We start from the raw sequence: 46,819 nt of genomic DNA, 5'->3' as shown, positions 1-46,819 counted from the left end.
GTCCTCTTGGCTTTATCCACAAGGTTGTTGTTCCGGCTCACCTTTCGTGACGCGCGCACGGTGTGGCTGAGTGCCTGCTTCCCTCCTGGCCGGCTCACGCGCGACCTGGTTGGTGTGCCCCTGCGGGCGAAGGCGTGCTCGACACGGGCGCGGGCCTTGCGGTGGGAGGTGTTGTGTTCCTCTTTCCAGGCCGGTGCCCGGTAGCCGCCGTCCGCGATCACCATCGTCGTGCCGACGGCTTCCTTCACGCCGGACAGCTCGACCAATGGCCAACATCTGCCCATTGTCCGTCATTTATCGCCTCATGCGAATGTTATTGACGTGTACATGAGCCGCTGGTAGATGATGTGCCCCGCCGGTGCGTCGGGCGGTGAATGATGCCGCAGTAATGCGGTGTCACATGCCATCGCCCCATGTTTCCGGCGGCTCACGCACTGCCGGAATCCGCGCTTTCCACCGCGGATTCCCTTTCTTTCGTGTACGAATTGGCGCCCGCCCAGGGGAGGGTGCCGAAATCCATGAGGGGCGGCATGAGAAGAAAAGCAATGCGAGCGAGACCGATACGGGTGATCGCCGTGACCGTGGTCACGGCGATCACCATTTCTGTCTTGCCGCAAGCGGCCTACGCGTTTCCGGCGACGAACGGTGAGGGGGAGGGCAAGGGCCCGTCCGAGGGCCTGATCGCCACCATCGGGAACTGGTTCGACGGCGACGACGGCGACGCCGGTCCCGAAACACCCGAGAGCGGCGGAGAACCGACCCTGCCGAGCCGCGAGAAGCTCCCCAAGGGCGCCCCGGCTCCGAAGGCCCACCGGGTCGCCGAACTGAGCGACCGGCGCACGCCCCACTCACGGTACTGGCGCATGTCCGACGGCCGGGTGCAGGCCGAGGTGTCGGCCGTACCCACCGGCTACCGGGCGGGCAAGAAGTGGAAGGCGATCGACCCCGGCATCAAGGCCGTCGACCGGCCGGGATACGCCTTCGCCAACACCACCAACACCGCCCGCACCTGGTTCGGCAAGAAGGCCGACGGCCTGGTGCGCTTCGAGACCTCCGACGGTCATGTCGTCACCCTCGGGCTGCCGGACGCCGGAGCCCTCGCGCCGGTGGCCGGGGACAACCGGGTGACCTACCGCGACGCGGTGTCCGGCGCGGACCTCGTCTACGAGGTCGGTCCGGGGCGGGTGAAGGAGAACATCGTCCTCCGTGAACGCCCGGCCGGCCCGCTGTCGTTCACCTTCACGCTCGATCCGGGCGGACTGACGCCCAAGGCCGGCAAGGACGGCGCCGTCCGGCTCTACGGCGAGGGCAAGGACCCCGTCCTGGAACTGCCGCCCGCGTTCATGACGGACGCCAGGAAGGACGCCGAGTCCCCGTACGGCACGGCCCACAGCAACGACGTCACGCAGAAGCTCACCCGCGCGGGCAAGAGCTGGAAACTGACGGTGACCCCGGACGCCACCTGGCTCGCCGCCCCCGAGCGGCGGTTCCCGGTCACCATCGACCCGACGATCGCGATCTCGCCGCCGCCGTCGCAGGCCCAGGACGTGATGATCTCCTCGGACGGGCCGAGCGACAACTACGACACCAGCTGGCGGCTCTCCGTCGGCAACACCACCACCGGCAGTTCCCGGGCCCTGCTGCGGTTCCCGGTGAGCGGCATCCCGTCGGGCACCCGTCTCGACTCCGCCGACCTCCGGCTGTACTACGACCAGTCGCACACCACCAGTGCCGAGGAGGTACGGCTGGAGGCGCACCGCGCCACCGCGGACTGGAACGAGTCGACCGCCACCTGGAACAGCGCCAAGGACCTGACCGGCGAGCTGTCCGGCACCTCCGTCGTCGTCGACGACGGCGACACCGGCACCACGGCCGCCAAGGGCTCCTGGCCGGCGTCCGGCAACACCGCGTACACGCAGTACGCGGTGAACAAGGACTACCTGTACAACAAGGACTCGGTGGCCGGGGACACCTACACCTGGCAGCCGAACCTCCCCGAGAGCGGCGACTACCTGGTCGAGGCGCACTCCGTGCCCGCCGAGGACCGGGCCACCAACGCGCCGTACACCGTGACGCACGACGGCGGCAGCACGGCACGCACCGTCGACCAGCGGGCCGGGTCGGGCGGCGTGTGGCGGGCGCTGGGCACCTACCCGTTCAAGGCCGGCACGCTCGGCAAGGTCGTCCTGGGTGACGGTCCCGCCTCCACCTCGACCGCGGTGATCGCCGACGCCGTGCGCTTCACCCGGGGCGGCGCCGTCACGAAGCAGCCGGCGGAGTCCAACACCTGGCACTCCTTCCCGGTCACCAAGACCGTCCAGCAGTGGATCGACGGCACCTACGCCAACCACGGATTCGTGGTCAAGGCGGGCGACGAGAGCGCGACCGCGCCCAAGGGCGGCCCCCGTTACGAGGGCAGCGAGTTCGCCTACAACGGCGAGACGGTCAACTACCCGCGCCTCGTCCTCACCTACGGCCGCCCGAGTGTGGACCTGGCGGCCCCGAGCACCATCCACGCCACCGGCGCGGAGCTGAACTGGTCCGCGTACCAGGACCCTTCGGCGGACTCCGGTGACGACCTGGTCGAGTACCAGGTGCACCGCTCCGTCTTCCAGAACTTCGCCCCCTCGGCCTCCACCCTGGTCGCCCCGGTGGCACCCGGCACGACGGCCTTCACCGACAGCTCCGCCGCGCCCACCCGGGCGGACGACGCCGACCCCCTCGGCCGCGCCTACTACTACATGGTCGTGGTGAAGACCCGGGACGGGCAGACGGTCCAGGGCCCGACCCGGCTGGTACGCCTGCCCAAGGCGGGCCGCACCATCAAGCTGATCGAGGCGTCCCAGGACGCCACGCTCACCGCGGCGCAGCCGGCGCAGCCGCACGACACCATCGCGGACGGCGGCGCCTCGCACAACTGGCTCATGGCGGGCAACAGTTCGGCCACCTACGGCACCAGCCGGGCCGCGGTGAAGTTCCCCGCGCTGGGCATCCCCGCCACGGCGCGGGTGCTGGACGCCCAGGTGAAGCTCTGGGGCTTCACCACCGTCACGGACGCCGCGGGAGCCAGGTACGAACTGCGCCCGCTCACACGTGCCTTCGACGAGGCGACCGCCACCTGGCAGAAGGCCGACTCCACCGCCTCCTGGACCACCGCGGGCGGCGACACCGGCAGTCCGGTGTCCGACCTCGGCTCCTTCACCAACGACCCGGCCAGCCGCGACTGGAACGTGTCCTCGATGGTGCAGGGCTGGGTGCGCGACCCCGCCACTCAGCACGGTGTGCTGATCAAGCTCGCCGACGAGGCCGGTCCCCAGGAACGCACCGTCTTCGTCTCCTCCGAGGGCGTCGAGCCGAGGCTGCGGCCCCGCATCGCGGTCACGTACATCGACTCCACCACCGAGTCGACGTACTACGCGCCGCAGACCCCGGCGCGGATCACCCCGAACAGCGACCACACCGTCGAGTTCACCCTCACCAACACCACCACGTCCGTCTGGAAGGCCGGCACCCACGCCCTGAGCTACCGGTGGGCGCTCCCGGACGGCACGGACGTCACCAACGGCGGCAATCAGCTCCAGACGGCCCTGCCCGCCGATCTGCTGCCCGGTGACTCGGTCACCGTGCAGGCCAAGATCCGCGCCCCCATCAACTCCGGCTCCGGCAACAAGCGCACCGAGTACGTCCTCACCTGGGACGTCCGGGACACGGCGGCGGGCACCTGGCTGTCCGGCACGGGCGGCATACCCGGACTCCGGCAGAACGTCACCGTCGAGGACCCGACCTCGGACCAGCTCGGCCTGGAGAAGTACTACTCGTACAACGGCACGAACACCGGCGCGGGTTCGTCGCTGATGAACAACACCGCCGCCGGGAACAGCGTCTGGCAGTACAACGCCCTCAGCAACCCGGGCCGCGGCCTGAACACCTTCGTCCGCTTCGCCTACAACACCCAGGACACCTCGGACACCGTCGCCGGCCACGGCTGGTCCGTGCAGGCCGCGGGACCGATCCGGCTCGGCGCCCCGCTGGACTTCCATCCGAACCCGAACCCGAGGGAGATCCGGCTGCCCGACGGGGACGGGACCACCCACGTCTTCCGGGCGCAGGACGACGGCACGTGGAAGGCGCCGGCCGGCGTCCACTTCCGGCTGTCGGCCAAACCGGGACTGGACTGCACCCCGGCGAAGGACCCGGTACCGGACGCCTGGACGCTGACGCGCCCGGACGGCACCCGGTTCCTGTTCGGCTGTGACGGCTACCAGACGTCCGTCGTCGACAAGAACGGCAACACCCAGACATTCACGTACGAGGAACGCAAGTCCAACAACAAGCCGACGAAGTTCCTCAGGTACATCACCGACCCGGCCGGGCGGCAGACGCTCACCGCCGCCTACTACACCAAGTCGGACACCAGCAGCCCGAAGATCATCGACCACCTCAAGTCGATGACCGACATCTCGGGCCGCAAGCTGGCCTTCGAGTACTCCGACAAGGGACTGCTGACCAAGCTGACCGACGGCGCGGGCTCGTCCCAGCCGAAGGTCTTCGGCTTCACGTACGACGCCGAGCAGGGCAACAAGAACGTCAAGCTGGTCAAAATCACCGACCCGCGCGGCAACGCCACCGGCCTCGACTACTTCTACCCGAACGAGGGCGACGACCCGAAGTACCACTGGTGGACCCAGACCATCACCGACCGCATAGCCGGCACCACCGAGTTCGCCTACGCACCGGACACGGCCAACACCCGCTTCACGTCCACGGTGGTCACCGACGCCGAGGGCCACGACACCACGTACGTCACCGACGACTACGGGCGCCCGGTGCGGTCCGTCAACGCCAAGTCTCAGCAGACCGAGCTGGCGTGGGACGCGGACAACAACGTCACCTACATGGAGGAGAACAACGGGGCCGTCACCGCGTACTGCTACGACGCGCTCACCGGCTACCCGCTGTGGAAGCGCACCGCCGAGCACAACACGGGCGGGGTCCCGCCGCAGAGCGACTGCGCGCCCGGCAAGTACCCGGTCAACGCCCAGAAGTTCGAGTACGTCAAGCGGCTGGACGGCTACTCCTCCGACCTGTACCGCAAGACGTCGCCGCAGGGCCGCGCCTGGCAGTTCGGCTATGACACCTTCGGCAACCTGAAGACGGTCACCGACCCGAAGGGCGTCGCGACCCCCGCCGACGGCGACTACACGACCCGGTACGAGTACGACGCCCATGGTCAGCTCACCAAGGCCACCGACGCCAACGGCCACTCCACGGTGAACAGCGAGTTCGTTCCGACCGGTTCCCCGGCGAAGATCACGGACGCGCTGAACAACAGCTCGGCCTACGAGTACGACGAGCGCGGCAAGGTCACCAAGACCACCGACCCGCTGGGCCACCGCACCACGCAGACGTACGACACGTACGGCCGGCCGCTGGTCAGAACGGTGCCGAGGGACCAGGCCAAGAACGACCTGGTCACCGTCCCGGCACCCGACTACGACGCCAACGACAACGTCACCAAGGCGATCGCGCCCACCGGAGCGGTCTCCACGGCGGTCTACGACGCGGCCGACCAGATCACCGAGGCCACCTCGCCGCAGGACTCGCCGACCGAGCCCCTGCGCCGGACCGCCTACACCTACGACAAGACCGGTCACCTGAAGACGACGACCGAGCCGAAGGGCGTGGCCACGCCCGACGTCCCGGACGACTACACGACCACCCAGAACTACGACGAGATCTACCAGCTCGCCTCGGTGGTCAACGCCGTCGGCGAGAAGATCTCGTACTCGTACGACTCGGTGGGCAACAACGTCAAGGTCGTCGACCCGAAGAAGAACCGGACGGCGGACCCCGACGACTTCTCGTCGAAGATGACCTACGACCTGGAGCACCGGGTCACCTCGGTCACCGACCCGCTGGGCAACGTGACGCACCGCGGCTACGACAAGGACGCGCTGGTCGTCTCCGACACCGACCCCGACGGCAACACCACCCTGTCCAGCTACGACGAGCGGGGCCGCAAGACCGAGGTCAAGGTTCCGCACTCGGGCACCGGCGGCGACACCACGTACCGGACCACCCGCTACGAGTACGACCAGGTCGGCAATGCCACCCGGGTGATCACCCCGCGCGGCACGGAGACCGCGAACGCCGACGACTTCACCAAGCGCACCGAGTACGACGCGCTGAACCGGCCGGTCAAGCAGTACCTGCCGTACAACCCGTCGGACACCCGCTACAACGACCCGGACGTCTACACGCAGACGTTCTACGACGCGGCCGGCCGCGTCACCCGGACCTCGCTGCCGCCCTCGGAGGGCCAGACGGTCCGCAACGACACCGAGTTCGCCTACTACGACAACGGGTGGACCAGGAGCTCCACCGACCCGTGGGACATCCGGACCAGTTACGAGTACAACGACCTGGGGCTGCAGACCTCCAGGACGCTGAGCTCCGCCGGTGACTCCGTCAGCCGCACCATGGGCTGGAGCTACTACCCGAACGGCAAGCTGAAGGAGAAGACCGACGACGGCGTGCCGGTCGGCACCGCGGTGCCCCTCGTCGACAACTCCGACATCCAGCACACCGGCTCCACCGGCACCTGGACCACGGCGAGCCTCACCGGTCAGCAGGGCTTCGACCACCGCGTGCACGCGGCCGGCAGCGGGACGGACGCGTACTCCTGGACGCTGAACATCCCCAAGAACGGCAAGTACACCGCCTACGTGAAGTTCCCGCAGGTCGCGGGCGCCAGCAAGACCGCGAGGTACAAGGTCACCCACACCGGCGGAAGCACCGACAAGACGGTCGACCAGTCCACCGCGGCGGGCACCTGGGTCAGCCTCGGCACGTACGACTTCACCCAGGGCAACGCGGCGAAGCTGGAGCTGTTCCAGGCCGCCGACGGCAAGGTCGTGGCCGACGGGGTCAAGCTGGTGCGCGACCTGACCGGCGACATCGACGCGGAGAAGCACCACTTCCGCTACGCCTACGACCTCAACGACAACCTCTCGCTGATCGACGACCTGTCGTCCGGCGCCGAGGTCGACAAGTACACGATCTCCTATACCGGCCTGAACCGGGTGTCCCGGATCACCGAGACCCTGGCCGGCCAGGAGAAGACGAGCACGGCCTACGCCTACGACCCCAACGACCAGCCCGAGACAATCACCCACCCCGACCAGTACTCGACGTACACCTACAACCTGAGGGAGAAGGTCAAGTCGGTCTCGGTGGGCACGTCGCCCACGGACACCGACCCCAAGTTCACCTCCTACGCCTACACCGACCGCGGTGAGGTGCTGCGGGAGACCAAGGACAACGGCAACACCGTCGACCACACCTACTTCCTCGACGGCGCGGTGAAGACCAGCGCGGAGAAGAAGGCCGACGGCACGCTGGTCGCCTCGCACACCTACGCCTACGACGCCAACGGCAACAAGGCGCAGGACGCGGCGAAGAAGATGAACGCCGACAACCACTCGGCGTACCTGGAGTCCACCACCCAGTACACCTACGACCCGGTCGACCGGATCGCCAAGTCGGTGAAGACCGGCAACGGCGCCGCCACGGAGACGTACGTCCACGACGACAACGCCAACGTCGTCCAGCAGACCGTCGGCGGCACCGCCACGGACTTCCGTTACGACCGCAACCGGCTGCAGACGTCGACCACCGCCGGGTCCGTCACCTCCTTCAACTACGACCCGCTGGGCCGTCAGGAGTCGACATCCCAGGACGGGCAGGTCGTCTCGCGCAGCGTCTACGACGGCTTCGACCACGTCGTCGAGTCCCAGCAGCGGGACGCGGACGGCGCGATGAAGTCGACGAAGTACACCTTCGACCCGCTCGACCGCACCTCGTCCAGGACCGCCGACGGCAAGACCACCGACTACCGCTACCTCGGCCTCTCCCAGGAGGTGCTGACCGAGGAGGTGGCCGGCAAGCTCACCAAGTCCTACCAGTACAGCCCGTGGGGCCGGCGCCTGTCGCAGGTCAAGCACAACGAGAACGGGACGACCGAGGACGCGTACTACGGCTACAACAGCCACACCGACGTCGAGACCCTGACCGACGACAGCGGCAACACCAAGGCCACCTACGGCTACACGGCCTACGGCAACGACGACTCGTCGGAGTTCACCGGCATCGACAAGCCGGACGCCGCCGATCCGGCCAAGGAGGAGTACAACTCCTACCGCTACAACGCCAAGCGGTGGGACGCCGGATCCGGCACGTACGACATGGGCTTCCGCGACTACGACCCGGGGCTGAACCGCTTCACCAGCCGGGACATGTACAACGGGGCCCTGGCCGACATGGGTCTGGGCAGTGACCCCTTCACCGGCAACCGCTACGCCTTCACCGGCGGCAACCCGATCAGCAACGTCGAGATCGACGGTCACTTCTTCGCCCTCGCCATCCCGGCGATCGCCGTGGCCTTCGTCGCCGCGGTCGTGGTCACGGTCGCCATCATCGCCGTCGCCGCCGCCGTCGAGTACGTCGTCGACGAGGTCCGGGAACGGATCGACGAGCGTTCCCGGGCGCGGGACGACACCGACGACCAGCCCGCACCCGACCCGCGGCGCGTCCCACGGCCCCAGCCGGAGCCCGACGACGACGACAACCGGTCCGGTTGCGGCGACGGCTGGATCAAATACGGCGAGCGGGACGCGGCCAACGGCAACCGGGCCACGGCCGCGGAGGCCTGCCTGACGAAGGACTACCTGAAGAACAACAAGGGCACCGCCGTGGGTTCGAACCCGCCGGGATACCAGTGGGCGCAGGACTTCGCCACGGGCAAGGGGCTGGACGCGCAGAGGAACGTCAACGCCTGTCACCTCATCGGCAACAAGCTGGCGGGCAAGGGCGTCCTGGCGAACCTCTCCCCGTGCGCCCGCGGCGCCAACGCCAAGCAGGTCGGCTCCACGCAGGGCGACGCGCACATGAGGGCGTACGAGAGCCTCGTCTACACGGCCGTGATGGCCGGCCAGGACGTCATGTACACCGTGTCGCCCCGCTACGACGGGAGCAGGACGGTGCCGACCGGGTACGACATGTCGGCGTACGGCGTCAATCCCGACGGCTCGGTCGGGATCAACTTCCAGGTGTTCATTCCGAACGAACTGAGTACGGGAGACAATCTCGGCACACAGATGGACGGCGGCGGTGCGCCGACACCCACAGGGAGCACCCCATGACGCGGACCGACAAGGATCGAATGGACACAGAGCGAGGTACCGATGAGTGAGCCGACCGACCTGGACGCCCTGCGACGGCTCATGCCGCCGCCGGCGGACGGGGCCACGACGGTCGACTGGGCCGCCCTCACCGCGTCGTGGGGCAAGCCGTTCCCGTCCGACTACCGGCGTTTCATGGAGGTCTACGGCGCCGGCGCGGTGCAGAACTACCTGTCGATCGGCAGGCCGGAGCCCAAGGTGCCGCTGGAGCAGGCACCGCGGGACGGCATGGTGATCGAGACGGCGAACGCCGAGGCCGACTGGGAGACGGAGGAGAAGACACCCGAGTTGGAGGGCACTTCTCCGGTGCTGATCACCTGGGGGGTCGACGCCACCGCGGACATGTTGTGCTGGGACGCGTCGGACGACGATCCCGCCAACTGGCCGGTCGTGGTCTACCAGCGCAACGGCTCGCTGTGGAGCCGCTACGACTGCGGGATGGTGGAATTCCTCGTCCGGAACTTCCGTGCCGAATGGCCGGAGAACCCGTTGGGCGGCGAGTTCCTCTGGGGCGTGAGTGAGGTGACGTTCCAGGCACGGGGCTGACGCCCCCTCGGTGAGCACGGCGCGTACGGAGGCCCGGACCGGTCACGGCCCGGGCCTTCCGCGTGCGGCGGGCCCGTCGGCTCCCTGAGACCGCGTCCGCGGCCACGCCCGGGTCAGTGCGCCGGATCCGACGCGGCGCACCACCGGTCGGTGGCGGTTTTCGTCCGTCACAGCCCGCCGAAGTAATGGAGGACTGCGACTGGAGTACTGGCCGGCCGTCCCGTCCCTGTGGGCTATGCCTTCGCCCGAGGCGTGCGGTCAGGGCTTGTGTTCCGCCCGTCCGCGGGTGATACCGCGCGCGTGCCGAAGCGCACGCAGCCGCGGTCCGACCGCGTCCAGCACGTCTTCCATTGCAGGGTCCATGAGACCAGCTTGCCGAAACAGCAAGGATCGACGCCACTTAGTGACACCTCGGCTGAGACTGGCCCCACGGAAACCGAGGGGAAGGAACCCAATGGAGCACTCCGACGCAGCAAGGTACTGGGACGAGGTGTACGCGGAGCGGCCCGCGTCCGCTGACCCGCAGCCGAACGACCGCCTCGTCGAGATCGCCACCGCACTACCCCCAGGGGACGCGCTGGACCTCGGATGCGGTGGCGGCAGCGACGCGCTGTGGCTCGCGTGCCGGGGCTGGCGGGTCACAGCCCTCGACGTCTCGGCTGTGGCGGCCACGCGGCTCGCCCGGCAGGCCCGCTCACGCGGCCTGAGCGACCGGATCACCGCCATGCAGCACGACGTGCGCGCCTCGCTGCCCGGACTGCGGTTCGATCTGGTAACCGCCCACTACTTCCACACCCCCTACGCGCAAGACAGGACAGCCATCCTCCGCTCCGCCGCCCACCTGCTGCGTCCGGGCGGACGACTGCTGGTTGTCGATCACGGATCGACAGCGCCGTGGTCGTGGAATCAGGACCCGGACGTGCGGTATCCGACTCCTCAAGAGGTCGCGGCACTGATGCGCTTCTCCCCTGCCAGGTGGACGGTCGAACGCGCGGATACGCCACGCCGGATTGCGGTCGGCCCCGACGGGAGCACCGCCGAGGTCGTCGACCACGTCCTGCTGATCCGCCGGACCGCGTGATACCGCCCCGACAAGCACCACACAAGGAGAACGCCGTGCCCACCGCCTCCCGCCGCAATGACACCCCTCCGCCCCGCACCGCAAACAGTGAAGCTGACGTCCTGCGCGGATTCCTTGACTACCTGCGTGCCTCGATCGCCTCGAAAGTCGACGGAGCCGCGGAACCTCAGGTCCGGACACCAGCAGTGCCCTCGGGTACGAGCCTGCTTGGCCTGCTCAACCATCTGATCGCCGTCGAGAACGTGACGTTTCTTGGCGAAAAGGTCACTGACTGGCAAGCGACATTCCAGCCTGCCCCTCGGGACAGCGTCGCCGATGTCGTCGCTCGCTACCGGGCAACCGTCGACAGCGCGAACACGGTTCTCGACGCATGCACCGATCTCGGCGCACCACTCCCCCGGCCGGGGCGTTCAGGCCCGTCGCCGAGCGTTCGCTGGGCACTCACCCACATGATCGAGGAGACCGGTCGCCACGCAGGTCACGCGGACATCCTCCGCGAACTCATCGACGGCACCACCGGGCGCTGAGCTGCGGTTGCCGAACCGGGTGAGTCCGTCGCGCACGCCGTCGGCACGACCGCGAGGTCGTGGCCGGCGACCTGCTCTGAGCGGCACCGCCGTCACGGTCCTGGACGGAACGCTGCGCCTCTGAGGGGTCCCTGGCCGGTCGACAGGATGCGGGCCCGGCTCGCGTGGCGGACGGCCGTGAGGTGCGGTTCCGGCCGTCGCCCGTCAGCTCAGGTGGCCGCACCGTACTCGGCCGTCGCCGCCTCGCTGCTCGCCGCCTCTGCGGCGATCTGCGCCAAGAGCGCCAACGACTCTGCCGCTTCACTGCCGGGTGCGGCGTGGAAAAGGACAAGGACCTGTCCGTCCGTGCCGGTGACGGCGAGCTTCTCGTAGGAGAGCTCCATCCCCCCGACCTGCGGATGGTGCAGATAGGACGAGCCGCTCATCCGTGGTGCGACCTCATGGCGGGCCCACAGTCGTCGGAATTCCTCGCTCCGCACGCTCAGCTCGCCAACGAGTTCGGCCAGGTGCCGGTCGCGGCTCTCGGGGCCGGCCAGCGCACGGAGGCCCGCGACAAGGCCGGAGGCAATACGGTCCCAGTCGTGGTCGTACAGGGCACGCACCTCGGGGTCGAGGAACGCGGCGCGCAGGGCGTTCTCACCAGGGGCATTGCGGTCGCCGCGGGTTCCAGGCGCAGGACGCGGGCCAGGGCGTCCAGGACCTGAGCGGAAGGGTGCTGGTCGCGGCCCTGTTCCAGGCGCACGTAGTACTCGCTGGAGATCCCGGCGAGCTGCGCGACCTCGTCCCGGCGCAGGCCCGGCACGCGTCGCCTGCCGGTGAGGGCCAGGCCTACGTCGGCGGGCCGGGTGAGGTCGCGGCGGGCGCGCAGGTAGGCGCCCAGATCGGTGTGCTCGCTCATCGTTCCAGCGTAGGCCGCCAGGTGCGGGCGATCCTGGCCCTGCTGTCACCCCTGTGGCCAGGGCCCTGGCCGGCCCGCCCGGTCCGGCGAAGGCTGGGGGCATGACCAGCAACATGACCAGCGACATCCACTCCCGCATCATCACCCCCTTCACCCGCGAGTCGACCGCGGACGAGGTCCTCCACGGGGTCGACCTCACCGGAAAGCGTGCCGTCGTCACCGGCGGCGCCTCCGGGATCGGCATCGAGACCGCCCGTTCCCTGGCCCGCGCCGGGGCAGAGGTCACCCTCGCGGTACGCGATCTCGCCGCCGGGAAGAGGGCCGCGGACGACATCGCGGCCACCGCGGTCAGTCCCCGCGTCCACGTCGCCCCGCTGGAGCTGTCCGACTCGGCCTCGGTGTCCGCGTTCGCCCAGGCATGGTCGGGCCCTCTGCACATCCTGGTCAACAATGCCGGGATCATGGCCTTGCCGGAGCCGCACCGCACCCGGGAGGGCTTCGAGCTGCAGTTCGCGACCAACCACCTTGGGCATTTCCGGCTCGCTCAGGGCCTGCACCGGGCGCTGGCCCTGGCCGACGGGGCGAGGATCGTCTCGGTCTCCTCCAACGCGCACCGGCGCTCGGGCATCGTCTTCGACGACATCCACTTCCACCGACGCCCCTACGACCCCTGGCTGGCGTACGGACAATCCAAGACCGCCAACGTTCTCTTCGCCGTCGAGGCGGGCAGGCGGTGGGCGGCCGACGGCATCACCGCCAACGCGTTGATGCCCGGCGGGATCCGCACCTCTTTGCAGCGCCACCAGCAGGGCGAGGCCATGACGCCGGAAGTCCGGGCCATCTTCGACAGCTACCCGTGGCGGACCCCGGAGCAGGGCGCGGCCACCTCGGTGCTGGTGGCCGGATCCCCGCTTATGGAGGGTGTCACGGGACGCTACTTCGAGAACGGCAACCAAGCCGAGCCGTGCACCCCGGACACTGAGTCCGGTCCCGAGCCGTCCGGGGTCGCCGCGCATGCACTGGACGAGCGGGACGCGGACCGACTGTGGGAGGTCTCCCTGGCGATGCTGGAGGCGTGACCCTCCAGCCGTGGGAGAGCGGAAGGGCCGGGAACGCGGTCATGCCGGCCGGGGTCACCAGGACGAACAGCGGCAGGCTCTTGGTGTCCACGACCGAGCGGCGCCTGCGGCCGTTGATCTGATGGGCGTGAGTTGGGGCCGCTGAAGCCCGCAGATGACCCGAGCGGCCAGCTCTGTGTCGTCGTGGATTCGGGTCGCCACCGCCCCTACGGCACACGACCGGGCCAGGACGTGCGGATCGGCCACCGCTCGCGTGAGTGCGGTGAGGCCATGGTGCACAGGGTGCTCATAGCGCCTCCGTCAACTCGCCGGCGATTGTGGAGAGCAGGGTTTCGCCACAGGCGGCGGAGTTGTCCGCAGCCCAGCAGAGGTAGCCGTCAGGACGGATGAGCAGGGCGGCAGCACCCATATCGTCGCTGCATGTGGCACGGACGAGGTCGACTCGTGCCGGGAGTCGGAGGTCGGCCGGGACGACTCCGGCCAGATCGAGCAGGACGGCGTGCCCCGAACCGAACAGCGCCGACAGCCGGGTGGGGCCGGCTTGGGTGACCAGGTCGACGTCCGGCATCCGTTGTCCGGTGAGCGGATGCTCGCCGGACAACTCGTAGCGTAGCGACAGGCCGGACATCAGTCCCGCGAGGTGACGGTTGGCGTCGGGCAGTCGCAGCAGGTCGATGAAGATGTCACGCAGGGCGGCCACGTCCTCGCTCGGGTGCGGATCGGCCAGGACCCGCTGTGCCGATGTGTGGTGCAGCACCTGAGCTCCGACCGGATGCCGTTCGGTGTGATAGCTGTCCAGGAGGCCGCTCGGCGCCCGGCCCTGGACGGCCGCGGCCAGTTTCCAGCCGAGGTTGAACGCGTCCTGGATGGCGAGGTTCAGGCCCTGGCCGCCCAGCGGCGGATGGATGTGCGCGGCGTCCCCGGCGAACAAGACGCGGCCCGCGCGGTAGTGCTTCAGTTGTCGCGTGGCGTCGCTGAACCGCGACGAGTTGTCCACCACGCCCAGGGCGGTCTCTTCGCCGTACACCGCCTGCAGCGCGGCGGTGATCTCCTCGTGGGTGACGGGGGCGTCGCGGGCGATGTCCTCCTGGCCCGCGCGCCCGAAGGTGAGCCGGTACCGGTCACCGCCGAGAGGGGCCAGCATGGCCCAGTAGCCGCCACCCTGACGGGTCAGGGTGCTCATGTGCCCCATCTGCTGCGGCACCAGCGACGAAACGGCGGACAGACGGATGTCGGCCAGCACCGCCTGATGGGTCCCGGGCCTGCCGGGAAACGGCAGCCCGAGCAGTTTGCGGACCGTACTGTGTCCGCCGTCGCACGCCACCAGATAGCGCGCCCACACCCGCATACCGTCCGCTGTCACGGTCACGCCGTTGTTGTCCGACTCGACCCCTGAGACCGCGCTCCCGCGCAGAACCCGCGCGCTGCCGGCGATCGCCCGCTCTTCCAGTGCCTCCTCGATCTCCCACTGGGGAATCGCGATCGGAAAAGGATGCCTGGTCTGCCAGGGGGTGCAGTCCAAGGGCACCGGCAGGGCCGCGAAGTGCCCGCCTACCGGATCACTCTGCGCGGCCCGCTGCAGCAACGGCTCCAGCAGCCCGCGCATCTCCAGCAGTTCGGCGGTACGGGCCTGGATCGCGCCTCCCTTCACCTGCTCGATGCGCCGCGGCAGCTTCTCCAGCACCAGGGTCTCGACCCCGGCCAGGGCCAGTTCGCACGCCAGCATCAGCCCGGCCGGGCCGGCGCCCACGATGACGACCTCAGTCTCGATCTCCGACAACACCTTCACTCCGTCCCATCTCTCACCTTGGAGTAAAAGTATACCCGGTGCAGAAATCCCCTCAGGGTAACTCTTTGCTACCGTGGGTGTCGTGGACGGCAAGCCAGGGCTACGGGAACGTAAGAAGCAGCGGACCCGTACGGCGATCTCCGAGGCGGCGATCACGCTGTTCCTCGAACACGGCTTCAACCAGGTCTCGGTGGCTCAGGTGGCCGAGGCGGCCGAGGTATCCAAACGCACGCTCTTCGCCTACTTCCCGACGAAGGAAGACCTCGTGGTGCATCGCCTCGCCGACCACGAGACCGAAATCGCACGCGTCGTGCGGGCCCGTCCGCCCCGCACCGCCCCGCTGGCCGCGGTGCGCGAGCACTTCCTCAAGGGGCTGCGCGAGCGGGACCCGATCACCGGGCTCAACGACCATCCCCAGGTGCGCAGGGTCCACCAGATGATCCTCGACGCGCCCTCGCTAGTGGCCCGGATGGATCGGTTCAAGACCGGCGCCGAACAGGCACTTACCCAGGCATTGCAGGAAACAGCAGATATTCCCGAACTCACCGCGCGGCTGGCTGCCGTCCAGATCGTCGCGGTGCAGTGGGCACTGGCACAGGACAACGCCGAACGCCTGGCGTACGGGGAACCCGCCGGCGAGCGCTACGCGGGTGCCGTGAAGGACGCCGAGCACGCGTTCTCGCTGCTGGAGAATGGACTGCGCCAGCTGACCCCGCGGGGGTGAAGCGGGGCTCTGCGAGCAGCGAGCGTCGACATCGTGCGGCCCTCCGCGGTGCGCGGACCCGTGTCAACGGCCCGGCCGCCACCTCCGCGCAGGCTCAGGTCCTCATCTCGCTCCGCGCCCCAGAGTGATCGCCTCGGCGCCCTGCGACGGCCGTGTGCTCGTCGAGCAGGGCACGGGCCTGCCCGTACGAGAGCTGAGCCAGTCCGGTGTCCGGGCATACGTCGCGCGGCGCGAGGACCTCGCCGGGCCGGGCTTGGGATGGGTGACGAACAATCCACCGACGCCCGGCGGGCGTTCCACGCCTTGACCGCGGAGCTGCCCACAGCAGTTCGAGGGTTTCGCCCACTTCATCACCGGTCAGGCATATCCCCGCGCACCACAACAAGGGCGCGCCAAGCCACGGCGCACTCACTGCGCCACCGCATTCGGATTGCCTCTCACTGAGCTGACCTCGCATGTTTCGTCAGGCAGTTCGCGTGCGGATACTCGTACATTCCCGTTTACAGAAGGAGTCACGTCGAAGGCGTAACAGCCTGCCACGGTTGCCTCAAGGACCAATATGAACGCTCTTGGGAGGCCATGCCCGAGCAAGCCTGCGGTGACGGTAGTGGCCTCGCCTCGTCGTTTCACATCGACCAGTCCCCTGGCCGGTTTCTCTGGAGGGAACAGCTCGGTGATTTCTTCGCCCTGCAGGACGCCGTCGGACGCAGCCTCGACCAGGCCGTTCCGGCGCGCGTCGACAGTCTCGCGCAGATCTGCACGCGCTTTGGCTTCATCGCGTTCCGGCTGCGTTGTCATCCAGATCCACATACCTGCGAAGGTCAAGACGAACAGAACACAAGCAACCATGCACCCGTTGAACAGGCATCCCCCGCCGTGACCGGTCGGGGCCCGCAGTTGTCTCTCCATGAGTGCAACCTGTACTCAGTGGGCACCCATAAGGCCGGCTGCGACGTCAAGTCGTAACGACAATGAGCTGTCCGGCAACAGTCCGACACTCAAGAACGCGTCCTACCCCGCCGCAGTGGCCCCGCCTCAGGCAGGGCCGCCCATATCCGCGGCTGTTCCTGATCGTCCCACTCAAACAGAGAGGGACAGGAACACGAACTCAGGCGCGGAACATGACACGGTCCACGCCATGGACCGCTACGACTTCAACAAGGGCATGACATCAGGGTCACGGCCAGTATCGGTGAGGTGACAGCAAGGACTGGGTGACGGCGACGGACCAACACCCCCGAACCATCGGCACTGACATGGCCTCTGGGACGCGGTACGGCGCTTGAAAGGCAGTCGGGGCGGGAGCTCCAACCGACATCGACGAACTCCACCAGAACATCGAAATGACCGCCGGGTTGAAAGAGGCGCGTTCCGAACTACGACGCCGCGCGGGCGCACCGCTTCGTGGGCGAGGAAATCGGTCGCGCCCCGTGAGGTGAGCCGTTAACTTCCGTCTGAACGCGGTGAGTACGAGACGCGACGGCGAAGGGAGCCAGGCATGGAGACTGAGGGCGCGCGGACCGACCGTTTGGGCTTGCTGCTCGATCAGTTCGACCACGCCAGGGAGATGGCCCAGGTGCGACTGACGGGGCTCGGCGACGAGGAGTACCTGTGGGAGCCGGTGCCCGGTTGCTGGTCGATCCGGCGCCGGGGCGAGGCCGCGACGCCCAGGGCGTACGGGCCGGGCGAGTGGGTGCTCGACAAGGGCGCCCCGGACATCCCGGCAAGCGAGTACGCCGAGGTTGCCCGGCAGGCCGCAGGCGGCATGACGGTCGCCAAGATCGCCGATGACTGGAGCGTGAGCGTCGAGCGGGTCGAGCAGGTCCTCGCCCACACCGGTGCGCCTGAGCCCGATGAAGTGCCGGTCACCACCATCGCGTGGCGGCTGGGGCACCTGCACTCCTGCTTCGCGGGCCAATGGGAGTGGACCTTCGGTGAACGGCGGCAGGAGCCGAAGCTGCTGGTCGACTTCGCCCCCTCCGCCGCCTTGGCACTCAAGCGGTTCTGGGCGCTGATCGACCGCTGGCGCGACAGCGTCGCCGCCGTCACCGACGAACAGCTCGATACGGTCGGCTTCTCGCAGTACCCGTACGGCTCCGACCCCGATGACCCATTCATCACCGTGCTGTCGGGGGCCAATCTCGAATTCATCCACCACATGGCCGAGATCGCGTTGCTCCGTGACCTGTGGCAGGCCCGCTTCACCACTCCCCGGTAGGCCCGGGCGCGCCGCGAGGTGTTACATGGCGTTTCCGATCCACACGGCAGCGAGCGGTTTGTCACCTGCGGTGTGAGCTTGTCAGTGACCGGCGGCCGCCAGGACCCGCTCGCCCTGGCTCACGTCAGGACGCCGTCCGAACGGCCCGCGCGAAGGCGTACGTCATCCTGAACGACCCCTGCTGCCGATCGACCGGATCGCCGCCGATCGTCCCTTCTGCTCTGGCAAGCACAAGCGGCACGGGATACACGTGCAAGTCCTCGCCGACCCGCACGGCAGATCGCTGTGGGTCAGCGCGGCGCTGCCCGGCGCCACCCGCGACATCAAAGCCGCCCGCCCACGCCATTATTGACGCCGTCGCCGAAGCGAACCTGGCCTGCTGGGCCGACAAGGGCCACCAAGGCGCCGCCGGCACGGTCCGAGTGCCGTTCCGGGGGCGCTGGTCCCAAGCGCCTGGCGGCCGGCGGTCAGCCGGCGCCACCGAGTCCCGCACGCCGCCCGATGCGCGGCCAACCGATCGGTCAGGAACCGCAGGTGCCGGGTGGACACGTCGAGGGCAGACGGGTGGACAAGCACGTGAAGCTCCTGACGGCACAGGCGATCTTGGTCGTGAACCCGTCTACCAAGAGCTTCATCGCGTACGCGGGCCAACCGGCGGATTCATCAACCAAGTTGGCCGTCGACATCATCGCGGCGGGGCTCTGTATAGGCTGGTGCACGTGGATGTGACGGGGTGTCTTGGGTGTGACCTTCTGACCGGGCGCCGGGAGTTGCCCGGGGGCGTCCTGCACGAGACCGCTGCTTGGGTGGTGAACCACGTCGTCGGTCCGATGAATCTCGGCACCTTGATCGTCGGTCCTCGGGAGCACGTCGTGGCCATCGCGGAGCTCGACGACACGGCAGCGGCGGAACTCGGCCCCTTGCTGCGCGATACCGCTCGTGTCGTGGAGACGTTGTGCCGGCCCGAACAGACCTACGTCTGTATGTGGTCGCACGGCCGCGACGCGCGCAAGCACCTGCACATCGCGGTCCAGCCGGTGACCGCGAAGGTGCGGGCCCGCTACGGCGGGCTGCGCTCCGAGCAGCTCCAGGCCCGGATGCTGGCGGACGGTGACGAGCCGGACATCACGGAGGTCGAGCAGTTCTGCGAGCGGGCTCGCGAGCTGTTCCGAGCGATCACCGACAGCAGCGCCGAAGGCCGCAGCTGATCAACGGTACCGTGCCGACGTCACGACGCAGTCGAGCAACTCCATGCGAGAAGCACCGCAGTCTTCTCCATCACGCACCCTCAACGTGAGGTTGGAAAAGGCTCAATGCCTGGGATGGCACCGCGACTGGATCCCCTTCACCGTGGAGGCGGGCAGGCGGACGGGGCTCAAAGGTGTCGGCGAGTGCGACGGCCGATGGTGAAGGCGGTCAAGGGGCTTGGTCAGGCCAACCACGCACCCCTTGTGCACCCATGGTCGGGCTCATGGTCGGGCCGGCCACGGGCGCCGCGAGCGGACAACGAGGCCTGGCCTGCCCTTTGCACACCCGGTTCGTCCTTTTCAGCGCGGAAGGACATCGAGGGCAGCAATCCCCCTGCGAACCGCCGTCGCCGTTTCGTCGAGTTGGCGGCGCTCGTGCACCCGCCAGTCCGCCTCAATACGAAACGGATCCCCCTTGAAGCGGGGGAAGACATGCAGATGGACGTGAAAGACCTCCTGGAAGGCCGCCTCGCCATCAGCCAGGAAGAGATTGACTCCTTCGCACCGCAGGCCGGATAGCCGCAGTGCGCGTCCGAGCCGGTGCGCCACCGCCCAGACCCGCATACCGATGTCGTCCTGAAGATCCTCCAGCCCTTCCGCATGTGACTTCGGAATGACGAGCAGGTGCCCCGGGGTCACGGGTTGGAGGTCCATGAACGCGATGACCCACTCATCCTCGAAGACGATGCTCGCCGCTGCCTGACCTCGCGCGATCGCGCAGAAGACACATCCGTCGCCCAGCAACCCGGCCCCCAACTCGAAGACACCTCGTGCGCCCTACGACACCAGGCGCGAGAGGCCACGCGCCAGTCAATTCCACATTTTCAGGTGCTCTCGAAGAACACCCTTTTCAATCAAGGGATCACAAACAGGTACAGAGCTTGTTTTTCAACCCACTGCCGGCGGCCCGAGGATGCTCCTGCAGATGCTATTGATCACGCCCGGGCCGCTCGATCAGCGGTGGGCCGTTGTGGTGAGGCGTCGCAGCGCGGTGTGGGCGGGTGGGCCCCAGGTGGGCTTGCCGCCGGGGCGGCCGTGGACGCCGGCGTTCCCGATGAGGATGCCGCTGAGGGCTTGCAGCACCGCCCAGCCGCGGGCGCGGCGCAGGGTCGCGGCGTCCGCGGCCGGCTGGTAGGCGTCATGGAAGCGGTCGGCGGCGCCGTCCGGCAGGAGCACCCAAGGGGCGGCGAGGTCGCAGGCCGGATCGCCCGCGCAGAGATCGCCGAAGTCGATCACGCCGCAGAAGGTGCCGTCCGCGGTGAGGACGTTGGCCGGATGCAGGTCGCCGTGGAGCCACAGTGCCGGGCCCGCCCAGTCGGGCGCGGCGACGGCGTCTTCCCAGACCGCGCGGACGGCATCCGGGTCGGGGATCAGCCCCAGCTCGGTGGCCGAGGTGAGCTGCTCGGCGAACTGCTCGGCGCGGTCGGCCAGCGGTCCCCCGCGGCCATAGCCGCCGGCGGGCGCCCCGTCGGGGGCGGGTCGGTGAAGAGCCGTCAGGAAGGTGGCGAGGGCGTCGGCCGCCTCCGCAGCGCTCGTGGCGGGGGCGCGGTCGGCGGGTGCGCCCGGCACCCAGGTGGTGACGATCCAGGGGCGCGGAAACCGCTCGGAGGGCTCGCCCAAGCGCTGCGGGACGGGGACCTGCAGAGGAAGGCGCGGGGCGAGGGCGGGCAGCCAGGCGTGCTCCTTGCGCAGCAGCGCGTCCGCGGACTGCGTCGCCCAGGGCAACCGGACGGCGAGATCGTCACCGAGCCGCCACAGCTGGTTGTCCCAGCCACGCGCACCGAGCCTCAAGGGGCGATCGGCCAGGTCGGGGTGCTGGTCGCGCAGCAGATCCCGAACCAACTCCGCGGTGATCTCCATCTCGATGTGGGTCATGTGGAGCAACGGTAGCCGGGCGGCGGCCCGCCCTGGTTTCAGGCGAGTCCGAGTCAAGGTCCGGCGTCGGATGTGTTGTGCACGGACGGGCCGGTACGGACGCTGGTCGATCTCGCCCTCGCGCCCGAACACCGCCGTGGGCACGGAGTTCGGTACGGCGGGCTCAACCTGCGGGGGGGGCCGGATCGACGTCGCCCGTCTGCGCCGAGCGCTGGCTGGAATCTCGCTGCCCGCGGGCTACGGTCGGCCGGCTCGTACTGGCTGTGGACGTCTCGCCGTGGCGGCGACTCCGACCGCGTGATGCGGCGGAAGTTGCGGCGGACCATGCTGCGCAGGAGAGGGCGTCCGAGGCCAACGGCGCGGAGGAGAACAACGCGTAGGCGGTACATGATCAAGGCGTAGCCGGTACGAAAGGGGGCCACCGAACCCGAGTCCGGCGGCACCCTTTCACCTGTCGGCTCAGTCGCAGACCTCGTCCGTCCTACTGCCCGGCGGCGCCAGGGACTTCTCCCCCGGCGAGAGGCCGCGCCCCGCCACCGCGCACAGTTTCTCCAGCCAGCGCTCCGGATCGAGCTCAAGGATGTGGCCGTCCGACCCGTCGACCAGGCCCATGAACGCGCCGTCCTCGGTCAGATCGGCGGTCGCGCCGTACCCCGGTGTGAAGTGGTAGCGCTCGGTGCCGCTGCGAATATCCCAGGTGGTGTACTCGTTCAGCGTGCTCTGGGTGCTCAGGGTGGACTCCGAGGCGAAGGCGCCGAGCCATTGGACACCCTGGTACGCCAGCGGCTTGAGCCACTTCTCCTCGCCTTTCTTGTCCATGTCCCACACCCGTACGGCGCCGTCGTAGGTCAGCACCGCGAGGAGCCGTCCCGTCGGGTCGAAGCCCAGCTGCTTGACGGCGCCGAACTCCTTGATGTCGATCGAACCGACCTCCCGGCCTTCCTCGAAGTCCCAGATCACGATGTCGTATTTCCCGTCGGGTGTGCGCACCGCCGCCTGCCCGTGGCCCGGGCGTGCCACCGCCCAGGTGCCGGCGGCCGCGAACGAGACCTCGACCGACTCCTGGGCCCTGGGCCGGTAGGCCGTGCCCGCTTCCCGGCGCTGCGCCAGGTCCCATCGCATGACGTACGACAACGCCGAGATCACCACATGGTCCGGGCCGTCGAAGGTGATGTTGACCCACGCCGGCGTACGCCCGGAGCGCGGGTCCGGGCCCGTGGGGTCGATGCCCGGCGGCCGTGGCAGATCGATCCGGTCCAGCTCTTTCAGTGTGCTCCCGTCCACCTCCCAGACCAGGACGGTGCGGCCGTCCGCCGCCGGCGTGAGAACCCGTGTGCCGTCCGGGCTGTACGCGCTGTACACGGAGGCCAGCGGACGGGACGGCCGCACCGCCGCCGGCATCCTGTGCGTACGCAGGTCCCACAGGCGCAGCCCCTTGCCGTCGGCGTCGACGCTGATGACGCGGTTGTGGTCGGCGTCCACGGTCCTGATCCCGGCGGTGAGCATGGCGCTGTCGAACGCGGACGGCACCGGAACACGCGCCACTATCACCGTCCCCCCGACGCCGACCGCGGCCCGGAGCTTCTCGGGCGGCCCGGTGAGCGCCACGGCGGGCAGCTGCGAGCTGCCGGTGAACGACTCGTCCTGCTGTGCGGGCGCGGGCAGGTCAAGGGTGCCGGGGCGCCCCTCGACCAGGTCGAGGACCAGGAAGCGGAACCTGCCGAGAGAAGCACCGAAGCGCTGCACCGGGTTGATGAGGAAGCGGCCTGACCGGTCAAGGCGCGGCACGTTCAGCGGGCAGACCAGGCCCAGTTGCCGCGTGCTGTACTGATGGCGCACTTTCGGCCTGCCGGTCAGGTCCCAGGACTGCAGGAGCCCTTCCGGGGTGCACCGCACCAGCGTCCGGCCGTCGCCGCTGACCGTGACGGCAGCGGTCCGGTCCGTTCCCCATGTCGCCGAGTCCCGTTGGCCGTTATCCAGGCTCCAGCGGACCAGGCGTCCCTCGGCCCCTTCGGCCGCGCCTTCCTGAGTGATCCGGCCGATCACTGTTCCCTCCGGACCGAACCACGCCTCGGCCGTCTCCCATCCCTTCGGCGCGCGCAGCGCCTTGCCCACGCGCCGGCCGCTCTCGGTCTCCCAGGCCAGGACCCCTTCGCCGGGCAGTGCGGCGAGCACTCTGCGCCCGGTGCCGTCGAAGCGGAGGTCGACGGCGGCGCGAGCGTTCTCCCGTACGGCGTCACCGTCCCGCAGGACCACCGTGCGCCAGTCACCCCCGCCCCCGCCCTCCGGAGAGATTCCCAGGGACACCTTCCCGTTGACGGACGCCCGCGCGGAGATGCGCCCGTCGGGCGAGAGCGTGACGATCCTCGATCCAGTCGGCAGGCCGCGCTCATGCACCTCGTCCGTGCCGAGCGTCAGACCGACGGCGTCGCCGGAGGTCATGCCCACATTGATCCGCTTGCCGTCCTCGCTCATCCCGACATCACGGACCGGAGCGTGGTTGTCCCACACCACCCGCTCCACGTGGCGCAGCCGCAGATACTGCCTGATCAACGCGGCACGGGCCGCCGGCTCCTGAGCCGTCCGATAGGCGGCCCCCGAGAACAGCGCCGACGTCACCACCGACACGTCGTCGAGCTGCTCGGCCCGCACCGCCAACTGCTCGGACGCCGCCCGTCGCAGTTGTCCGTCGAGCTCCGCGTTGCGCCACAAGAAGAGCCCCGAGGCGACTACCGCGAGCACCGTCAGGACGGCGAGTCCGCCGATGAACCACCGCTTCTGCCGCACCCGCCGCCGGGCACGCTCTTCCCGCGCCACCCGCCTCCCGACCGAGCGGTCGATGAACTGCCGCTCCGTGTTGGTCAGTTCGGGACCCCGAAGCGCCACCCACCGTTCCGCCTCCGCGAGCGGCTCACCCTCCAGGAGCTGCCCACGCTCCACGTCGTGCCGCAGCTCTGCCCGCCAGGCCAGGAACTTCCGGTCCTGCCGCACCCGCTCCTCAAGCCGCTTCCAGGCGCCGATCAGTGCCTCGTGGGCGAGTTCGACGGTCACCGGCTCCCCGTCACCGCCGCGCAGTACGAGCAGCCGCCGCTCGGCGAGCGCGGTCGCGATCCGCCACCGCCCCGCACCCGCCTCCTCCCGGCTCAGGACACTGCGTATCGGGGTCTCGTCGCCCGGCAGAAACCGGACGAGATCGGTGAGCAGCCGCATGGCCTCCGTCTCGTCGGCCTCGCGGACGCACTGCCGCCAGACGGTCTCGGCGTACCGCCCCAACGCGCCCTGAACGCCTCCGACTTCACGATACGTATCGAATCTCAGCCGCCCCGAGGCCTGCCCGTCCCACAGCTGCGCCATGACGAAGCCCAGCAGTGGCAGCGCGCCGGGGCCGTCGCCCGCGTCGTCGAGCAGCCGCTCCACGAGCCCGTCGTCGCATGTCACGGCAGGCGTCGCCTCAAGGGGGCGGCGGATCACCTGCTCCAACTGCGCACGGGACATCGGGGCAAGCGGCCGCACCTGGCCGCGGCCGAGTGCCGGGGCGAGCAACGGATGGCTGAGGGCCGCGTCCGTGAGGCCCGAGCTGAGGGTGACACACACCCGCAGTCCTTCGGGCTGGCGCCCCGTCGGCTGCGCGGGAAAGAGCAGCCGGACGGCCTCCTCGACCTCGCGGTCCGGTCCGGTGAGCAGTTCTTCGCCTTGATCGAGCAGGACGAACAGCCCTCGCTCCCCCTCCCCACCGGTCATGCGCAGGACGTCCATGAGTCCGCGCTCCGCGAGGAGCTCCTCCAGCTGCCGCACCTCCTGAGCCCTTGCGGCTCCGCGCAGTCGTGGACGTACGGCCGTGACGAGCTCCGAGGCGAGCGCCGCCCGCAGGGAGGTGCCCTCGCCGGAGCGCACCACCAGGACGGTATGGCCCCGTTCGCGCATCCGTGGCACCACGCCCGCACGGGCGAGCGAGGACTTGCCGCAGCCGGAAGGACCGATGAGGGTCACGCATGGGCGTGAGCCGGCGAGCAGGGCGGTGACGTCGGCGATGTCGTCCTGCCGCCCGAAGTAGACGTCCGCGTCGGCCTCTTGGAAGGTGGACAGGCCGCGGAACGGCGACGCGGGGCGGACCACAGGCGCCAGTTCGGGCAGTTCGGCGACGAGGGTGCGGGTGGGTATCAGAAAGCTCTGCCGGACCCCGCCGGGCTGGATCACAACGACCATGCCGGCCACGGCCCGCAGTTGTTCGTCCCAGACCGGGCTGCCGCTGAACCCCTCCTCGACGGGTACGCCGTGCGGATCCGCCTGCGACAGTTGCACCCAGCCCTCCGCGGTGCCGCCGCGCAGCCGTCCGTAGTGCCAGACGCCGCCCGGGGAGCGACGCGGGAAGCCCGGTACGCGTACGTCGTGGCCCCACACTCGCTCGGTGTCGGCCATGTTCAGCGGGCGGGTCCCGGGTATCGCCGCACGCAGCCGGAGGACCGCGATGTCGCCGGTCTGGTCCGACCGTACCGGCACCCAGCGCTCGACCTCCGCCGCGCTGCCGCCCTCGGCGAAAGGCAGGTCGACGAAGACCTCGGTGCCCGCCGCCACCTCGTCCTCGCGGGGCCGGTCAAGGGCGTCGTTCACCACGTGGGCGCAGGTCAACACCAGTTCGGGGGCGACGAGAAAGCCGGCGCCCGCGAGTTCGCCGCCGGGGCCCTTGACCCGTACCACGGCAGCGGCCAGTGCCTCTTCGGGGCTCCGCGACCCGGCCCCCGTGCCCGTCTCCGCAGCCGTCACCACGACCTCCGCGTCACCGCAACCCCCGTTGGGTCAACTCCCTCACGGAGTATCCCCGTTGGCGTCTGCGCGGTCACTTCTATTCCAGGTCGGAGTGACTGCGAAGTTGGCCGCTGTGGCGGTGCCGGCGTTCACGACATCCGCCTCGGCGGACGAGGAACGGCCGAATCCGAGGGTCATCTCGTCCGGGGCGTTCCCCATCCCGTCATCGCTGCGGTGGCTCAACGGCACTTCCACGGTGCGCACAGGACGGGAGGACGGTCCTACCGGTCAGTTGCTGATGGAAGGAAGAGAGGCGGCCGCGGGCTCGCTCGACGGTCTTGACACTCCAGGTTGATGGGGTCATGGCGGCTTCTCGGCGGGCTCCACGCGGCAGGTCACGGAGAGCGGGACCCACGTCGGCGGAGAGGACCGCGGAGGCAGAGCCCCGTCACGGTGCAGACTGACGGCCGATACGGGCGCTTCGTCCGTCCGCACCGTATCGGGCGGGCTTCCCACCCTGGGGCTTCCCACCCTGGGGCTTCGCAGCCGCTGAGGTGACGCAGTGCCGGTCGTTGGCGCTGGGGTCTTCAGGCACGGTTTCGGCTTCCGGATGTCGTGCAGCGGCAAGACCGCAGCCTCGAATGTCGCAGAGGGCACAGACCAGCTCTCCTCTCCGTGGCCGTCCGCCCCCAGTTCGTCGCCGCCGCTGTGCTCCGATGCCGTAGCGCCAGTCGCTCTCCGCGGCCACCGTGACACCCACTGCCCGGGGGCTCTGTCACACCCCCGCTTCCCGACCAGGGCCAGCAGCTGCTGGTGCTCACGCCGGCGGACGCCGAGGCCCGCGAGCGGCTGGAGCTGCTGCGGGTACTCGGCATCGAGGAATTCCCCACGGGGGCAACGGACATGCCCATACGGTGAAGCGGCCGACGACGGCGTGCACCGGGCGGTCCCGCAGAGCGACCTTTGATGAACGTTTCTGAAGACCGTCAGGGCTGGATCGCGCTTGCGGTCTCGCTCCCCAGGCAGCTCAGCGCCTGCATGGCCTCGCGCTCTATGCGTGAAAGATCGCAGAGAATGGCGCCTGCCTGTACGAGGCACTGCGCATCACCTGATTCACCAGCCTTTGCGATCAGCGCTGCGGCTTCCGTCCACAGGGTGGCTGCCTCGGTGTACAGCCCGTGGCCGGCGCGGAGGTGGCTGCTGTCGAGCAGTTGGGTGCATTCGGCGAGGAAGTCGCGGTAGAGGTTACGGAACAGGGCGCCGCCGGTGCCGGCCTTCTCCATCAAGAGAGCAGCCTGCGGCAGGTCCCGCTCCGGGTTTTCGGTGCGCTGGAGCCATGTGCGTACCCGTTTACCGGCCTTCTCCATGCCTCGATGGCCGAGGTTGGCGATGGGCGGGTTGAGGAAGGCGTCGGCGCAGGCGGTGATGGCAGGAATGATCTGGGCCTGTGGGGAGGGCAGGTTCCTTGGAGCGGTCAGGGTGAAGGACCGGTGCTTGGCGGTCATCGGGCCGCGCGCGGCCCTGGCCTGGGCGAGGCTGGTCAGGCTGGTGGATACCGCTCCGCCTTGCTGGTCGGTGTCCACCAGGTAGGCGTCGTGGTCGTCGTAGCCGTACATGGCGACGACATGACCGCCGAAGTGCGCCTTCGACCCGAAGTACTCCAGGTAGTGGCTGTCGAGCTGCAGTCCGACGGGGTGGCCTGCGTTGATGGGGGCCACCACGTTCTCCCAAGCCCTGCGGGGCGAGGTGGTCTCCTGGACCAGGAGCTCCAGCTTGAGTCCGGTGGCCAGGTTCCTGGTGAGGTCGAAAGGCTTGACCCGTCCCCCGAGGAAGGGGAAGCCCATGTTCTTGCTGTCCCAGTAGATGAAGGACAGGCCGGAGCCGAGGCCGAAGAGCATGGGCTCGGACAGATCGAGTCCTTGGTGCCGCAGCAGCACCCCCAGAGCCGTCGTCTCGCAGTGCTGCCCACCGCGGGCATCGATGCTTATTGCCGTGGTCATGCCATGCCCTCCTGGACGGGGATGATCAGCCGGGTCATCAGTTCTTCTTGCGGTGCCTCTGCCGGTCCGACGAGATAGGCCTCACGTACGGGTGCTTGCGGGCGCAGTCCGCGCTCGTGGATGGCGGCGAAGAGAGCGTTGTAGGCCAAGGGCAGCTGGGCGTAGGGCCCGATGTGCACGGTCTCGGCGACGAGTCCGCCGGGCAGCGCCTCGAACTCCAGGCCGGGTGTCCCTACCCCCTGCGGCGTCTGCGCCCCGACGGCGATCTCCATCCGCCCCTCCAGGTCCAGCGGGTACAGGCCCCAGAGCGGCGGCTCCCATGCGATTCCCGCCCTGCCGAGCACGGGCAGCAGCCGGCCTACGCAGTCCTCGACCTTCTCCCCGATCTCCGCAGGGGCGCAGACCGCCCGCACCACTGCCAGCCGTCGCTCCGGCTCCCTGCTCATCGTCACCTCATAGCCGGGCAGGCCACCCTCCGCCAGCCGCTCCAGCATCTCCAGCCGTGCCCGGTCCCTGCTGATCCGCTCGGCCAGCCGGTCCCGCTCGGCGCGCAGGATCTGTGCCCAGTGTTCAGGCTCGGCAGCCAGCGCCTGGGCGATCACAGCCAGGGGAAGGTCCATCTCGCGGAGCAGGGCGATGGTCAGGGCATCACGTGCCTGTTCAGGCGCGTAATAGCGGTAGCCGGAGTTGGCGTCCACCCGGACCGGAGCCAATAGCCCCATCTCGTCGTAGTGCCGTAGCTGCTTGACGCTGAGCCGGCACAGGCGGGCGAAGCGCCCGATGGTGAGAAGTTCGTCTTGCACACCACCATGGTGGACTCTCCCACGGTGGGAGAGTCCAACGCCGTACCCATTGGTCCCAACGGGGCGCTGAGCGACTTGGCATGTCGTGTCGTGTCGGTAGGGCGGGTCAGCGGGTGAAGGCGACCGATACCGCGAGGTCCTTCTGGGCTTCGAGTGCGGCGAGGCGTTCGGTGAGTGCGGTGTGGACGGCGTCATAGACGTCAGCGCCGAGTGTGAGGCGCAGCCCGCCGGCTCATCGACCTCCTCATGGACGCGCTGATCAAAGGCTCGGCCACGGGCTGAACCCAGGCTGCCAGGCCAACGCGTCGAACGCTCACGGAAGCACCGCGAACGCCCCACCACGCATCCCACCAGGCACCCCGCCGTGGACACCTCACCGAACGTGTTCCTCCCCTCGGGCCGCGCCGCTCCCGCGACTGGACGGCCGTCGGACGGGCCCTCGGCGCACCTGTGCCCGCCGACTACCAGCAGCTCACAGACACCGGACGAGTGGACCGTGATGCTCAATCAAGGCCGGGGGCCTGCGGGAGGTCCTGCTCGACGCCGGAAGCGGAGGCGGTGCCTGTCGGCGCGAGATTCCGCCCTCCTCCGGCGGTGTCCCAAAGGGTGAGGCGAGTGTCCGCCTGCACCAGGAAGCTGTCGAGTACACCGTCGCCGACCTTGGGCGCGACCTCGCCCCAGGTGTTGCGGGCAGGGGCGATGCGCACGGCCCTGGCCCGCGCCTGGAGGGAACGGGACTCGGCGGCGAGCTTGTCCGACCCCGGCCGGTCGCCGAGGTCGCGAGCGTAGAGGGCGTCAATCATCTTGACGGCCGCGCTGCCCCACAACCGTGTCGCGTCCAGCCACGGTGCCGCGTCGGTGGCGAATCCCTTCTGCACCGCACCGCCGCGAATGGTGGCGGCGGACTGCTCCACACCCCTTGCGTAGGTGCGCAGTTCCCGGACGGCGTTCTCGCGGTCGCCCTGGTCCCAAGAAGTCCAGAAGCGGGTGACCCTGGCGCTGAGCCGGGGCGCCTGGGTCTGCCAGGGCGTGGCGCCGAAGGTGGGAGCGAGATGCTCCAGGTCGCCGAAGGTGAGGAGCGCCTCGGTGGCCGGGGTATTGCCACCGGCGAGGTAGGACATCGCACGCTGCCAGTTCGTGGCGGCCTGGTAGGCGCGGTCGTTCCAGGCGAAGTCGGCCGCGCCGAAGACGGCGACCTTGCTCGCGTAGGGCTGATTCATCGGGTTGGCGACGATGCCGCTGAGGTGATCGGAAAGACCGGCCTCACGCTTGTCATACGGGGCGAGCAGCAGTCGGCCGGAGGTGTTGCCGTAGTCGTTGACGGGATAGTTGTCCCAGACGAAGACCTTGCGGCCGAACAACTGGGAGGCCGCGTCGGCCTGGGCGTTGGTAATGCGGGGAGGTACGACGTCCGTACCCGTCCACATCACCACGACCGCGGGGTCGAGCGAGGCCCGCAGCTTCTGCTTGTACGCGGTGTCCGTCAGGTCACCGTATTCGGTCGGGACCATCTGCAGTGGCTGGGCCTCTTCATGGGTGGCGATGAAGTTCTGCTGTAGGTCGTTGAGGAGATCGACCTGCGCGGCGGCCGCGGCCGACTGTCCGGGGGCGCCGTAGGTCTTCAGGTCGGCGTCGCAGTTCCACTTGGTGTAGCTGATGTCGTCCAGTGGAACGGAGAAGGCCCGGGTCCCCAGGTCGTACATGGCCTGGAGCTTGGCCTTGAGAGCGGTGCGGTCGGCTGGGTCGGAATAGCAGATCGACTCGCCGGGAGAGACGGCGAAGGTGAAGCGCACATGGTTGGCCGCCGCCCGCCCGACGAGTGCGCCGAGTTCGTTCAGTTTGTCGGCGGGGTAGGGGTCCCGCCACTTGCTGCGGTGGTAGGGGTCGTCCTTGGGCGCGTAGATATAGGTATTGGCCTTGATGTCGCCGTAGAAATCCATCTGGTCCAGGCGCTCGGCTTGCGTCCAGGGCTGTCCGTAGAAGCCCTCGATCGTGCCGCGCAGAGCCATCGAAGGGAAGTCGCTGACCTGTACGTTCGAGACCTTCCAACGCTTGCCACCGGCATGCTGGAAGAGTTGACGCAACGTCTGGACGGCGTAGAACTGCCCGGCGCCGTCGTGGCCGGCGAGTGCGACGACATCGGGGGTGGCGTGCCCGCCCCGGCGGACCGAGATCGCGTATCCGTCCGTGCGGTCGGGGCCGCGGGTCCGGCCCAGCGTCCGCGCGATGTCGGGCCGCCGGGCCGGCCCCAGCAGCACGGTCAGCCGGTGCGGGGAAGCCTTCGGCGTACGGTGGGGATCTGTGACATCGACGCGGGCCGCACCGTGCGCTTTGAGGTACTCCACGAGGCGGGCCTTGGCCGAGGGGTCCGTCCGCGCGTCGGTGACCACGACGACCCTGCCGGTGACGGCAATGTCGTCACCCGAACGGGCAAGGGACTGCGGGGTGGGGAAGACGGCGGGCAGGGCCGCCACGGCAAGCTGAGGGGCTGGGGCCGGAAGCGGTGCCGAGTTGCTCAACCCGACAGCCGCGGCGACAGCGACAGCAGCGGCCGGGGCACCTCGGGCGATCCTTCTTCTCATCGTTCCTCCAATGCTCAGCACCGTGTCGCTCGGTCATGCCGTGGCTCTCCGGGAGCTGGAGACATGGGCATGACGGGACACGGGGAGACCGCAAGTGGTCTAAACCACCTGTTGTCGTGAGTCTTACAGCCGGGAGGGGACCGGTCAACCACCCTGCGCTCAGGACGATTTGGGCTCCTCTCGACTCCCTGCCGACCAGCTCGCCACGCTCGCCGACATCCTGGACACGCTGCCCGACCCTCGCCGGGTGCGCGGCCACCTCTACCGTCGCTCCCGGCTCGGCCCGCTGCGCGCGCTGTGCACCGCCGCCGTGCTGGTCGGCGCGCCCCCTGACCGCCATCGCCTGCCACGCCGCCGGTCTCGACGAGCACCTGCGCGCCCGGGTCGGCCCGGCCCGTGGCATCGCCTGCGTCAGCACCCTCGGACGGCTCCTGACCCGTCTGGACGGCGAACGCCCTCGACCAGGCCGTCGGCGCCTGGCTCGCCGCCCAGATCGCCGAGCCCCTCCCGCGCCGAAGGGCGGCTCCGGGACCGCTGCGCGCGATCGCGGTGGACGGCAAGGCCCTGCGCGGCTCCCGCACCGCCGGCCCGATGCACCGGGCCAGTTCGCGCGGGCCGCCGCCGTATCCGACGCCGTAACCCCGGCCAGTCTCCTCAGGAAGGAGCAACAGGAGACCGTCGTCCGTCCTGATCCAGAAGAGGCCCGGCCATCGGGTCAGAATCCCTCGCCACAGCGCACGCGCCGCAGGGACCCCGCCCCCGGAATCGCCGCCTAAGCGACGTTCACGATCCCGCTGCCCTGGCGATAACGCCATCCACCGCCCAGGGTGTTGCAGTGGATGGTGGACCATCCGTTGTTACTGGCGTCGTTACCCCTGAGGACCCTGCTCCTGCCGTCGGTGTGATCGCAGTACGCCTTCACGTGATAGACCCGTTGGGTGTTGCAACGCGCCCCGAAATAGTTGGAATCCGAGCCGGGCGTGCAGTAGGACGGGATGGGCTGGTCCGGCCCTCCCGGCCGACATAGCGTCAGCCTTCGGGCTGCGGACGCTGGAGATCACTCAACCTCACCTACGCGGCCGGATCGCGCTGGCCTGGCGGGCGGACAGTCCTGCCGGCCCTGCGGCCACGGCCTGGCGAGCCCTTGACGCGGCTGAGAGGCTGGGTCAGGCTGTGCGGCTCCAGATCTCGTTCCAACGCTCGGCTCGAATCCGAAGAACCTTCCGGTCGGCGGCCGTCGCGGCCCCCTGCACGCGGAGACTCACCCCGCATCGTGCGCACAGCCGGTACAGGAAGTGCCCTGACCTCCAACGAGTCGCTCCCTCGTCCCTGCCGCAGGCACGGCACGGCGAGAACGTTGCTGTGGACGGGATGGTGGAGCGCAGTATGCGTTCCACCACTACCGGAAGTGGTTCGGTGGGGTGGAATTCAGGATTGGGACAGTAGGCCAGGCTCCCCTGCGAACCGCGTCCTTGGTCCCGCCAGCTGCCATCGGCCCTGGGCGTGCGAAGTCCCGCGGCCTTCTCTTGTCGGCGGCGGGCTGCGAACGCGGCCTCATCTGCCAGCCACTGTTGGCGGGCCGCGTGAAGCTCCTCCACCGCGCGGATCAGCGACGCCGGGTCTTGCTCCAGATCAGTAGGAATCCGTGCGTTGCGACACAGGTGATGATAGGTGGCACGAAAGCCGTAAGGAGCGAAGACAACGACACACGTCCGGAACGCGGCATGACGAGCACGGACGGTACGGCTCGTGTCGTGCACGCGTCGACGATGCGTCTCAAAGCTGGCCATCTGCGTGAGAGTACGGTCATGACCGCCGGCGTGCATCCGACTATCAGCGACAACGCGGTGCCTCCCACCGACTCGTGCCGGGCAGTCGGGCAGTCGGGCATGGAACCTGCGGACCTACACCGTCATCCACTCGGGGACGGGGCTCCGGGGGTGTGGGCGGTGGCCTGCGGTCCGACTCTCGATGAGAGCGAACTGGGAGACCCCGGCGCCGAGCACTCATAGGCAGCGGCGAAGGAGGCCTGTCGCACTGAAGTCGCCCCGGTTCATGGTGCGTTGACCTCGAAGGGGTCTTCAAGGATCGGGATGCATGGCGACAGCAGTGACTCACTGTGCTGGCTTATGTTCCCGCGAGCCGGCCCTCACCGTTCATCCACCGGAGGTCGAGGAGGTAGGGACTGGCGACCTCGGGGACCGCGAAGAGATGTGACTGTCCATCGTCGGCCAGGTCGGTGGCTCTCATGTGGTTCGCGTCAGCGATGCGGGGCATTTCTCACGCCGGCCGTGGTCTTCGGTACGGCCGGTCGATTGACGGATTGGTGTCAGTCTTCTCTGGGCAGTGAGCAGGGAAAGTCATGTCATGTGCACGACTATCTCTCTCCTGTAAGGAGGTCGACCATGCACGTCCGTAAACTGACCGGCGGGTTCGCCGCCGCCCTGGCCCTGACGTTTTCTCTGATGGGTGGCCAGGCCGTGGCTGCTCCTTCCGCGGACGCGGACGCGGACAGGGCCTTGGCCGCGCGTGTAGTCACCTACGACGCCAGCGGTTCCGCGGAGTTCAGGTCCGCGGTCGACCGGGGCGCGGCGATCTGGAACGAGAGTGTCGACGCTGTCGAACTGCGGCCGGTCGCGGCCGGGCAGCGCGCCAACATACGGGTCCTCGCGGACAACGGCTGGCCCCGCGCTCTCACCACCTCGCTGGGCAACGGAACCGTCTACATCGGACGGCAGGCAGTGAACGAAGGGCACGACACGATACGCATTTCCGCTCACGAACTGGGCCACATCCTGGGCCTGCCGGACCGCAAGCCAGGGCCCTGTTCAAGCCTGATGTCCGGTTCCAGCGCGGGAACCACCTGCACGAACCCCTACCCGAACGCGGCTGAGAAGGCGGAGGTCGAGGGCAACTTCGGCGGTGCGTTCACGCGGACGGGCGGAGCGGTGCCGCTCAACGTCATGATCATGAACTGACACGCGGCGGGGGATCCCAAGCGGGAGTGGCCGTACGCCCCGGAGCGCGGATCGCGTTCCGGGGCGTGCACGGCACAGAGAAGCCGGGCGCACGCGGCCATAGCCGCCAAGGCGGTGCGGAAGCCCCACGAAACCGTAGCCAGGCAACGAAGACCGGTGGATCTCGCAGATCTCCCAGATCTCGCAGATCTCCCGGATCTCCGCGATCTCCGCGATCTCCGCGATCTCCGCGACCTCCCGGCACGGTCATGTCACTTCACCGGCAGTTGCTCCGCGATGTTCCGCGAGACAGTAGTCGCGAGTGCCTTGGCGCTGTCGCACAGTTGCTTGACCGGCTGCGGGGCGTACACGGTCAGCTGGAACAGCTCGATGGTGCGGTCGCCCACGGAGTTCGTGTAAGTCCGGTGCGGCGTCCGTACGACGCAGCTGTCGTCGCTGGACTCCTGCGGCGACAGGTAGCTCCTCGTCCCGGCGATGTCCGTCGGCCGGCCGTCGTCCTCCAGGGAGTTGTCCCGGCTGTACTCCACGAACACCTCGCTGTCGCCGTCGTCGCTCGACCATCCGCAGCTCCAGGAGCCGTAGCCGCGCTGCTGATTGCGCGTATCGATATCGGGAACCCGCTTGAGCGCGGCGGCGTCGAGCAGCTCGCAGGCGTCGACCCGGGCAAGGGAGGTCGCGGCCGGCGACGTCGAGCGTCGCGGTACCGGGCCGTCGTCCAGAATGCCGACGACGTGGTCGGTGGCGGCGTCGGCCAGTTCGCACGGGTCAGGTGCCGGGGAGCCGAACCGCTTCCCGACGATCCGAATCTGTTTGCGGTCGGCGGTCGCGATGGCTCGGACGCAGGCGTCGCCATCGCGCTGGAACGCGGCGACCGTGATGTCTCCGACCCTTCGGGTGGGCACAGTGCTGTCGAACTCATCCGGTTCCGCCTCGAAGTAGACCTGGGCGTCTGCGACTTCGTCACCGCCGTTGTTCCGCACCAAGGCGTCACACCTGTTGATCTCCGCGTAGTCCGGGTCCAGCTCGGTCTCGCCGAAGCGGCTCAACGAGGCGGCGTCGAGCAACTTGCAGGGGTCCGCCCCACGGGCGTCACCGATGCTGCCGGCCTGCCCTGTGGCAGAAGTCGCCGAGGACTTGGCGTCGACCACGTCCGTACCGCGCCTGCCGTCATACTCCCCGCTGAGGCTGAGAGAGACGAAGAAACCGGCCGCCGCTGCCACGACCAGCGCCCCTACCGCGATCCCCAGCGGACGGCGCCGGCGTCGCAGGGCCCTCGGCAGCCGGAGCGTGAGGGACTGGAGAGGTGAGAGGGGCGCCAGGGACAGCGTACGACCGTCATGCAGCTTCTCCCGGACGTGCGGGGGCGGCGGGGCGGCACGCCTCAGTAGCTTGTGCGCCTCGGCGGCGCCGGGGCGGCTCCCGGGCTCCACCTCCAGCAAAGCGGTCAGCGGAGCGGTGAGCCGGCCGGCCCGCTCCGCGGTTTCCTGGTGCCCCTCGATGGCTCGGGCCAGGTACGCCATAGGGTGCTCGGCTTCCCCGTACGGTGACTGTCCCTCGACCGCCGCGAACAGGCTCGCTCCCAGGGAGAACACATCGGCCTTCTCGTCCGCCGGCCGGCCCTTCGCCACCTCGGGCGCGAGGTACTTGGGCTTGCCGCGCACAGAACCCGCCACCACGGTCTGCGTCTGCGTCTGCGTGACATCGCTCCACAGCGCCCGAGCGATCCCGAAGTCCGTCAGCCGGGCGACGCCGTCGTCGGTGACGAGGACGTTCTCCGGAGTGACGTCGCCGTGCACCACGCCCTCGGCATGGGACTTCGCCAGAGCGGCCGCGATCTGGCAACCGACCGACCCGGCGTCCTCAGGCGTAAGCGGTCCGGAGTCGGCCACAATTTGCGCGAGGCTGCGCGAGGGCACGAACTCCATCACGATCCAGCAGGCCGTCTCTTCCTCGACGAAGTCGAAGACGGGGACGATGTTCGGGTGATGCAACCGTGCGGCGAGCTGCGCCTCTTTCTTGAGCCGCTTCGCGGCCTCATTGTCGTCCGGGCGCGCGCACTTGACCGCGACCCGCCGCTTCAGCGTCTCGTCCCATGCCTGCCAGACGACGCCCATCCCTCCTCTGCCGATGAGTTCCCGCAGGAGGTAGCGGTCGGCGACCTTGTCTCCGGCCTGGGGCGTCACCGGCACCGCTGCACTCCTCATTGTTCTTCGCCACACGCATGGTTGCTCGACAGCGACGGAGTGTACTCAGCGCGAACTCAACGGTGAGCTGTTTCGCAGGACTTCGTACGGACCCACCCAGAACCGCCACAGCATACGGGGATCACGGCCCGGCACTCGCGTCAACGTCCCTATGAATCAAGGCACTTGAGGCGAGGGGAGACAGCCGGGGCGGTGACTTGAGCGGTACTCAGCAGCGAGGCTCCTGCCCCACCGTTCGTGTTCCCGGAACGGCTGAACGAGCCGCTGCTGAGGAATCCGGGACTGGTGGCCGGTTACGAGTGAGCGGTATGGCGGTGAGGCTCCGGCCGTGCCCATACTCAAGGCTCCGAAGCCCGGGAGGGGAACCCCATGGCGCAACCGCTCACTGTCGGTGCTGAGGAGGAATTCCTCCTGGTCGATCCGGACAGCGGGGCGGCCGTACCCGCCTTCGAGGCAGTGATCGCCGCCGCGCCTTCCAACGGAGCTGCTCAACGGCTGAAGCCGGAGGTGTCCGCGGCCGTGGTCGAGGCTGTGACGGAACCGCATCGCGAACTGTCCCTGCTGGCCGATGACGTGCGCTCGTTGCGCTCCGCCGCCGCGGTCGCCGCGGAGATGGCGGGGTGCGCGGTGCTGGCGTGCGGGACGGAACTGGTGCCCGGGCCGTACATGCCACCTACCAGCGGCTCCCGTTATCGCGCGATCCACCGGAAGTACGGTGCACTCGTGTTCGGCCATATACCGTGCGGCTTGCATGTCCACGTCGGTATGCCCGACCGGGAACATGCCGTTCGGGTGAGTAACCACCTCCGGGCCTGGCTGCCCACGCTGCAGGCGCTGGCCGCCAACTCCCCCATCTCACTGGGAAGGGAGACCGGGTACGCGAGCTTTCGGTCAACGTGGTGGTCATACACGCCGGTAGCCGGTCCGGCTCCGCTGTTCACCGACGCGGCACACTACAACGCTCTGCTCGACAGCTTGGTCGCCTCCGGTGTCATCCTCGACCGGAAAATGGCGTACTGGTTCGCCCGCCCTGCCGAGGAGGTGCCCACCATCGAGATACGGGTCATGGATGTCTGCCCCACCAGCGACACCGTGATCCTGCTGGCGGGACTGACCCGCGCGCTGGTCGCCACCTGCCTGCAGGCGGTGGAACGCGATGCCCAACTCCCCCCGGTCTCGGAGCAGTTGCTGTCCGCGGCCCACTGGCAAGCTGCCCGGTACGGGCTGGAAGGCGACGCCCTGGACATGTCCTCCGGGCGCCCGCTCCCCGCCTGGACATTGGTGGAACGGCTGGTGAAGCATGTCACTCCCGCGCTGTCCGATGCGGGGGACCTCGCTCTGGTCAACGATCTTCTGGTGGAGTTGCGCAACAGTGGTTCCTGGGCCGGCCGGCAGCGGAAGATCATCCAGGAGGGCGGCAACCTGACTGATGTGGCGGCCTATCTCCGCTCCCTGTTTCTGAAGTGAGAGAAACGTCATGACGGCGGACACCGGCGGCCGTGTGCGTGGACGGCGGCGCGGCCGCTCACCCTGAACGCCGCTCACCCTGAACGCCGCCGCGCCTGGAACGCCGTCGCGAACTCACGTGCCCCGTCTTACCCGTTGAGGAACTCCGCACACCGGTAGGGGCCCAGGGCCTGTCTTCAAAGTAGCGCCGTCCGCCCGGAGGGCGGGCCCGGCGCCCGCCGCGGCAGCGGCAGGATGTCGCCGCGGTGCGTGCGATCGCAAGGCGGAGGGTCTCCCCAGTACTGGACGTACTGGGGTGATCCGACAACACCGCGAGCGTCCGTGCCGGGCGTCGCCGGGCAGGCGGGACTTTGAAGACAGGCCCTAGCACGGCGCCTTCGGCCGGCCGCGGCGTGACCTCGACGTCGTCGGTCCTGACCTTCGGGTCGAGTACGGACTGGGCGCGCGCCAGCGTGCACACCAGCTGCCCCGTGCCCTGGTCGCGCCCCGTCGCCGCGTAGGGGCCGTCGAGGCGCACGGTGACGCGGCCACCCGTTCCGGTCACCGAGTAGCCGCCGAGCTGGACGAGCGAGGTGAGCCCGTCGCGCTACTCGGCGGCGGCGGCCCCGCGGCGAGCAGCTTCACCACCGCGTTGAGGTCCTTGACCTCCCTGTCGAGCAGGGGCACCGCGCGCAGTCCGCTGTCGGACGCGAAGTACAGCCGCATCCCGCGCGTCAGCCCGGACGCGGCCTCGCCCGCGCCTATCGCTCCGGTCGGCTGGACGCCACAGCCCATGAGGGCGATCCCCAGCGCGGCGACCACCACCCCCCTGCCGGACCTTCACTCCGCGCCCTCCCCTGTACGTCGCAGGGGCAGCCGCAGCGTGAACACCGCGCCGCCCCGCGGTCCGTCGGCCACGTCGATCGTGCCGCCGTGCAACCGTGCGTTCCCCAGCGCGATCGCCGTGCCGAGGCGCTGTCCTGTCCGCTGTCGTCGGCCGCGCCACGCGCGCGGGCCGCGTCCGCCTTGTAGAACCGGTCGAAGACCCGCTCCCGAGCCCCCGGCGGCAGTCCGGGACCGTGGTCGGTGACGTCCAGCATCACCCACTCCGAGTTCGTCGTGCCCGGTGACGGCGACCCGGCTGCCCAGGTCTCCGGCCGCGAGCTCACGGGTGGCCCGGCCCAGCTTCCGTACCGGACGAAGGACCGTCCCCGCGGCCAGCAGTGCCAGGACGGCGGCCAGCAGCACCACCGGCACGGTGCCCGCCCGCCCGTACGGAGGCAAGCAGGGCGGCGGTGTCGTCGCGCTCCGCCCGGAGATCGGCGATCGCGAAGACCTCAAGGCCGGACGCGCGCCGGTCCCCATCGGCGAACGCCACGGGCATGCCGACGACCAGATAGGGCTCGCCCCGCCACACCACCCGCTGGAACCGGGCCCCGTCCCCGCTGCGCACAGCGGCGCGCATCGCGGTGGTGATCCGGCCCTCCGTCCCGGCGAGCGAGTCGGAGACCGCGACGAGGTCCTGGTAGCGGGCGACCACTAACCGACTTCTTCGGCGCCCACCAAGCCGGGACCGAGTAGAGGACCGGAGGACCGGTGCTGAGAATCGTGTGACGGGCCGACCGCGCGGCGGCTTCAAGTTCGCCGCAGAGCCGTCGCATGAGCATCACTCGGCTTTCCTGAACACCTCCGACATCCCGTCTCCCGTGTCATGGGCCAGCAGTCCCGTCGCGTCCGGCGCGATCAGGCCGACGCGAGTGGCCAGTTCCCGGCCGTGTACGTCGACGGCCGCCTCGATGAGGCCCGCGAGCGCGTCCAGCGCGGTCCGGGCGCGGGAACGGGCCACGGTCCCGCAGCCGATGGCGACCAGCGCGGCCGGCCACCACCAGAAGGCGAGCAGTGCATAGCCCACGGCCCAGGCGGCGAGGCGGGCCGCGGCGCTGAAGGAGTCGCGCGCCGACTGGATCTGCCGTACGGCGGGTTCGGGGAGGATCAGCCACAGACGCGGCCACAGGGCGGCGAGGTCCACACCGTAGGCGGCCTCGACGCGGTCCGCCGTCGCCTGCATGCGGTCGCCGTACCAGGTGGGGCGTGTCGGTGGGCGCAGCGCGATGCGGTCGCGAGCCTCCGTGAGGGCTTGGACCCGCTCCCAGATGTTTCTCGGGATCGTCACCGCACCGTGGGCTCCGGCACCGGTCGGGCCGGAGTGCGCGATGGCGTCCATGAGCTTCTCGTCCCTTTCCTTCCATCGCCGCCAACGCCGCGCGGTGAGGGCGCGCGCGAGCGGGTCCCGGCCCGAACGCAGCCAGTACTGCTCGATCGCACCGCCGAGGAACTGCGCGGCGAGCGAGGCCGCGGCCGCAATGAGCAGGGTGAGCGCGACCAGGAGTGCGGCGGTGCCTGTCCGGTCGAGTGCGGGGCGGACGGCGAGGTCGTCCAGAGTGGCACGCAGCCGGTCGACGTCATGCCAGTGGCGATGCCCCAGGGTGGCGCCGACGGCTGTGACGCCGAGGAAGAGCGCGCCGGGCAGCACCAGCAGGTTCAGCCAGCGTTCGGTGAGCTTGCCGCCCAGGGTGGCGAGGAGTGGGTTCATGGGGTCGGTGGCCCGGGGCGGTCACTCGTCGGGGCGCAGGCGCCGTTTGTGCATACGGGTGTTGTGGACGGCACAGTGCGGGGCGGGCAGCAGGTCGCGAGCCCGTTCCAGCCGGCTGCAGCGGGCCGGTCCCGGGCACACGGCCACCTTGATGTGCGTCGCGACGCCGGGCGTGGTGGCACCTCGGGATTCGTTGAGGAGCCCGCGCGCGTCCCCGGCCCGGCGCAGCACGTGGTCCAGATCGTCGTAGCAGGCCGCCAGTACGGTGGCGTCCGCGCCCGCCAGCAGCGCGGTCAGCGCGCGCTGGGCCGCCGCCTGGATCTCGGGCAGCCGCCGCACCTGGTCCGACGAGCCGAGCAGGGCGCACAGCGCCGCTGTCCTCCGGGCCGGTGCCGAGCCGTCGGGCTGTACCGTCATGCGTCAAGTATGCCGCAGAATGACCGCAGTTGAGGTTGGTCGCGACGGTGGCGGAGTCGGCATGGGAGAGTTCGGCAACGTGCGGGACGATCGGGACCGGCTGGTCCGGGCGATCCGTGATCGCGTCACGCGGTCCGCGACCGCGGACGGGCGTGTGAACAGGGACGCCGTGTTCGGCGACGAGGCGGATGCCGAACTTCGGGCACTGCTGCGGGCCGCCGACATGAGGACCGACATGGAGGCCCGGCACGCGGCCGGCTGGCTCTGCGGCGCCCGCGCGGCGGACGACTCGGAGGATCACAGCCGCGTCCACGGGAGCATGGCCGGAACGCTGCTCTTTCCGGTGTGGGTGGTTGATCCACGGCTCGTGCCACCGGAGTTGGCGGCGGGCTTCGCGGGTATCGATCCTGCCGCGCGCCCCGACCCGGCGAACGCCGATGGTCCCGCCGAGTGGGCGGCGGAGTGCGCCGCGTTCGTACTCGCAGCGGAGGGGCAACAGCGCAATCCGCCGCCGGATGCCTCCGAAGACGTCCTCGCGCTCTACGAGTTGGCAGCGAGGTACGGCGCCACGACACCCTCGCGCGAGGTGAGCCTCGCCGCCGCGATCGGGTACGGCAGCCTCGCCGTCCTCGCGACACCGGACGACGACCCCGCCTCCACGGTCCGGCTCGACGGTCTGTCCTGCGCGGTGGCCCTCGCCGGGACGACCTGGCCGTTCGGGGAACTGGGCGTCGACCGGGTCCGGTTCGGCCACCGTGTGCTCAAGGGAACCCCGTCCGACTCCCCGGACCGGCTCCTCGCCCTCAGCGATCTGGGCATCCAGCTCCTGGAGCGATACCGGCAGTCGTACGACCCGGAGGACCTGCGCGAGGCGGTCGGTATCGCGCGTGACGTACTGGCCCAACTGCCGCCGGGAAGCCCGCATCTGGCCCACTGTCTCAGCGCCCTGGGGAGTGCGCTGATGATGCTCCGGCAGCAAGAAGGCAGCACGCGCGGGCCCGTCCTCGACCATCTGGGCATCCAGGCGACCACCGCCGGACCGTTGCCCCGTGTGTGGTGGTCGCCGGGCGGCGTCCTGGGCACCCTGCCACTGCACGCCGCGACCCCCCAGGAGGGTGCGCCCGGTGCGTTGGACCGGGTCGTCTCCTCGTACACACCGACTCTGCGGGCGCTGCATCACGCCAGGCAACGCGCCGCCCGCCCGGCGGGCACCGGCGCGCTCATCGTCGCCGTCGGCGACGCCGCCGGCCTCGCATCACTGCCCGCCGCGCACCGCGAGGCCGAACACCTTGCCCGGCTGCTGCCCGGACCCGAAGTGCTGACCGGCGCGTCCGCCACCCACTCCGCTGTGGTCTCCGCCCTGCCCCGGCACGCGTATGCGCACTTCGCCTGCCACGCCCTGGGGGATCTTGAGCGCCCGTCCGGCAGCCGGCTCGTCCTGCACGATCACACCGAACGCCCACTGACCGTCCGCGACCTCGCCCGGCTCCGGCTGCCGTCGGTCCGGCTCGCCTACCTCTCCGCCTGCGACACCCTGCGGACCAGCCCCGAACTCGCCGACGAGGCCGTCCACATCGTCAGCGCCCTCCAGATCGCGGGCTTCCCCCATGTCGTCGGCTCGCTGTGGCACGTCGACGACACGATCGGAGCCGGTGTCGCCCGAGGCGTGTACGAGGCCCTGAGCACGGGCGACGGCGCGCTGGACGTCGACCGGACGGCCGAGGCCCTGCACTCCGCCGTGTGCGCGCTGCGTGACACGTATCCCCGGACCCCGAGCCTGTGGGCCTGCCAGGTGCACGCGGGTCCCTAGGGATTCCGTCCCGAGGCCTGAGGGCGTATCGGATGCCGGCTTCTAGGAGTGGATGGCGGGCCGTTGCGAGGTCACCAGCAGCAGCCATGTCCCTTCGTCGGCGACGCCGGTGACCGGCAGTTCGTTGGAGCCCTGAAAGTTCTTGAGGGACTCCCCCGTAGCGGCTGTGAAGTCACCCGTGATGCTGGTCCGGTGCCCCGCGTAGTGCAGGAGGATCTGTAACGCTTCGACGGCATGTCCTTTCGAGCGTGAGTCGACCAGGACGATCAGGTGTGGCCAGGTGTCCGGTCCCACCTCGCCATCGGGGAGCAGCGCGGCGCGGCGCTGCAGTTTCTTCACCTCGGTCTTGGTGATCCTCCCGAAGATGCCGTCGGGGTTCAGCGGGTAGCCGTGCTCGGCGAGCAGGTGCTGTACGACGAACACCCTCCCGCCTCGGTCGCCTTCGCGGATCAGCGGCCATTTCGCCCGGCCGGGCGTCTGGTCCCGCGATAGCCCCTGGGGGTCGCCCTTGTCGTCGTCCGGGCGGAACGGCGGTGCGGTCGCCCACCACGTTCCCAGTCCGGCGAGGAGGATGGCCAGCACGACGGCCGCGATTGGCAGGACGGTCCTCCAGTGATGCGGCGCCCTGGTGCGCGGGCACTCAGTCGCCGTGTTGTCGCCCGGCTCCAGCACCGGGACTTCGGTCCCGGCTGGACCACCGGGCGACAGCGACATGTGCCGCTTCCTGTGCGCGCACGGCCTGCTCGTATGCGCCCAGGTCGCCGTAGGCGGCCGACAGTGTCTCCAAGGCCAGCCCGTACACCTCCGCGGCGGCGGTCCCGGTGCGGAGCGAAGGCGCCAAGGAGTCGGCCGGCCCGGCGAGTTCTCCGCCAGGCGCGGCGCGGACCGGCCGCGCCGCAGCCAACTCAGGCTATACAGATGCGATTTCTCCCGAGCACGGTTGTGGATAACGGGGGTGGGGAAATCGTCGGCCAAGACGACCGCGGCCTCCGCGGCGGCGTCGCGAGCCACCTCGACGCGCCGGCCACGCCGAACCGGCCTCCGACTCGGCGCGGCTGTGGTGACTGCCCCAGGCGGCGGTCACCACACACCACATGACGGTCAGACGGTCAGTCGAGCTTCTGTCGCTGTTCGCGCAGTGCCTGCGGTGTGAGGGGGTTGTAGATGCCGTGCTCCACGATGTCACGCTGGCCTTCGCGGCTCAGGATGTAGCGCATGAACTCCCGGACCTTGGGGTCGAGCGGCTTCCCCGGTGCCCGGTTGAGATAGAAGTAGGCATCGCGGATCAGGGGGTACGTGCGGTCGCGTACGGTCTCCGGTGTGAGCGGTACGTACGGTCCGCCGTCCCCGACCGCCAGGGCGAGCGGCCTGACGTTGGGGTAGTTCTTGGTGTGCATGAGGGCGGCCCAGGCAATGCCGTACTTGTCCTCGGACAGCTCCTCCAGCATGCGTTCGCTGGCGACGGCCTTGCCGAGGTCGTCGTCGGGGGCCTCCTTCGCCTCGACGTACTGACGGAAGTTGGGGTTCCACTTGTCCGAGTGGTGGAACAGTTTGCGCTGAAAGTAGTACGTGAATCCGGGGGCGCAGTACCCGTAGGTCTGGATGGGCCGCTCCGCCCACTCGCCGCGCAGCCCGAGTTCGCCCCAGGTCCGGATGTTCTCGCGCGGATGACGGGCGTACTTGGCGGTATAGAGGATGCCTTCCCAGCCGCCGGTGCGCTCCGCTCCGAAGATTCCGGCGAGTTGCCGCAGAGAAAGCCGGCGGATGGGGTTGTCCTTGTGCACCACGATCGGGATGGCCCAAAGAGTGCCTCTGGCCTCGTAGCCCCCGGTGGCGACCGAGACCTCGACTGGCAGATGCCGGAAGACGTTGTAGTACGGCATCATGTCCGTGATCTTGGCGTCGTCCCCGGCCGGCGCGACGTCCGAGAGCCCGGTGTAGAGCCCCGCCATCGCGCCTTCGCTACTGGTGGTGAAGTTATGGGCGAACTCGGCCTCCGGGTGATGCTTGAGGAAGCCCTTTTCCCAGACCTCCACATTCCCCTTGAGGAAGCTGCCGAATATCCTGATGCCTCCGATGACCTTCGTCTCCGGTTCATACGGCGGCAGTTCGGCAACCAAGGCGTCGAGCGCCGAGGCCGATGTCGCTCGCGGGGCCGCGTTCGCGGGAGGCGCCAACCCGATGCCGGCCAGACCGGCTGCCGTTGCGCCGACCATCGCCCTGCGACTGATTCCGGTGTGCCCGTCTCCCTGCTTCGCTGCAGGCATATGAGTCCTTTCCGTCCGAGGAGACCTAGGAAATCTTCTGGAGCTGCTCCCTGGCGAGTTCCGCGGTCAGCGGCAGGTATTTTCCATCGGCCTGGATGATCTGCTGGCCCTCACGGCTGAGGACGAAGCGGAGGAACTCCTTGATCTTCGGATCTTTCAGCTTCCCCGGAGTGAGGTAGTAGTAGACGCTTCTGGTGAGCGGAAAGCTCCTGTTCTGGACGGTGCCGATCGTCGGCTCGACGAACGGGGCACCGGGCTTCGCGGACAACGCCACCGCCTTGTTTCCCGGCTTCCGGTAGGTGATCGCGGCGTAGGCGATCCCGTACGGATCGGCGGCGAGGTCCTTCATGAAGAGGTCGCCGGCGCTGGCCAGGGAGCCGTCCCGCTGTGCCTGGTTGACGTACTCCGTGATGTTCTCGTTGTACTTGGAGCTGCCGCCGAGGACTTTCTGCGAGAAGAAGTCACCGAAGTGGTACTCCGATGTGTATCCGTACACGTTGATCGGTTTGTTCTTCCATTTTCCCGTCAGTCCGAGCTGACCCCAGGTGCGGATGTTCTTCTCGGGTCCGCGCGCTGCCTTGGGGTTCCAGTCCAGCCCGTTCCAGCCGCCCGTACGTGCCGCTCCGAAGACTCCGTCCAGCTGCTCGAATGTCAGCTTCCGCAGCGGGTTCTTGTCGCTGACCCAGACGCCGAGCGCCGGCGTCCAGCCGGCCACGTCGTACGACCCGGTGGCCATGGTGATCTCGATGGGAGCACCGTTGAACTGACGCTGGTATGCCTGAATTTCGTCCCACAACATCTCACGTCCCAGGGGAGCGAGATCCGCCCTGCCGGTGTAGAGACCGGGTATCCCGACGGCGGACGTCGTGAGGTTGTCCTCGAACTTCACGCCGGGGTGATACTTGCGGAAGGCGCTCTCCCACCGCCTGGCGATCGTGCTGTCCGCCAGATAGTTGTTGCCCCACTGCCGGATGGTTCCGGACACCTTCTGCTCCGGTTCGTAGGACCCCAGCCCGCTCAGATCGAACTTCTGGTGGTAGAAGACCTTTTCCCGCTTCTTGGCGATCTTGCGCTGCCGCGCACATTGCTCGGCCATGGGATCGGTCGAGTTCGGGTCCTTCAATTCGGGGGCGTCACAGTCGACATCGACCTTGTCGTCGGCTGCCGCGCTGCTCCGTTCAGCCTTGGGGTCGTCCCGTGCGCCACTCGTACACCCGGCAATGAGAGCCGTGGTGAGCCCGATCGGCACCAGGAGCCCCCAGATCGTCTTGCGCGTGGTCACTCCGCCTCCTTGTGATTCGCCGGGGCTCAGTTCAGCTTTGCCAGTTGCTTCCGCGCCACCTTCGGTGTCAGAGGCAGATATTTCCCGTCTTCCATGATGATCTGCTGTCCCTCCCGGCTGAGAATGAACCGGAGGAACTCCTTTACCTTGGGATCGGGCTTCCCGTCCTGCCCCTTGATCAAGTAGTAGTAGGTGCTTCGAGTCAGGGGGTAACTGCGGTCCTGTACGGTGTCCAGACTCATGGACACAAAAGGCCCGCCATCCTCCCGGGAGAGAGGCAAGGCCTTGGTGCCCGGCTTGAGGAAGTCGATGCCGGAGTAGGCGATTCCGTAGGGATCTTTCGCGAGTTCGTCCATGAAGACATCGCCGGCGATCGCGAGCGAACCGTCCGGCCGGGTGAAGTTGGCGAACTGCTTGATGTTCTCGTTCCAGGATGAACTGCCCTGCATCGCCTCCTTGGCGACGAAA

The 46,819-nt window shown here is 69.1% G+C and carries 31 protein-coding genes and 7 pseudogenes (1 of these 38 running past the window's edge); 14 read left to right on the top strand and 24 right to left on the bottom strand.

What is annotated here, in order from left to right:
* Nucleotides 1-122 precede the first annotated feature (122 nt).
* A pseudogene (locus tag IF11_RS39285) lies at nucleotides 123-260 on the bottom strand (IS5/IS1182 family transposase); the annotation flags it as partial.
* A 167-nt stretch (nucleotides 261-427) separates the two neighbouring features.
* Nucleotides 428-589, bottom strand: coding sequence for a hypothetical protein (locus IF11_RS41425; protein WP_165840678.1), 162 nt, complete (start codon nucleotides 587-589; stop codon nucleotides 428-430).
* Between IF11_RS41425 and IF11_RS0125800 the strand changes: the two genes are divergently transcribed.
* The 4 genes from IF11_RS0125800 to IF11_RS0125780 all read left to right on the top strand — a co-directional run bounded on the left by IF11_RS0125800 (nucleotide 546) and on the right by IF11_RS0125780 (nucleotide 11,393).
* Nucleotides 546-9,200, top strand: coding sequence for a golvesin C-terminal-like domain-containing protein (locus IF11_RS0125800; protein ID WP_078490918.1), 8,655 nt, complete (start codon nucleotides 546-548; stop codon nucleotides 9,198-9,200). The two genes, IF11_RS41425 and IF11_RS0125800, sit on opposite strands and share 44 nt — an antisense overlap.
* 42 nt (nucleotides 9,201-9,242) lie before the next feature.
* Nucleotides 9,243-9,785 (top strand): SMI1/KNR4 family protein, encoded by a 543-nt coding sequence (locus tag IF11_RS0125795; protein ID WP_051746214.1) that lies wholly within the window; start codon nucleotides 9,243-9,245, stop codon nucleotides 9,783-9,785.
* 454 nt (nucleotides 9,786-10,239) lie between these two features.
* Nucleotides 10,240-10,866 (top strand): class I SAM-dependent methyltransferase, encoded by a 627-nt coding sequence (locus IF11_RS0125785; protein WP_030354118.1) that lies wholly within the window; start codon nucleotides 10,240-10,242, stop codon nucleotides 10,864-10,866.
* 35 nt (nucleotides 10,867-10,901) lie between these two features.
* The gene (locus IF11_RS0125780; RefSeq protein ID WP_030354117.1) at nucleotides 10,902-11,393 is read left to right on the top strand and encodes a DinB family protein; all 492 of its coding nucleotides are present in this window, start codon (nucleotides 10,902-10,904) and stop codon (nucleotides 11,391-11,393) included.
* Between the two features lie 209 nt (nucleotides 11,394-11,602).
* On the opposite strand, the gene IF11_RS43270 is transcribed toward IF11_RS0125780, so the two are convergent.
* Together IF11_RS43270 and IF11_RS43265 are read right to left on the bottom strand one after the other, a co-directional pair.
* Nucleotides 11,603-11,986, bottom strand: coding sequence for an MmyB family transcriptional regulator (locus tag IF11_RS43270; protein WP_420894622.1), 384 nt, complete (start codon nucleotides 11,984-11,986; stop codon nucleotides 11,603-11,605).
* Nucleotides 11,875-12,291, bottom strand: a complete 417-nt coding sequence (locus IF11_RS43265) for a helix-turn-helix domain-containing protein (RefSeq protein ID WP_420894621.1) — start codon at nucleotides 12,289-12,291, stop codon at nucleotides 11,875-11,877. The genes IF11_RS43270 and IF11_RS43265 overlap by 112 nt, the downstream gene beginning before the upstream one ends.
* A gap of 101 nt (nucleotides 12,292-12,392) precedes the next feature.
* Between IF11_RS43265 and IF11_RS0125770 the strand changes: the two genes are divergently transcribed.
* Complete coding sequence (locus IF11_RS0125770; RefSeq protein ID WP_030354116.1) at nucleotides 12,393-13,370, top strand: SDR family NAD(P)-dependent oxidoreductase; 978 nt, start codon at nucleotides 12,393-12,395, stop codon at nucleotides 13,368-13,370.
* A 286-nt stretch (nucleotides 13,371-13,656) separates the two neighbouring features.
* Here the strand turns inward: IF11_RS0125770 and IF11_RS0125760 are convergent, their stop codons facing one another.
* Complete coding sequence (locus IF11_RS0125760) at nucleotides 13,657-15,153, bottom strand: FAD-dependent monooxygenase (RefSeq protein ID WP_106979256.1); 1,497 nt, start codon at nucleotides 15,151-15,153, stop codon at nucleotides 13,657-13,659.
* Between the two features lie 88 nt (nucleotides 15,154-15,241).
* Here IF11_RS0125760 and IF11_RS0125755 point away from each other — a divergent pair, with 88 nt between their 5' ends.
* The gene (locus IF11_RS0125755; protein ID WP_030354114.1) at nucleotides 15,242-15,883 is read left to right on the top strand and encodes a TetR/AcrR family transcriptional regulator; all 642 of its coding nucleotides are present in this window, start codon (nucleotides 15,242-15,244) and stop codon (nucleotides 15,881-15,883) included.
* Between the two features lie 139 nt (nucleotides 15,884-16,022).
* On the opposite strand, the pseudogene IF11_RS42315 reads toward IF11_RS0125755, so the two are convergent.
* Nucleotides 16,023-16,162, bottom strand: a pseudogene (locus IF11_RS42315) (site-specific integrase); the annotation flags it as partial.
* 129 nt (nucleotides 16,163-16,291) lie between these two features.
* A complete protein-coding gene (locus IF11_RS41020; protein WP_133243302.1) occupies nucleotides 16,292-16,792 on the bottom strand; it encodes a hypothetical protein in 501 nt (166 codons plus the stop codon).
* Between the two features lie 589 nt (nucleotides 16,793-17,381).
* Here IF11_RS41020 and IF11_RS0125750 point away from each other — a divergent pair.
* On the top strand, nucleotides 17,382-18,101 hold the full coding sequence (locus IF11_RS0125750) for a DinB family protein (protein ID WP_030354113.1): 720 nt from the start codon (nucleotides 17,382-17,384) through the stop codon (nucleotides 18,099-18,101).
* A 128-nt stretch (nucleotides 18,102-18,229) separates the two neighbouring features.
* A pseudogene (locus IF11_RS40335) lies at nucleotides 18,230-18,592 on the top strand (transposase family protein); the annotation flags it as partial.
* Here the strand turns inward: IF11_RS40335 and IF11_RS42310 are convergent.
* Nucleotides 18,549-18,677, bottom strand: a pseudogene (locus IF11_RS42310) (IS5/IS1182 family transposase); the annotation flags it as partial. The pseudogenes IF11_RS40335 and IF11_RS42310 overlap by 44 nt on opposite strands.
* Before the next feature lie 296 nt (nucleotides 18,678-18,973).
* Here IF11_RS42310 and IF11_RS0125735 point away from each other — a divergent pair.
* Entirely contained in the window at nucleotides 18,974-19,309 is a 336-nt protein-coding gene (locus IF11_RS0125735; protein ID WP_240627831.1) for a hypothetical protein, read from the top strand.
* A gap of 339 nt (nucleotides 19,310-19,648) precedes the next feature.
* Here IF11_RS0125735 and IF11_RS0125730 read toward each other — a convergent pair whose 3' ends face one another.
* Both IF11_RS0125730 and IF11_RS0125725 read right to left on the bottom strand, forming a co-directional pair.
* Entirely contained in the window at nucleotides 19,649-20,104 is a 456-nt protein-coding gene (locus tag IF11_RS0125730) for an HIT family protein (protein ID WP_240627830.1), read from the bottom strand.
* A 198-nt stretch (nucleotides 20,105-20,302) separates the two neighbouring features.
* Nucleotides 20,303-21,223, bottom strand: a complete 921-nt coding sequence (locus IF11_RS0125725; RefSeq protein WP_030354108.1) for an aminoglycoside phosphotransferase family protein — start codon at nucleotides 21,221-21,223, stop codon at nucleotides 20,303-20,305.
* A 63-nt stretch (nucleotides 21,224-21,286) separates the two neighbouring features.
* On the opposite strand from IF11_RS0125725, the pseudogene IF11_RS43015 reads away from it, so the two are divergent.
* Nucleotides 21,287-21,510: pseudogene (locus IF11_RS43015) on the top strand (transposase); the annotation flags it as partial.
* Nucleotides 21,511-21,682: 172 nt separating this feature from the next.
* Here IF11_RS43015 and IF11_RS0125720 read toward each other — a convergent pair.
* Nucleotides 21,683-25,987 carry an nSTAND1 domain-containing NTPase gene (locus IF11_RS0125720; RefSeq protein ID WP_030354107.1) on the bottom strand — a complete coding sequence of 1,435 codons (4,305 nt, stop codon included), beginning with the start codon at nucleotides 25,985-25,987 and terminating at the stop codon, nucleotides 21,683-21,685.
* A gap of 771 nt (nucleotides 25,988-26,758) precedes the next feature.
* Between IF11_RS0125720 and IF11_RS40330 the strand changes: the two are divergent.
* Nucleotides 26,759-26,887, top strand: a pseudogene (locus IF11_RS40330) (transcriptional regulator); the annotation flags it as partial.
* A 68-nt stretch (nucleotides 26,888-26,955) separates the two neighbouring features.
* Here the strand turns inward: IF11_RS40330 and IF11_RS0125710 are convergent.
* From IF11_RS0125710 to IF11_RS42745, 4 genes are all read right to left on the bottom strand, one after another.
* Nucleotides 26,956-27,969 carry a BtrH N-terminal domain-containing protein gene (locus IF11_RS0125710; RefSeq protein ID WP_030354106.1) on the bottom strand — a complete coding sequence of 338 codons (1,014 nt, stop codon included), beginning with the start codon at nucleotides 27,967-27,969 and terminating at the stop codon, nucleotides 26,956-26,958.
* Complete coding sequence (locus IF11_RS0125705; protein WP_030354105.1) at nucleotides 27,966-28,772, bottom strand: MerR family transcriptional regulator; 807 nt, start codon at nucleotides 28,770-28,772, stop codon at nucleotides 27,966-27,968. The genes IF11_RS0125710 and IF11_RS0125705 overlap by 4 nt, the downstream gene beginning before the upstream one ends.
* A gap of 503 nt (nucleotides 28,773-29,275) precedes the next feature.
* Nucleotides 29,276-31,354 carry a glycoside hydrolase family 84 protein gene (locus IF11_RS0125700; protein WP_078490916.1) on the bottom strand — a complete coding sequence of 693 codons (2,079 nt, stop codon included), beginning with the start codon at nucleotides 31,352-31,354 and terminating at the stop codon, nucleotides 29,276-29,278.
* A 2,127-nt stretch (nucleotides 31,355-33,481) separates the two neighbouring features.
* Entirely contained in the window at nucleotides 33,482-33,604 is a 123-nt protein-coding gene (locus tag IF11_RS42745) for a hypothetical protein (protein WP_276311362.1), read from the bottom strand.
* A 155-nt stretch (nucleotides 33,605-33,759) separates the two neighbouring features.
* Here IF11_RS42745 and IF11_RS0125685 point away from each other — a divergent pair, with 155 nt between their 5' ends.
* Nucleotides 33,760-34,332, top strand: coding sequence for a snapalysin family zinc-dependent metalloprotease (locus IF11_RS0125685; RefSeq protein ID WP_030354103.1), 573 nt, complete (start codon nucleotides 33,760-33,762; stop codon nucleotides 34,330-34,332).
* Nucleotides 34,333-34,583: 251 nt separating this feature from the next.
* Here the strand turns inward: IF11_RS0125685 and IF11_RS0125680 are convergent, their stop codons facing one another.
* Complete coding sequence (locus tag IF11_RS0125680; RefSeq protein WP_030354102.1) at nucleotides 34,584-36,521, bottom strand: serine/threonine-protein kinase; 1,938 nt, start codon at nucleotides 36,519-36,521, stop codon at nucleotides 34,584-34,586.
* Nucleotides 36,522-36,905: 384 nt separating this feature from the next.
* Between IF11_RS0125680 and IF11_RS0125675 the strand changes: the two genes are divergently transcribed.
* Nucleotides 36,906-38,003, top strand: coding sequence for a carboxylate-amine ligase (locus tag IF11_RS0125675; protein WP_037728542.1), 1,098 nt, complete (start codon nucleotides 36,906-36,908; stop codon nucleotides 38,001-38,003).
* 540 nt (nucleotides 38,004-38,543) lie between these two features.
* Here the strand turns inward: IF11_RS0125675 and IF11_RS43010 are convergent.
* The 4 genes and pseudogenes from IF11_RS43010 to IF11_RS0125655 form a co-directional block, all read right to left on the bottom strand.
* Nucleotides 38,544-38,807, bottom strand: coding sequence for a hypothetical protein (locus IF11_RS43010; RefSeq protein WP_063759231.1), 264 nt, complete (start codon nucleotides 38,805-38,807; stop codon nucleotides 38,544-38,546).
* 15 nt (nucleotides 38,808-38,822) lie between these two features.
* A pseudogene (locus IF11_RS43260) lies at nucleotides 38,823-39,615 on the bottom strand (HAMP domain-containing sensor histidine kinase); the annotation flags it as partial.
* Between the two features lie 33 nt (nucleotides 39,616-39,648).
* Entirely contained in the window at nucleotides 39,649-40,575 is a 927-nt protein-coding gene (locus IF11_RS0125660) for a hypothetical protein (protein WP_030354100.1), read from the bottom strand.
* A gap of 21 nt (nucleotides 40,576-40,596) precedes the next feature.
* Nucleotides 40,597-40,992 (bottom strand): hypothetical protein, encoded by a 396-nt coding sequence (locus IF11_RS0125655; RefSeq protein WP_030354099.1) that lies wholly within the window; start codon nucleotides 40,990-40,992, stop codon nucleotides 40,597-40,599.
* 61 nt (nucleotides 40,993-41,053) lie between these two features.
* On the opposite strand from IF11_RS0125655, the gene IF11_RS0125650 reads away from it, so the two are divergent.
* Nucleotides 41,054-42,802, top strand: a complete 1,749-nt coding sequence (locus tag IF11_RS0125650; protein ID WP_030354098.1) for a CHAT domain-containing protein — start codon at nucleotides 41,054-41,056, stop codon at nucleotides 42,800-42,802.
* 42 nt (nucleotides 42,803-42,844) lie between these two features.
* Here IF11_RS0125650 and IF11_RS37925 read toward each other — a convergent pair whose 3' ends face one another.
* The 4 genes from IF11_RS37925 to IF11_RS0125630 form a co-directional block, all read right to left on the bottom strand.
* Nucleotides 42,845-43,516, bottom strand: coding sequence for a peptidoglycan-binding domain-containing protein (locus tag IF11_RS37925; protein WP_051746211.1), 672 nt, complete (start codon nucleotides 43,514-43,516; stop codon nucleotides 42,845-42,847).
* Nucleotides 43,517-43,911: 395 nt separating this feature from the next.
* Nucleotides 43,912-45,069, bottom strand: coding sequence for a PstS family phosphate ABC transporter substrate-binding protein (locus tag IF11_RS0125640; protein ID WP_133243243.1), 1,158 nt, complete (start codon nucleotides 45,067-45,069; stop codon nucleotides 43,912-43,914).
* Between the two features lie 25 nt (nucleotides 45,070-45,094).
* Complete coding sequence (locus tag IF11_RS0125635; RefSeq protein WP_206300650.1) at nucleotides 45,095-46,351, bottom strand: PstS family phosphate ABC transporter substrate-binding protein; 1,257 nt, start codon at nucleotides 46,349-46,351, stop codon at nucleotides 45,095-45,097.
* Nucleotides 46,352-46,377: 26 nt separating this feature from the next.
* A protein-coding gene (locus IF11_RS0125630; RefSeq protein ID WP_206300649.1) for a PstS family phosphate ABC transporter substrate-binding protein crosses the window boundary here: on the bottom strand, nucleotides 46,378-46,819 show its 3' end. It continues 806 nt past the right edge of the window; the window shows 442 of its 1,248 coding nt (coding positions 807-1,248); its start codon lies beyond the right edge, outside the window; the stop codon is at nucleotides 46,378-46,380.

This window comes from Streptomyces scopuliridis RB72, from assembly GCF_000718095.1.
In the GTDB taxonomy this organism is placed as follows: domain Bacteria; phylum Actinomycetota; class Actinomycetes; order Streptomycetales; family Streptomycetaceae; genus Streptomyces; species Streptomyces scopuliridis.
Note: the sequence above shows the minus strand (reverse complement) of the source record. Positions and strands in the feature narration are given on the sequence as shown.

What these genes read in the sequence shown, in the direction of transcription:
- IF11_RS0125800 (WP_078490918.1), top strand. Translation starts at nt 546, where the DNA reads ATGCGAGCGAGACCGATACGGGTGATCGCCGTGACCGTGGTCACGGCG.
- IF11_RS0125795 (WP_051746214.1), top strand. Translation starts at nt 9,243, where the DNA reads ATGAGTGAGCCGACCGACCTGGACGCCCTGCGACGGCTCATGCCGCCG.
- IF11_RS0125785 (WP_030354118.1), top strand. Translation starts at nt 10,240, where the DNA reads ATGGAGCACTCCGACGCAGCAAGGTACTGGGACGAGGTGTACGCGGAG.
- IF11_RS43265 (WP_420894621.1), bottom strand. Translation starts at nt 12,291, where the DNA reads ATGAGCGAGCACACCGATCTGGGCGCCTACCTGCGCGCCCGCCGCGAC.
- IF11_RS0125770 (WP_030354116.1), top strand. Translation starts at nt 12,393, where the DNA reads ATGACCAGCAACATGACCAGCGACATCCACTCCCGCATCATCACCCCC.
- IF11_RS41020 (WP_133243302.1), bottom strand. Translation starts at nt 16,792, where the DNA reads ATGGAGAGACAACTGCGGGCCCCGACCGGTCACGGCGGGGGATGCCTG.
- IF11_RS0125750 (WP_030354113.1), top strand. Translation starts at nt 17,382, where the DNA reads ATGGAGACTGAGGGCGCGCGGACCGACCGTTTGGGCTTGCTGCTCGAT.
- IF11_RS0125725 (WP_030354108.1), bottom strand. Translation starts at nt 21,223, where the DNA reads ATGACCCACATCGAGATGGAGATCACCGCGGAGTTGGTTCGGGATCTG.
- IF11_RS0125710 (WP_030354106.1), bottom strand. Translation starts at nt 27,969, where the DNA reads ATGACCACGGCAATAAGCATCGATGCCCGCGGTGGGCAGCACTGCGAG.
- IF11_RS0125700 (WP_078490916.1), bottom strand. Translation starts at nt 31,354, where the DNA reads ATGAGAAGAAGGATCGCCCGAGGTGCCCCGGCCGCTGCTGTCGCTGTC.
- IF11_RS42745 (WP_276311362.1), bottom strand. Translation starts at nt 33,604, where the DNA reads ATGAGAGCCACCGACCTGGCCGACGATGGACAGTCACATCTCTTCGCG.
- IF11_RS0125685 (WP_030354103.1), top strand. Translation starts at nt 33,760, where the DNA reads ATGCACGTCCGTAAACTGACCGGCGGGTTCGCCGCCGCCCTGGCCCTG.
- IF11_RS0125675 (WP_037728542.1), top strand. Translation starts at nt 36,906, where the DNA reads ATGGCGCAACCGCTCACTGTCGGTGCTGAGGAGGAATTCCTCCTGGTC.
- IF11_RS0125660 (WP_030354100.1), bottom strand. Translation starts at nt 40,575, where the DNA reads ATGAACCCACTCCTCGCCACCCTGGGCGGCAAGCTCACCGAACGCTGG.
- IF11_RS0125655 (WP_030354099.1), bottom strand. Translation starts at nt 40,992, where the DNA reads ATGACGGTACAGCCCGACGGCTCGGCACCGGCCCGGAGGACAGCGGCG.
- IF11_RS0125650 (WP_030354098.1), top strand. Translation starts at nt 41,054, where the DNA reads ATGGGAGAGTTCGGCAACGTGCGGGACGATCGGGACCGGCTGGTCCGG.
- IF11_RS37925 (WP_051746211.1), bottom strand. Translation starts at nt 43,516, where the DNA reads ATGTCGCTGTCGCCCGGTGGTCCAGCCGGGACCGAAGTCCCGGTGCTG.
- IF11_RS0125640 (WP_133243243.1), bottom strand. Translation starts at nt 45,069, where the DNA reads ATGCCTGCAGCGAAGCAGGGAGACGGGCACACCGGAATCAGTCGCAGG.